The 57,671-nt window shown below is 56.2% G+C and carries 43 protein-coding genes and 1 tRNA gene (2 of these 44 only partly in view); 21 read left to right on the top strand and 23 right to left on the bottom strand.

What is annotated here, in order from left to right:
• The 3 genes from AC2FLA_RS07920 to AC2FLA_RS07910 all read right to left on the bottom strand — a co-directional run.
• On the bottom strand, window positions 1–609 hold the 5' end (the start) of the coding sequence (locus AC2FLA_RS07920) for an HlyD family type I secretion periplasmic adaptor subunit (protein WP_496721553.1). It extends 654 nt beyond the left edge of the window; 609 of the gene's 1,263 nt are visible here — the first part of the coding sequence; it begins with the start codon at window positions 607–609; its stop codon lies beyond the left edge, outside the window.
• Window positions 610–671: 62 nt separating this feature from the next.
• The gene (locus AC2FLA_RS07915; protein WP_496721552.1) at window positions 672–2,768 is read right to left on the bottom strand and encodes a peptidase domain-containing ABC transporter; all 2,097 of its coding nucleotides are present in this window, start codon (window positions 2,766–2,768) and stop codon (window positions 672–674) included.
• The gene (locus AC2FLA_RS07910) at window positions 2,765–4,468 is read right to left on the bottom strand and encodes an ABC transporter transmembrane domain-containing protein (protein WP_496721551.1); all 1,704 of its coding nucleotides are present in this window, start codon (window positions 4,466–4,468) and stop codon (window positions 2,765–2,767) included. Before AC2FLA_RS07910 ends, AC2FLA_RS07915 begins: the two co-directional genes overlap by 4 nt.
• A gap of 178 nt (window positions 4,469–4,646) precedes the next feature.
• On the opposite strand from AC2FLA_RS07910, the gene AC2FLA_RS07905 reads away from it, so the two are divergent.
• A complete protein-coding gene (locus AC2FLA_RS07905) occupies window positions 4,647–8,207 on the top strand; it encodes a PA14 domain-containing protein (RefSeq protein WP_496721550.1) in 3,561 nt (1,186 codons plus the stop codon).
• A gap of 6 nt (window positions 8,208–8,213) precedes the next feature.
• Here AC2FLA_RS07905 and AC2FLA_RS07900 read toward each other — a convergent pair whose 3' ends face one another.
• From AC2FLA_RS07900 to bioB, 6 genes are read right to left on the bottom strand one after another with little or no spacing between them, the layout of a single operon-like run.
• Window positions 8,214–8,972 (bottom strand): methyltransferase, encoded by a 759-nt coding sequence (locus tag AC2FLA_RS07900; protein ID WP_496721549.1) that lies wholly within the window; start codon window positions 8,970–8,972, stop codon window positions 8,214–8,216.
• Window positions 8,969–9,589, bottom strand: a complete 621-nt coding sequence (locus tag AC2FLA_RS07895; RefSeq protein ID WP_496721548.1) for a pimeloyl-ACP methyl esterase BioG family protein — start codon at window positions 9,587–9,589, stop codon at window positions 8,969–8,971. Before AC2FLA_RS07895 ends, AC2FLA_RS07900 begins: the two co-directional genes overlap by 4 nt.
• The gene (bioA, locus tag AC2FLA_RS07890; RefSeq protein WP_496721547.1) at window positions 9,586–10,872 is read right to left on the bottom strand and encodes an adenosylmethionine--8-amino-7-oxononanoate transaminase; all 1,287 of its coding nucleotides are present in this window, start codon (window positions 10,870–10,872) and stop codon (window positions 9,586–9,588) included. Before bioA ends, AC2FLA_RS07895 begins: the two co-directional genes overlap by 4 nt.
• A complete protein-coding gene (gene bioD / locus AC2FLA_RS07885; protein ID WP_496721546.1) occupies window positions 10,869–11,489 on the bottom strand; it encodes a dethiobiotin synthase in 621 nt (206 codons plus the stop codon). The genes bioA and bioD overlap by 4 nt, the downstream gene beginning before the upstream one ends.
• Window positions 11,486–12,619: an 8-amino-7-oxononanoate synthase gene (locus tag AC2FLA_RS07880; protein ID WP_496721545.1), complete on the bottom strand. Its 1,134-nt coding sequence runs from the start codon at window positions 12,617–12,619 to the stop codon at window positions 11,486–11,488. The genes bioD and AC2FLA_RS07880 overlap by 4 nt, the downstream gene beginning before the upstream one ends.
• Entirely contained in the window at window positions 12,616–13,596 is a 981-nt protein-coding gene (gene bioB / locus AC2FLA_RS07875) for a biotin synthase BioB (protein WP_496721544.1), read from the bottom strand. The genes AC2FLA_RS07880 and bioB overlap by 4 nt, the downstream gene beginning before the upstream one ends.
• 389 nt (window positions 13,597–13,985) lie before the next feature.
• On the opposite strand from bioB, the gene AC2FLA_RS07870 reads away from it, so the two are divergent.
• Window positions 13,986–15,965, top strand: coding sequence for a bifunctional 2',3'-cyclic-nucleotide 2'-phosphodiesterase/3'-nucleotidase (locus tag AC2FLA_RS07870; RefSeq protein WP_496721543.1), 1,980 nt, complete (start codon window positions 13,986–13,988; stop codon window positions 15,963–15,965).
• A gap of 102 nt (window positions 15,966–16,067) precedes the next feature.
• Here AC2FLA_RS07870 and AC2FLA_RS07865 read toward each other — a convergent pair whose 3' ends face one another.
• The 5 genes from AC2FLA_RS07865 to AC2FLA_RS07845 form a co-directional block, all read right to left on the bottom strand.
• Window positions 16,068–17,117 (bottom strand): AI-2E family transporter, encoded by a 1,050-nt coding sequence (locus AC2FLA_RS07865; protein ID WP_496721542.1) that lies wholly within the window; start codon window positions 17,115–17,117, stop codon window positions 16,068–16,070.
• Between the two features lie 66 nt (window positions 17,118–17,183).
• Window positions 17,184–17,987: a TIGR03084 family metal-binding protein gene (locus AC2FLA_RS07860; RefSeq protein WP_496721541.1), complete on the bottom strand. Its 804-nt coding sequence runs from the start codon at window positions 17,985–17,987 to the stop codon at window positions 17,184–17,186.
• A gap of 88 nt (window positions 17,988–18,075) precedes the next feature.
• A complete protein-coding gene (locus tag AC2FLA_RS07855) occupies window positions 18,076–20,049 on the bottom strand; it encodes an acetyl/propionyl/methylcrotonyl-CoA carboxylase subunit alpha (RefSeq protein WP_496721540.1) in 1,974 nt (657 codons plus the stop codon).
• 55 nt (window positions 20,050–20,104) lie between these two features.
• Window positions 20,105–21,724 carry an acyl-CoA carboxylase subunit beta gene (locus AC2FLA_RS07850; RefSeq protein ID WP_496721539.1) on the bottom strand — a complete coding sequence of 540 codons (1,620 nt, stop codon included), beginning with the start codon at window positions 21,722–21,724 and terminating at the stop codon, window positions 20,105–20,107.
• Complete coding sequence (locus tag AC2FLA_RS07845) at window positions 21,724–23,508, bottom strand: acyclic terpene utilization AtuA family protein (RefSeq protein WP_496721538.1); 1,785 nt, start codon at window positions 23,506–23,508, stop codon at window positions 21,724–21,726. Before AC2FLA_RS07845 ends, AC2FLA_RS07850 begins: the two co-directional genes overlap by 1 nt.
• 125 nt (window positions 23,509–23,633) lie before the next feature.
• Between AC2FLA_RS07845 and AC2FLA_RS07840 the strand changes: the two genes are divergently transcribed.
• Both AC2FLA_RS07840 and AC2FLA_RS07835 read left to right on the top strand, forming a co-directional pair.
• Window positions 23,634–24,257, top strand: coding sequence for a TetR/AcrR family transcriptional regulator (locus AC2FLA_RS07840; protein ID WP_496721537.1), 624 nt, complete (start codon window positions 23,634–23,636; stop codon window positions 24,255–24,257).
• A complete protein-coding gene (locus AC2FLA_RS07835) occupies window positions 24,254–25,411 on the top strand; it encodes an acyl-CoA dehydrogenase family protein (RefSeq protein ID WP_496721536.1) in 1,158 nt (385 codons plus the stop codon). The genes AC2FLA_RS07840 and AC2FLA_RS07835 overlap by 4 nt, the downstream gene beginning before the upstream one ends.
• A 578-nt stretch (window positions 25,412–25,989) precedes the next feature.
• Here AC2FLA_RS07835 and AC2FLA_RS07830 read toward each other — a convergent pair.
• Window positions 25,990–26,074: transfer RNA gene (locus tag AC2FLA_RS07830), tRNA-Leu, on the bottom strand.
• 787 nt (window positions 26,075–26,861) lie between these two features.
• Here AC2FLA_RS07830 and AC2FLA_RS07825 point away from each other — a divergent pair.
• From AC2FLA_RS07825 to AC2FLA_RS07770, 12 genes are all read left to right on the top strand, one after another.
• Window positions 26,862–27,257: a hypothetical protein gene (locus AC2FLA_RS07825; protein ID WP_174822482.1), complete on the top strand. Its 396-nt coding sequence runs from the start codon at window positions 26,862–26,864 to the stop codon at window positions 27,255–27,257.
• Between the two features lie 2 nt (window positions 27,258–27,259).
• A complete protein-coding gene (locus AC2FLA_RS07820) occupies window positions 27,260–29,272 on the top strand; it encodes a dynamin family protein (protein ID WP_496721535.1) in 2,013 nt (670 codons plus the stop codon).
• A gap of 8 nt (window positions 29,273–29,280) precedes the next feature.
• Window positions 29,281–30,999 carry a dynamin family protein gene (locus tag AC2FLA_RS07815; protein WP_496721534.1) on the top strand — a complete coding sequence of 573 codons (1,719 nt, stop codon included), beginning with the start codon at window positions 29,281–29,283 and terminating at the stop codon, window positions 30,997–30,999.
• 32 nt (window positions 31,000–31,031) lie between these two features.
• Complete coding sequence (locus AC2FLA_RS07810; RefSeq protein ID WP_109311066.1) at window positions 31,032–31,433, top strand: hypothetical protein; 402 nt, start codon at window positions 31,032–31,034, stop codon at window positions 31,431–31,433.
• A 23-nt stretch (window positions 31,434–31,456) separates the two neighbouring features.
• Entirely contained in the window at window positions 31,457–32,317 is an 861-nt protein-coding gene (locus tag AC2FLA_RS07805) for a hypothetical protein (RefSeq protein WP_496721533.1), read from the top strand.
• Between the two features lie 66 nt (window positions 32,318–32,383).
• Complete coding sequence (locus AC2FLA_RS07800) at window positions 32,384–34,426, top strand: dynamin family protein (RefSeq protein ID WP_496721532.1); 2,043 nt, start codon at window positions 32,384–32,386, stop codon at window positions 34,424–34,426.
• Window positions 34,423–35,709, top strand: coding sequence for a dynamin family protein (locus tag AC2FLA_RS07795; RefSeq protein WP_496721531.1), 1,287 nt, complete (start codon window positions 34,423–34,425; stop codon window positions 35,707–35,709). Before AC2FLA_RS07800 ends, AC2FLA_RS07795 begins: the two co-directional genes overlap by 4 nt.
• Before the next feature lie 338 nt (window positions 35,710–36,047).
• A complete protein-coding gene (locus AC2FLA_RS07790) occupies window positions 36,048–38,210 on the top strand; it encodes a serine/threonine protein kinase (RefSeq protein WP_496721530.1) in 2,163 nt (720 codons plus the stop codon).
• 206 nt (window positions 38,211–38,416) lie between these two features.
• Window positions 38,417–39,406 carry an FHA domain-containing protein gene (locus AC2FLA_RS07785; RefSeq protein WP_496721529.1) on the top strand — a complete coding sequence of 330 codons (990 nt, stop codon included), beginning with the start codon at window positions 38,417–38,419 and terminating at the stop codon, window positions 39,404–39,406.
• Window positions 39,407–39,409: 3 nt separating this feature from the next.
• On the top strand, window positions 39,410–40,195 hold the full coding sequence (locus AC2FLA_RS07780; protein WP_496721528.1) for a PP2C family protein-serine/threonine phosphatase: 786 nt from the start codon (window positions 39,410–39,412) through the stop codon (window positions 40,193–40,195).
• Between the two features lie 22 nt (window positions 40,196–40,217).
• On the top strand, window positions 40,218–41,480 hold the full coding sequence (locus tag AC2FLA_RS07775; RefSeq protein ID WP_496721527.1) for a peptidoglycan-binding protein LysM: 1,263 nt from the start codon (window positions 40,218–40,220) through the stop codon (window positions 41,478–41,480).
• A gap of 45 nt (window positions 41,481–41,525) precedes the next feature.
• The gene (locus tag AC2FLA_RS07770) at window positions 41,526–42,635 is read left to right on the top strand and encodes a peptidoglycan-binding protein LysM (protein WP_496721526.1); all 1,110 of its coding nucleotides are present in this window, start codon (window positions 41,526–41,528) and stop codon (window positions 42,633–42,635) included.
• Window positions 42,636–42,910: 275 nt separating this feature from the next.
• On the opposite strand, the gene AC2FLA_RS07765 is transcribed toward AC2FLA_RS07770, so the two are convergent.
• The 8 genes from AC2FLA_RS07765 to AC2FLA_RS07730 form a co-directional block, all read right to left on the bottom strand.
• Window positions 42,911–45,124, bottom strand: coding sequence for an NADP-dependent isocitrate dehydrogenase (locus AC2FLA_RS07765; RefSeq protein ID WP_496721525.1), 2,214 nt, complete (start codon window positions 45,122–45,124; stop codon window positions 42,911–42,913).
• 211 nt (window positions 45,125–45,335) lie between these two features.
• Entirely contained in the window at window positions 45,336–46,511 is a 1,176-nt protein-coding gene (locus AC2FLA_RS07760) for a tetratricopeptide repeat protein (RefSeq protein ID WP_496721524.1), read from the bottom strand.
• Window positions 46,512–46,635: 124 nt separating this feature from the next.
• Window positions 46,636–47,661 carry a trans-3-hydroxy-L-proline dehydratase gene (locus AC2FLA_RS07755; protein WP_496721523.1) on the bottom strand — a complete coding sequence of 342 codons (1,026 nt, stop codon included), beginning with the start codon at window positions 47,659–47,661 and terminating at the stop codon, window positions 46,636–46,638.
• 9 nt (window positions 47,662–47,670) lie between these two features.
• Complete coding sequence (locus AC2FLA_RS07750; protein ID WP_496721522.1) at window positions 47,671–48,909, bottom strand: NAD(P)/FAD-dependent oxidoreductase; 1,239 nt, start codon at window positions 48,907–48,909, stop codon at window positions 47,671–47,673.
• Window positions 48,906–49,838, bottom strand: a complete 933-nt coding sequence (locus AC2FLA_RS07745) for a 4-hydroxyproline epimerase (protein WP_496721521.1) — start codon at window positions 49,836–49,838, stop codon at window positions 48,906–48,908. Before AC2FLA_RS07745 ends, AC2FLA_RS07750 begins: the two co-directional genes overlap by 4 nt.
• Window positions 49,829–50,788, bottom strand: coding sequence for a dihydrodipicolinate synthase family protein (locus AC2FLA_RS07740; protein ID WP_496721520.1), 960 nt, complete (start codon window positions 50,786–50,788; stop codon window positions 49,829–49,831). The genes AC2FLA_RS07745 and AC2FLA_RS07740 overlap by 10 nt, the downstream gene beginning before the upstream one ends.
• A 135-nt stretch (window positions 50,789–50,923) precedes the next feature.
• Complete coding sequence (locus tag AC2FLA_RS07735; protein WP_496721519.1) at window positions 50,924–51,982, bottom strand: ABC transporter ATP-binding protein; 1,059 nt, start codon at window positions 51,980–51,982, stop codon at window positions 50,924–50,926.
• Complete coding sequence (locus tag AC2FLA_RS07730) at window positions 51,979–52,785, bottom strand: IclR family transcriptional regulator (RefSeq protein WP_496721518.1); 807 nt, start codon at window positions 52,783–52,785, stop codon at window positions 51,979–51,981. Before AC2FLA_RS07730 ends, AC2FLA_RS07735 begins: the two co-directional genes overlap by 4 nt.
• 150 nt (window positions 52,786–52,935) lie before the next feature.
• On the opposite strand from AC2FLA_RS07730, the gene AC2FLA_RS07725 reads away from it, so the two are divergent.
• The 5 genes from AC2FLA_RS07725 to AC2FLA_RS07705 all read left to right on the top strand — a co-directional run.
• Window positions 52,936–54,195: an ABC transporter substrate-binding protein gene (locus tag AC2FLA_RS07725; protein WP_496721517.1), complete on the top strand. Its 1,260-nt coding sequence runs from the start codon at window positions 52,936–52,938 to the stop codon at window positions 54,193–54,195.
• Window positions 54,196–54,291: 96 nt separating this feature from the next.
• The gene (locus AC2FLA_RS07720; protein ID WP_058271993.1) at window positions 54,292–55,215 is read left to right on the top strand and encodes a carbohydrate ABC transporter permease; all 924 of its coding nucleotides are present in this window, start codon (window positions 54,292–54,294) and stop codon (window positions 55,213–55,215) included.
• A gap of 1 nt (window position 55,216) precedes the next feature.
• Window positions 55,217–56,065: a carbohydrate ABC transporter permease gene (locus AC2FLA_RS07715; protein WP_058271994.1), complete on the top strand. Its 849-nt coding sequence runs from the start codon at window positions 55,217–55,219 to the stop codon at window positions 56,063–56,065.
• Between the two features lie 22 nt (window positions 56,066–56,087).
• On the top strand, window positions 56,088–57,428 hold the full coding sequence (locus tag AC2FLA_RS07710) for an alpha-glucosidase/alpha-galactosidase (protein WP_496721516.1): 1,341 nt from the start codon (window positions 56,088–56,090) through the stop codon (window positions 57,426–57,428).
• A 26-nt stretch (window positions 57,429–57,454) separates the two neighbouring features.
• Window positions 57,455–57,671, top strand: partial view of an IlvD/Edd family dehydratase gene (locus AC2FLA_RS07705; protein ID WP_496721515.1) — the start only. Its footprint extends 1,493 nt past the window's final position; the window shows 217 of its 1,710 coding nt (coding positions 1–217); its start codon is at window positions 57,455–57,457; its stop codon lies beyond the right edge, outside the window.

Genomic DNA, 57,671 nt, shown 5'->3' with positions numbered 1-57,671 from the left:
GTCCACTTCATCTTCTTCCTCAAGGAAATCGCTCAGGGATTTTAGACCCTGCGTCCGCAGCTGCGCGTATCTCTCCAGAATCTCCTCTTTCTTTCGAACGCGGTCCTGCGCGAACTGCGTGGCCCGTGTCAGGATATCCAGTGTCCCCTCTTGCTGTTTGATGGAGGCCAGCTGAATGCGTTGGCTTTCAGCATAAAGGTCCAACCTTGCGGCTGCAGAAATCAGCCCCTTGCCTTTGAGCGCATCAATTTCCGCCTTGTCAGGCACAGCTTCGCGATCCAATACCGCCAGTACAGCGGACGCTGTGGCCAAGTCTCGCTGAACCGCAGCAAGCTGGCCCGACGTAACATCTCTTTCCCGCGTCAGATCCGGGTGATGCAGTTCAACCAGCAAATCCCTCGCTTCAACCAACTGACCATCGCGGACGTGAACAGCGCGGACAATGCCGCCGGGCATCGTTTCGATTTGCGGATACGCGCCAACTGGCAGGATCGCTCCAGGGGCGCGGGTGACCTGGGGAACAGCAGTTTGCCCCGCCAGAACCACCAAGCATCCAAACATGGCCGAAACCGCAAGCGACAGGAAGGCCGCAAATCTTGGCCGCCGCATTCGACGCCTCCAATTTGCGCGTTCCATTGGACCGGACGTGTCACTTTTCTTAGAACCTGATTTCACTGTGCCCTCCCAAGCGTTTTCAATACGGCCTGAAGTTTCTTGCGCCCCGTATCACCTGTGCTGTTCACGACAACCTTGTCGCCATTCAGAAAGATGAAGCGGTCGGCGATCTGCATGAATGAGCGATCCGCCGTTGCTATGACCACAGTCCTGCGCCCGTGCTGCGCACGGATCCAGCTTCTGAAACACGCCCGTCGATGGTCGGACAGGCCGTTGGTTGGCTCGGAAAACAGAAAGACCGAAGAAGGGCGCGCCATGCTGCGTGCAAGGACCAGCGACTTTAAGATTGCCGATGGCATCTGCGCCAGGTCACCGTCGGTCAAACGAGTGTCGATGCCCTTTGGCAGAAGGCCTTGGTCATCCAGCAAATCCATATCGGTCAAAGCAGCCATAATGTTGTCATCAGTAAGAGACGGCGAGGCCAATCGAAAGTTCTGGGCAATAGTGCCGTAGAACATCGACATGTCGTAAGTGGCGTAAGTTATGGATTTACGCAATTCGTCCCTGGCAATCTGACGAATGTCGATGCCGTCATGTTCAATCGTACCTGCCAGAGGTGCGTAAAGGCCGTCGATCAGATCCAGCACCGCTGTGCGACCTGCCGCATCGCTGCCCATGACCAGAACCACTTCGCCCGGATCACAATTGAAGCTGGCTTGCGAAAGGACAGGCGCGTTCAAAGGGTCCGGCCGGTACGTGACAGAGGAAAACGTAATCGAGCCGCATATAGTTTTTTGGTGCGTTTGTTCCAGCCCCACTTCGATCTCCTCGCCAAGATCAAGGACACGATCCGCTTGATTTCGAATGCTTCGGAAGGAAAGGATCTGGGGGAAGCTGGAATACAGAGACTGAATCGGCGCCAAAATTTTGGACACCAACGCAATCGAAGCGATCAACGCACCAAAATTGATATCACCGCGCAACGCACCATGCGCGCACAAGAGGATGGCCCCCATCGTCGCAAGTGCCGTAACGGATTGAGCCAATGATTGCGCAAGCGCCTGAAACTGACGGCTGCGGCGCGCGGCCGCTTCTGCGCGCTGTGCAAGAGGCATACAGCGGTCCAACCATTGGTTTTGCATGCCAAGATTTGCAATGGCCCGCTGGTTAAGAATAGCGTCCTGAACGCCCGACTGGCTAGCGGCGGCGGCCTCTGCCGTTTTTTGATCCAACCGTTTTTGGTGTGGGATGATGATTGCGCCAAGCAAGACAAGAAAGACCGCCAAGCCGAGCGTCAGCAGCCCGACCTGCGGTGCGAGATATGCAAGGACCGCAAAGAAAATCACCAAGAATGGCAGATCCAGAAGGGTCGTCATGACCTGCCCGGTAAATGCATCGCGCAAGGATTCGAATTGGCGAAAACGCGATAGCTGTTGGTTTACATCCGTTTTCCCGAGCTGGCTCAGCGGCAGTGACATCAGTTTGCGAAACAGCGCAATCATCAACTGACGTTCTCCACGCCAGCCAACATATGCCAGCGCCCTCGTGCGCGCATGGCGGAAGCAAAGGTCTGACGCCCCCACAATCACCACACCGATCATCAGCGAAACCAGCAAACTAACAGAACCCGACGGGATGATCCGCTCATAGATGCCCATGATCAGTAAGGGAGCCATAAGCCCCAGAATGTTGGACAGCAACGAAGCGATCAGCAGCCAGGGCAACATCGGGCCTAATTCTGCGAATGCCGAGCGGACAGATGTGAACCGCCTGTCTGTCTGGTGATGCGTGAAGCGGTCGATCCGGATGACGGTGCACCATCGGCGGCCGGGCTTGAGGTGGTTCAGATCTGGATTCAGATCATCGCTGATTTGCAGCGTGCCACCCATCCTATCCAACGCAAGGTAGCAGGCACCATTGCTCGGTATGATCAATGCCGGGCATTCGTGATCCGTGATCTCGCGTTCACGACATCTGATCTGCGTGTAGGGGATATTGAGGTTTTCCAACGTCTCGAAAATGTCATCCGTGCGGAGCCGATCCAGCACGTGCGGAAACGCCTCAAGCAGCCGGTCTTCATTATTGCGCCAGCCACCCGCCAACAGCAGTCTAAATAGCAACCCGCTTGCAATCTGAGTGTTCATTACGGTCATGCGGCACCCTTTTTCCAGGCTTCTGCGGCTGTCCGTTCAAGATCTGCGTCCACCGCCCATGCCGCCAGATCCAGGGTGTTTGGCGAACTTAAGCGAACGCACCTGTCCGTTATCTGCCTCATCCGAGGGTCCGGGCTTGCCACAAGTATCGTGGGCCGCGGTGAAACGGATTGGAGGTAATCCGCCAGAGCTTGGCGTTCCGTTGTATCTAAAACCGCTGTTGGTTCATTCATCAAAAGCACCCGCGGCCGCAGCGCCAAGGCCCGTGTCAATGCAATGAGATGCCGGTTCACCGGGTCGGCCTCAAACCCGGTTCCGGTGTTAAGCTGGGTTGCATAGCCCATGGGCAAACGGTGAATGCGTTTCTCTAGCCCAAGTGCGACGGCAATCTGCTTGGCGCGATCAACGGTCTCTGCGTCACCAAAAGCGCTGATGTTTTCAAGCAGTGTTCCCGACAGGATCGCGGGCTCGGCTTCGAGCGCAACCAGCGCATCGTGCCCGCGCCACCCGATCAGCTGTGAGGCCGGTATGCCACCAATGGACAACCTGCCCTCATCCGGCTCTCGCTGCCCCGTCATTGCGTCAAACAACGCTTCCACCATCCAGCTTTCTTCGGGCTCAATCAAAACGCCCTGCCCTTGCTCCACCTGAATGTTGAGGGGCGAGAAAGCTCTCCCCTCTCCTTTCAAACGGCGCATGGACAAACCGGAAACCATGATCTGACCCAAGTGATCGTAGGAAAGCCCTACCCTTTGCCCGATTTCAAGCTGTTCCATTTCGTTCAATCGTGCTTGTGAATTGGCAGAGTTTTCCGACTGAACCCACATCGCCATGAGTTTGGTCAACGGCTGGATAATTCGACCATTCAACAGCATGCAGGCGGCCAATTCGGCGATGCCGATCAGGTTGATGATCACCAGGTAGGCCCCCAGCAGCCCCATCGCAGCAACAGTCATCTGCGAAAAGATGGCTCCAAAGCTTTGTGCAAAGCCCGAGAAATGGATCAGCTTTTTGCTCAGATCGACGGTCTGATCTTCAAGCAATTCAAATCGGCGGGCAATTTGTGGCTCCATCCGGTTTGCCTTGACCGTGGGCATGTTTGACAAAATCTCGGACAAAAACGCGTATCGGCGTGTGTCCAGGGACTTGCGGCGCTTGAACAGGGCCCACTGCGCCCGCTTCATGGCCGCCGCGAAGACGATCACGACGCCAAACGCGCCCAGTGGCACCAAAATCAGCCACCCCCCGATCAAGCCGATCAGAATCGCAAACAAGACCGTAAAGGGCAGATCAATCGAGAGTGTTTGCCCCTGCCCCGAATGGTAGTCCCGCAACTGGCCGATAGCTGCGTAGCGTTCCGCATAATTGCTGGCGGGTTCGCGCGAGAAGGCCAAAGAATTCGCGTTCAGAACTTTGGTCATAAAGCGGCGGTAATTCCAGACCGCTGCCCCCTCAGCCGTGGTTGTCAAAAGGACGGCACGGCACTGTCTCAGCATCAGCTCCATACCGGCACCGATAACCAGTGCCACCGTCAATACGCGCAGCGTGTCGGTAGACTGGAACGGGATGACCCGATCAAATATTAGCAAGATGGAAATAGGCATCAAAAGCGACAGAATATTCATAGTCAAAGAGGCAACCCAAAGCGGGATATCAAAGTGAGGTGCCGAAATGCGACCAACAAATCCACGCGGTTCCATGATGCTTTTTACCCCTTGATCGTTTCAGTAGGAGTGGTCGGTTTCCGTTTATGACCCGTAAATTCCACGGCGCGTCATTCCTAAGATTTTCCTTTAAATTTAATCTCTTAGTTGCCCGTTACCGGCGAGCGCATGTTACCAAATACGGTGAATCAGTTGTTGTTTGGGGAATTGTGCGATGGGTAAACTAGAGAACGACCTGAATTTTCACACAAGGTCCGCACAGGCCGATATGGACGAACAACACGAGATCGCCTCTCATCTTTCCCGCAGTGTTGTCGAGCCAAGCGAAGATCCGACGCGCAGTTCGTTACACACAGGCCAACAGTTCTCTGGAACATTGGAACGCAACACTCGGAACGAGGGTGCCCCGGAAGAGTTGAGCCCTCGCACCGTGCATGCGCAACAGCCCGGCAACGTCACAAACACTGATCCTGTCGCCCATACCTTTCATTCAACGAACACGTTGGCTGGATCAATTGCACAGAACACCAAGGCAGAGGCGATGAAAATTGTCGAAAGCGCGGCCGGGGTGGAAACATTCATTGTCGCAAGTCCAGCGGCCCAAACAAGCGAAGGTGGGGGAATTACTCATGTAAGCGGTCCGACCTCTCGCCCGGAGCTGCCAAGCGTACCCAATCTGGATGCAGTCCCGGCAATACCAACCGACACGCAGACCGGAAACAACGCGCCGCAAGAGGTCACTCTAGACAACATCTCTGTCGCAGAGAACGCCATTGGCGCGGTGATCGGGAACATCTCGGTCGTAGACCCGGACGCATCGGACACGCACAGCTTTGACATTTCGGACGACCGTTTTGAAATCGTGGACGGCAAGTTGCAGCTAAAACCCGGCATTGCGTTGGATCATGAAGAAGCGGCGCAGATAGAGGTCGACTTCACCGTCACGGACGCTGGCGGGTCCACCCTGACCGAGCGTTTCATCGTGGACGTTCAGGATGTGAACGAGGGTCCGACAGATCTGGTGCTGGACAACACTTCTGTTGCCGAGAACGCCAATGGCGCGGTGATCGGAAACATCTTGATCGCAGACCCGGATGCGTTGGATATGCACAGCTTTGACATCTCGGACGACCGTTTTGAAATCGTGGACGGCAAGTTACAGCTAAAGCCCGGCATTGCGCTGGATCATGAAGAAGCGGCGCAGATAGAGGTCGACGTTACCGTCACGGACGCTGGCGGGTCCACCCTGACCGAGCGTTTCACAGTGGACGTTCGGGATGTGAACGAAGGTCCGACGAGTCTGGTGCTGGGCAACAGTGCTGAAAACCTCATTCAGAATGGCAGTTTCGAAGAATTTGATTTGGATAAGGGCAAGTGGAAAGGCTTTGGCTCGGATGAAAGCGGGTCCTGGCAAGACGCGCATGGATTGGAAATTTGGGATCATCTAGGCGGTACGAAAGCGTCCGATGGCGATCAGCTGCTTGAAATGGACCATGGTCGGGGCGTCGACAGTATTTCCCAGGTGGTCCAGACAGAAGATGGTCAGCTTTATGATCTGGGCATTGACCTGCGTGAGCGCCTCGCAGGTGGAACTGATACGGTCGAGGTCTATTGGAACGGCAATCTGGTGGCGGAGCTGGATCCGCACTCCGCAGATTGGGAAACGTTCCAGCTGCAGGTTGTTGGAACCGGACAGGACACGCTGGAACTGCGCGAACCTGAGGGCCAGAATGATACCTACGGCGCTTTGGTTGACAACATCACACTGACCGCAGCAGAGCAGACCGTAGCCGAAAATGTCGACGGTGCGGTCGCGGGGCAGCTCAGTTTCGAGGATCCGGATCAGCGCGATACCCACAGGTTCGAAATCTCGGATGACCGGTTCGAAGTCATCGACAATCAACTGCGTTTGAAACCCGGTGTGGCACTAGGCTATGAAGAGGCATCCTCGGTCACTGTTGATGTCACGGTGATTGACGAAGGCGGGTTACGTCAGACCGAAAGCTTTACGGTCAATGTGGCGGATACGGACGAGATGACGTTTTCGTCAGGGTTTCACGCCAAATACTTCGACGTTGATCATCGTCTTTCCAAACTGGAAGACATCAACTGGACCGCAGAACCGACCCATGAAGAGGTTACGGCCGAAATCAACTACGCAAACGGTCACGACACGTTCTGGGATGGAGGCGCGAAAGACACGTTCGGCGTCCAGATCAATGGCAGTATCGAGGTTGAGCAAGGCGGAACATTCACTTTCTTTCTGGGCGCCGATGATGGCGCGATGTTTGTAATCAACGGCCAACCGGTCGTTGAAAATGACGGGCTGCACGGGTTTCGAACTCGAACTGGTGAAGTTGAGCTTGAACCGGGAACACATGCGATCGAAATCCGATACTTCGAAAATTACGGCCGGGCTGGACTGAAGCTTGAATGGGAGGGTCCAGGTCTTGACGGACGTGAGGTGGTTACAGCCCCGGACATGTCCGAGGCCCAAACCGTTTCAGGCATGCCACTGGCCATTGATGTGGATATGGGAACGCTCAGCGTGACCGATGAAACCTCATTCGAACTGACAAGTCTGCCCACCGGAACAATTGTCGAGATTGGCGGAACCGAATTTGCGGCAAACACGGACGGGATCGCAGAGATGGGAGGCTGGCAAGGTGGGATGATCACAGTAACACCGCCGCCAGAATTTGAGGGAACGGTCGAAGCAGCCCTGCATCATTCTACGCCAACCGGTGAAAACAGCAGTCACGACGGCGTACAATACCTGACTTTCGAAGTAACTGAGGCTGACCTGCCCTCACCAGATGCCAAAATGGTGGGCGGTTTCCGTGCCAGATATTTTGACATGGACAACAGGTTGTCAAAGCTGGACGACATCGACTGGTCCGCTGACCCGACGCATCAGGAATTTGTGCCTGAAATCAATTTCGAAAACAGTCGCAACTCATTCTGGGAAGGCGGTTCAAGGGATACGTTTGGGGCAAAACTCGAAGGTAAAATCACAATAGACGAAGGCGGTTCCTACACATTTTTTGCCGGTGCGGACGATGGCGTAGCCGTCTTCGTCAACAGAATAAGGATCGTGGAAAATGATGGTCTGCATGGGTTCCGGACGCGGCCCGGAGAAATCGACTTGGAACCCGGCACTTATGATATCGAAGTTCGGTATTTTGAGAACTACGGCCGTGCGGGGCTGAAATTGGAATGGGACGGGCCGGACACAACGGGGCGCGAGCTTTTGCAGGCTGACGCACAACCAATAGTCGAAGAAAACGGGACGGTCGAAGTCGCTATCGAGCTGGACCAAGCAAGTGATCAGGCCGCCGTATCTCTGGAAGGGCTGCCACCAAATACGCTGCTGATCAGCGGTGAGAATTCACTGATGACAGATGGCGGTTCGGCGGATCTGTCTGGCTGGGATCTCGACTTTCTTGAGATATCCCCGCCCCCCGGATTCGAAGGCGCAATCGAAGGGGAAATCTCGGTGACGGACACCGGATTTAACGGGGCGCAATTGACCTCAGAGATTCCCTTTACACTGGACGTCGGGCAGACAGATGAAGTTGCGAAAGACGTTGCCCCTGATTTGTCCGAAACGCTTGCCGCGACAATACAGGCTGAACCGCCCGCGCCGTGGCACATGGATCAGTCGCAAAGCGACGGGGACAACGATGGTGATGTCATGGCCGAAGCGGTACTGACCAACCCTGGCTCTGAGATCTCGTGTATCGAGACCGAAGCCTATGAGCGCATTGATTGGTAGCGGGACTCAGCCATGTTTACGGGCCACGATCCACGTCGGGTTATATGTCAGGGACACGCCATCATCGTCGCCAAAGTGCCGGACATATTGTTCCGTGAATTGGGCAAGACTGGTTTTGGTCCATACCTTCTGCGCGCGCCCGTTGACCCCAGTTCTTCGAAGATGATTGAGAACGCCTCGGGGCGTATCGAAGTGCAGAGCAGAAAGGTTTTCGCCGCAACTGATTATCTCTAACTGGCCTTCGATCGCCGCGGCCAAATCTTCAGATCGGCACAAGCCCGGCGCTTTGGCAGTGGAGCCGACTTTCACCAGTTCCCGGTACTGTTCCGGTCCAAAGCCTGAAACCGCTAACCACCCACCAGGAGCCAATGCATTCGCTGCGCGCTGCAGAAAGGTTGTAGGGTCATGCAACCATTGGACCATAGACGCTGACGTGATTAGCTTTGGCTGAAACGGCCATTCGACGATTTTGGCATCGCCGCACAGAAAGTCCGCACCGACGGCCGTTGCGGTCTCAGCGGCTTCGGGCGACAGGTCATTGATCGTCAACTGACCAATATCGAATGCGCTACATACCCGATGCGTGAGGTGGCCTGTGCCACATCCAAATTCCAATCCGGTCGCGAAACGATGCGGCGCGTCGCCGGCCCGCATCTCATGGACCAGCCGATCCGCGATTTTGGCCTGCTGGCTGGCCGAGCCGTGGTAGCTGCGGAAACTGCGGCTGAAACTGCGCTGGACGCGGTCCGCGATCTGGACGTTCATGCGACCCACTCTTGCCAGTTCTGACCGTCGCGAAACGGGACATGCGGGGTGGCAATACCAAGCACGGCAGATTGTTGGTGCGCCCATGCCGCCTCTTGGGCGGGGCTCGGGATAATACGGTCTCGTTGGGGGATCCAAATCCGGTCAAATGCCACCTCGGGTGCGCCACCACGGTCGATCACGGCTTGAAGCTCTGCCCGCGCAGCCTCCAGATCAATTTCAGGAACCGGCCCGTTTAATCCGGCACGGCGACAGAACTTTGCGAAACTGGCTGCGGTCAGGTTTTCCGCCGTGGCGCGGATCATATCCGGTGCGATTCCACGCTCGGGGTCAGCCGGACATAGCGTGCCACTGACAGCAATCAGCCGATCGGGACGAAACCCAGTTTGCGCCAGCCAGTGGCCCGCAGATGCGACGCCAAAAGAAAAGGCAATCAAATTGACGCGGTCATATTGCGCAATATCAGGCAGAGGATCGTCAAAGTGGCGGAAGTCGTCGACGAATAGCACATCGCCGCGACCTGTAAGTCCAGTAAAAGGCGCAGCCCCCAGCGCCCAACCGCCAAAAACCAGAATCAACTCGTCCGTTCCCGAACGCGATAACCACTGCTGTTTCATGGTATGCCTTTGACGAGCGAGATCATGGCCGATGTTACACGGCTCAAATCATTCGCAGAGATGATGTAAGGCGGCATGCAATAGATGTTGCGGGCAAACGGGCGCAACCAAACGCCGGTATCGGGTGCCAGCGCATGCGCAACCGCAGGATCAACCCATTGCTCCATTTCGATGACCCCGATCGCGCCAAACACGCGCACATCGGCAACGCCTGGCAATTCACGTGCGGGGGCAAGCTCTTGCTTCATCTGGTCGGCGATCGCGTTCACTTCGGCGCGCCAATCTCTGACCGATAGTTGGCCCAGACTGGCCACCGCGGCAGAACAGGCCAGCGGGTTGGCCATATAGGTCGGACCATGCATCAGAACGCTTGCTTCGCTTTCGCCAATTCGGCGCGCGACATCCTCAGACGTGGCGGTCGCGGCCAGAGTAATATGGCCGCCTGTCAGCGCTTTGCCCAGGCAGATGATGTCAGGAACCACTTCGGCATGATGCATCGCAAACAGTTCGCCCGTGCGGCCAAACCCGGTCGCGATTTCATCAAAAATCACAAGAATTCCGTGCGCTTTACACAGGTCTTGCGCGCCTTTTAGCCACCTGGGGTGATAGAAATACATTCCACCCGCGCCCTGGACCACTGGCTCAAGGATCAGGGCCGCGATCTGATCGGCTTTGGTTTCCAGCAGCTCTTCCAAAGCATCCAGCCCATTCAGGGTTGGATCATCCGTCCATTCCTGGTCAAATGATATCGGCGGGCGTGGCAGGAAATGTTGGATCGACAGCGCGCCACTGAACAGCCCGTGCATCCCATTCTCGGGGTCGCAGACGCTCATCGCTTTCCATGTGTCCCCGTGATACCCGCCGCGAATGGTCGCAAACTGCGTGCGCCCCGTGTGACCCAGCGCCATCTGAAACTGCACGGCCATTTTCAAAGCGACTTCAATCGCGACCGATCCGCTGTCGCTGTAGAAAATGCGATCCAGCCCGTCAGGCAACAGCTCGACCAGCTTGCGGCCTAGGTCAATTGCGGGTCGATGCGTCAGGCCACCGAACATGACATGGGGCATTTGCCGCAGCTGTTCCTGCATCGCAGCAGTAATGGCCGGATGACGATGCCCGTGCACCGCACACCACCACGACGACATTGCGTCGATCATCCGAGTGCCGTCTTCCCGGGTCAGCCATACCCCTTCGGCTTCGGTGATCAGATGCATCGGACCGGGGTTCAGAACATTCGTATAGGGATGCCAAAGGTGGCGGGCATCAAACTCCAGAGCGGTCACAGAGCCCTCCGAATTGTTGCGGTGTCGATCACATGGAAGGCATCCGATAGCGTTTTCCGCGTCAGGGTTTCAAGATACGGCAAGCGTCCCAAATAGGTAACCTGACACATCTCGGCGATGGTCTGTTCAACCTCTGGCTCAGCGTCGCCTACAAACGCTACGCCCAAAACGTTGCAACCTGCACCCCGCAAGGCCATCAGGGACAGGCTTGTGTGGTTGATCGTCCCCAATGCGGTCCGAGCCACCAGAACCACGGGTGCCCGCCACACCGAGATAACATCAAGAAAAAAGGTCTTGCGGTTCAGCGGCACCATGATCCCGCCTGCCCCCTCGACGACCAAGGGTCCGTTGACCTGCGGCAGCGCAAGCCGATCCGGCGAAATCTCGACGCCCATGTCTTCGGCTGACAAATGGGGTGAGGCTGGCATGTTCAGGCGATAGGCTTCCGGCAAAATTTCAGCACCGGAAAGTGCCGCGACGGTTTCTGTGTCCGTTGCATCTTCAAGCCCGGATTGCACCGGCTTCCAATAGGTTGCGCCAAGCGCGGCCGTCAGGCCTGCAGCAAAAACCGTTTTTCCGACGCCGGTGTCGGTGCCCGTGACGATAACAGCGCTCATGCCGCCTCCGTCTGTTGATGCGCCAGTGTTTCGAACAGAGCGCTTATGTCATCCTTGTCCACGTTGCCGGTGATCGACACGCGCAGGCGCGACGTGCCCCGTGGCACGGTCGGCGGCCGGATACCACGGACATCAAAACCTTTGGCCTGTAACGTCGCGGCCATTTCCATGGTTTTGGCGTCATCGCCCAGAATAATGGGGATAATCTGGCTGTTCAGCGCCTCTTTGGGTGTTCCGATCTGACGTGCAACGGCATGCGCGTGGCGGATGCGGGACAGGGCGTTCAGGGCCAGCGAACTATCTGTTTGAAGATGCTGCAGAACCGCGCGAACAAGGGCCGCGTCGAATGGCGATGGGGCCGTGGCAAAGATAAACGGACGTGCGCGGTTGATTAGTGTTTCGATCAACACCCGGTGGCCGCAAATCAGCCCTCCGGAAACCCCCAACCCTTTGCCGCATGTGTGCAGAGTCAGCAACTCAGCCTTGAGACCATGCGCCAGACCCTTACCGTTCGGGCCAAATACTCCGGTCGCATGAGCCTCATCCACGACCAATATGGCACCGTGTTCACAGGCCAGATCAGACAGCGCGGCCAAGGGCGCATTGTCGCCCTCCATGGAATAGATGCTTTCTACGGCGATCCAGATTTGGCCAGACCCGCCTTCTGCCAACCACGCCTCAATGGCCAGACGCGCTGCGGCCACATCATTATGGGCAAAAGCACATGTTTGGGCGCGTCCCATCCGCATGCCTTCATGCGCGCTTGCGTGAACCAAAGCATCGTAAAGGATCAGATCATCGGCGGCAGGAAGGGTCGAGAAAATCGCCTGATTGGCCTGAAATCCTCCGCCCATGAACAAAGCAGCCTCAGCATCAAAAAAGGCGGCGGCCTCGTGTTCAAGCGCCTCATGTTCGGGATGATTGCCCCGCAACAGACGGGAACCACCAGATCCCAGCGGCACGCCCTGCGCCAATGCCGTTTGCGCGGCTTCGCGCAGGAATGGCGATTGCGCCAATCCAAGGTAATCATTGGACGCAAAGTCCAGACCGCGCGGCTGCGCCAACACCCGGCGACGGTGCCGGGTGTCCAACAGTTCAAGCATCGAGTTCAACCGACTCAGTGCTTTCATTCAGCAGCATCCAAACAGGATTTTTCCGCAGATGTTTCCACCTGCAACCCAAGCTTGGCAAACAATATGGCGTCAGTGTCTTCTTCGGGGTTTTCTGCCGTCAAAAGCGTTTCACCAACAAAGATCGAGTTCGCACCGGCGAAGAAGCACATGGCTTGCAATTCCTCACTCATATCGCTGCGCCCGGCGGAAAGCCGTACATAAGATTGTGGCATCATGATCCGCGCAACGGCTATGACCCTTACAAAATCGATCGGATCGATCGGTTTAGCGTCTGCCAGAGGCGTGTCTTCTTGCGGCATCAACATGTTGATCGGCACTGAATCCGGTGCCGGGTTCATATTGGCCAGTGTGACCAGCATATCGACACGGTCTTGAACCTCTTCCCCCATCCCGAGGATACCGCCGGAACAGACCTTGATGCCCGCTTCTTGCACGCGGTTCATCGTGTCAATGCGGTCTGCAAAGGTGCGCGTGGTGATGACTTCGGGGTAGTACCGCTCGGACGTGTCGATGTTGTGGTTATAGTAATCCAGCCCCGCATCGCGCAGACGGACCACCTGATTGTCGTCCAGCATGCCCAAGGTCATACAGGTTTCCATTCCCATCTCGCGCACACCTTCGACCATGGCGACAAGCGCATCCATGTCGCGGTCCTTGGGTTCGCGCCATGCGGCACCCATGCAGAAACGGGTTGCCCCGCCGTCGCGGGCCTTGCGGGCTTCGGTCAGAACGCGCTGAACCTCAATCAGTTTCGAGGCCGACAGCTTTGATCCGTTCCGTGCTGATTGCGAGCAATAGGCGCAATCTTCGGCACAACCACCCGTTTTGATCGACAGCAGTTTCGATGTCTGGACCTTGTTGGGATCAAAGTTTTCGCGGTGCACTGTCTGCGCGCGAAACAGCAAATCCATCAACGGAAGGTCATACAGAGCTTGAGCAGCGTCGCGGGACCATAGCGGGGCGGTGTTTTTCATTTTATAGATACTTTTCGAAAACTCTCATGGCTACGCATTATTTTATAGATAAAGATTGTTATCACAACCAGATTCTACCATCTGCGTCACTCAGGCGAAAAAACGCGGATGCTTGTGATAGCCCGCTGTGCCAACGTCGCTTTGGCAAACGATGCGGAGCATTCTCCCCCAATGCGGCTGCCGCCATTTCCGCAATATGCACCGCGCGAAAATCAACCGTCTCAAATCGACACATGTTGCCATGATTGGGTAAGCAGATCACAATGGGCATCAGTACCAAACATTCCCGCATGCGCCGCGCCGCTGCAAACGCGTTGGATACCAGTGTCACACGGTTGTTTTGTAAGCCATGCAGAAGGCGCGTTAGCCAACATATTGAAAGGTTCCGAATGACCTCCTCCAACCATTTTTTGATGTCTCGCCGCCAGTTCCTTGCCACAACCACGGCCAGCGCCGCCGCAATCACCCTGCACCCGTTTTCGGCCGCCGCTGCCGACAATCAGGCGCATCTTCGGATCATGGAAACCACCGATATCCATGTGCATGTCTTCCCTTATGATTACTACGCAGACAAGCCGCGCGATACGGTAGGCCTGTCGCGCACCGCATCGATCATCAATGACATTCGGTCAGAGGCAACCAACTCGTTGCTGGTGGATAATGGCGACTTTTTGCAGGGCAACCCGATGGGCGATTACATCGCTTATGAGCGTGGTATGAAAGAAGGCGACAGCCATCCGATCATCGCCGCATTCAACACCGTAGGCTATGACGCCGCTACTTTGGGCAACCACGAGTTCAATTACGGTTTGGATTTTCTGGAAAAGTCACTCGCCGGTGCGGATTTCCCGGTCGTTTTGGCCAATATTGCCAAGGAACAAGGCGCGGGGCCACGCGACGATAAGACCTTGGTCAAGCCTTACGCCATTCTCGACCGCGAAATTGAAATGGGCGACGGCAACAAGCATCCAATCAAGATTGGCGTCATTGGCTTTACCCCACCTCAGATCATGAATTGGGACCGCAAGCACCTGGAAGGCAACGTTCAGGCCCGCGACATCGTCGATACCGCGAAAGCCTATGTGCCAGAAATGCAAGAGCAAGGCTGCGACCTGATCATCGCCCTATCGCATTCGGGCATCGGTGAGGCCGATTACACTGATGGGATGGAGAACGCCTCGGTCGTGCTGGCCGGCGTCGATGGTATCGACGCGCTGGTCACGGGCCACAATCATCTGGTCTTCCCCTCGCCCACTTTCGCGGATCGCCCGGGTATCGACGTCGAAAAAGGCACGCTTATGGGCAAACCGGCAGTCATGGGCGGATTCTGGGGCTCGCATCTGGGTCTGCTGGACCTGTTACTGGAACGCGACGGGAATGAATGGCGCGTTGTAACAACGACATCCGAGGCGCGCCCGATCTCAAAGCGCAACGAAGATCGCTCAATCACCGCGCTGGTTGGCGACGACCAGACAGTTCTGGATTCGGTTGCCAAGGATCACGACGAAACACTGGCATATGTTCGCCGCGCCGTAGGGAAGACGTCCGCGCCTTTGCACAGCTATTTCGCACTCGTCGCGGATGATCCGTCGGTGCAAATCGTGTCGATCGCGCAAAAATGGTATGTTGAAGAGATGATGAAGGGCACCGAGCACGAGGGCCTGCCCATCCTATCAGCCGCCGCTCCGTTCAAGGCCGGTGGCCGTGGTGGGCCAGAGTATTATACCGACGTTCCAGTGGGCGATGTGGCCATCAAAAACGTAGCTGACCTGTATCTCTACCCGAACACAGTGCGGGCGGTTCGCGTGAACGGCGCGGAGGTCCGGGGTTGGCTGGAGCGTTCGGCAGGCATGTTCAATCAAGTTGAACCGGGCTCGGCCGACGCAATCCTGCTGAACCCAGAGTTCCCATCCTACAACTTTGATGTGATGGACGGCGTGACCTATCAGATCGACCTGTCGCAGCCCTCGCGATTTGGACCAAAAGGCGAAGAAGTGAACCCAGACGCGGCACGGATTGTGAACCTGTCCTTCAACGGCACGCCGGTTACGGATGACATGGAATTCATAATCGCCACCAACAATTATCGCGCGTCTGGCGGTGGTGCCTTCCCGGGTGCATTGGGCGACACGATTGTCTTCGAAGCCCCAGATACAAACCGCGACGTCATCGTTCGCTATATTGTTGAGCAGGGTACAATCGATCCAAAAGCGGACGCCAACTGGTCCTTCGCCCCGCTGGCAGATACCACGGTGCTTTTCGAAACCGGCCCCAAGGCGCGCGATTATATGAACGACGTCAATGGAGTGGTGATCGAAGACGCAGGCGAAGGCCCCGATGGTTTCGCCGCATTCCGCATCAAGCTTTAAACGCCAGGGCTTTCAAGCGGACCGTCACCCCGGCCAATGGGTGGCGGTCGCGCACCGAAGATGGCGAATTATTTAAACACCTAAAACCGGGCTTTGGAGCAATCAGTCAAGTTCGCCGCTTTCTGACATCAAAATCGCCAGCGGTCGCGTAGAATGGATTTGCGACAAGATGATCATCACCACGGCAGTCAACGGTATCGCCAATATGGTGCCTGCCAGACCCCACATCGCGGTCCAGATCGTCAGCGAAAACAGCACCATAAACCCGCTCAGGTTCACCGAGTTTCCGACTAAGCGGGGTTCAAGGAAGTTTCCGACAAACAGCTGAGCGGCCATAAGCGCGATCAGCGCGACACCGGCGTGCCAGATGCCGCCGAATTGCACGAGGCTCAGCATGACGGGAAACAGAACACCAACAATGGAACCCAGGTATGGGATATAGTTCAAAAGGCCGATCAATATGGCCCAGAACATTGCGAACTCGATGCCAAGCAACAACATGATCACATATGAGATCACAGCCAAAATGACGTTGATCAGGGTCTTTGCGCTTAGGTAGCTGCCGATTTTCTGGTTTATCTGGGCGACAACTTGCAGCGACCGGTCAGCTGTTTCGGCATCACCCAAAGCCTTTCTAACTTTTTCCGGCATATCGTCCAGATCGGACAAGATGAACACAATATAAAGGATTGTCATCAACATGACCGTCCCGAAACCCTGCACTGTGGAAAGCGTCCCCTGCACAAAACCCAAAACATCGAACTTGCCAGCAATCGTCTGCTCGATCGTGGACCAGTCTGGCAGTTTTTTGACACCCAAAATTGCCATTGCTGAGTCAACCAGCGCTTTTAGGTTGGTTTGGTACCGCGGAATATTCTGGGCGACCGCTTGCGCGTTTGCCTCAAGAAAGACCCCTATCAGAACCAACGTTAGAAAAATGGCAAGCAGCGCAAGCAAACGGCGCCCGCGGCGTGGAATGTGGCGCAACCCCGGAACACGACCGATTGTCGAGGCGGTCGAGTCCAGAATGTATATTCCGATTATGCCTAAAAGCACCGGAAGAAGGATGCTTTTGCCCAGCACCAGCAGCCAGCCGATGACAACAGCGACGATCAGGCCAGATGCAAGTTTTGTCACATTAAACTGCAGCATATCTTCGCTTTCGGTCGTACGGGTGGTTCCTTTTGTGCCGGGTTCAAGTCTTATATTCAACTTCTTTCACGCGATCTGCGGGCCCCGAGCCCGGTGACGGCTGCCCGGTGCAGGAGGCGTTTCGCGACCACCGGCAAAACACTGCGCGATTGACATCCATTCGGCAGCAACCGGCCCCTCCACCTTCAGCGATGTATCCTCGATGTTGCGGGTTTGGGCTGAGACTTGTGCAAACTCTACCGCAGAGCCTGTTATCCGATTGTCCCCCGGTTCACCGAACTCCCATAAGGCTCCGGATGGCGCGGTCAGTTCAAGCCGCGGCATCGCCTCGGGCACAGGTTTTCCGTTTACCTGATAGGCCCAGCCAAACGTGTTTACACCCAGAATGACGATGTTCTTGACCCGGTCTTGTTCGACGCGCTCGATACCGAGAACGTCAAAAACCTCTTGCCCGTGTGCCCAAGTCTCCATCTGGCGGGCCGTGATCGACGAGCGTACAGACATTTCCGGACCGGCCCATTTCACCCGGTGCTTTGGATCGAGATCGGCCCAACGCGTGCCAATATCTGTGTAAAGTGTCCGCCAGGAATCGCGCAGCTCGTTCCCACGCAGCAGGATCGCTTCGTTCTCCGCTGCGCGCAGCCCTTCGGCCTTGGCTTTGACAAACAACGCGCCAATGCGCGCAGTGAACGCGTCGGGGTCCTGAAGCGACAGATCTGCCATCTGGTTCCAATAGTGCAGATGCACCAGAACATCGTTCAGCGTCCAACCCTTGAACTGGGTTTGTACTTCCCATTGATCGCCGGAAATATCGGCCAGAATGGCAAAAAATGCTTCGCTTTCTTGCTGAAAATCCGTTGCCTGTTGCACTGTTTTTTCCCTCGATTTTGTGTTTGCCTGCTTGATGTTCCCGGATGCAGTGTCTGAGCGGCGGTGGTCGACGCACACCCAATTCTATCTATGTTTCGTCAATCTCGATCATCACATCCCCCGCGCTCAGCTGCTGCCCGACCTCAACATGGACAGAGGTCACGACGCCTGCAACGGCAGCAGTGATCTGGTGCTGCATCTTCATGGCTTCGAGAACGGCCAGACAGTCGCCTTTGGAAACGACTTGACCGGGTCTTGCCGCCACCTCGACCAAGGCACCCGGCATGGGGGCGGTGACGCGACCGCTAGCGATAGTTCCCGCATCCAGTGCACCGGGGCGCAGGCGTTGAAACGTCAGACGTTCGGGGCCGATGGCGATCTGGGCCGTGTCCCGGGTTATGTGTGCGGTGGCGTCGACGGTGTTGTCATTTATACGTGCCCGGATCTTCCCGCTGCTGCGCTTGATAAACGAGACATCATACGCGTTGCCCTCAACCCATACCGTCCATCCATCGGGGCAGACGCGTGCGCGCGTTTGTATCTCTTCGTCACCATAGGCAAGCGTCACTGCGAACGGCGGCAACGCCGCGCTGGACCAACCCAACTGTTCGGCGGATACATAGCCCGCCGCCGCCCTTGCGCGGGCCTGATCCGCATCCAACAACAGCGCAACCGCCAAGGCGACGTCCTGCGCAGTTACCCGGTAAGCAGGAAAGCCCCAGGGGTAGGTCTGATCCAGAAATGTTGTCGTTGCATCGCCGGCAATAAAATCTCTGTGCTGCAGCACATCTGCAAGAAACCGCGAATTTGTCACCGTTCCCAGCAAAATAGATTCGCTCACAGCCTTGATCAGCATCGCACGTGCCGTTTCGCGGGTTGGACCATGCGCAATGATCTTTGCAAGCATGGCGTCATAGAAAGGCGATACCTCCTGCCCTTGTTGAATGCCGGAGTCCACACGCACTCCTGGTCCAGTCGCAGCCTGCCAGAAATCAATTGGACCGGTTGCCGGCAGATATCCGTTAGCGGGGTCTTCGGCATAAAGCCGCGCCTCAATGGCGTGGCCGGTCATGGTGACGTCTTCCTGAGAGATTGAAAGGGCGTCACCCTGCGCGACAGCGATCTGTAGCGCCACTAGGTCGATGCCAGTGACCATTTCGGTCACAGGATGCTCAACCTGCAGTCGGGTGTTCATTTCAAGGAAATAGAACACGCCGGACGGTTCCAAAAGAAACTCCACGGTTCCGGCGCCGCGATAGCTCACCGCACGGGCCGCCTCAATCGCCACAGCCCCCATTTTTGCGCGCAACTCTGTCGTCATGACCGGGCTTGGGGCTTCTTCGATGACTTTTTGGTGGCGACGCTGAATCGAGCATTCCCTTTCGCCCAGATGAATTACGTTCCCGTACCCATCGGCAAAAATCTGAAATTCGATATGGCGCGCATCACCGATCGCTTTCTCAAGGATCAGTTCGCCGGATCCAAAAGCGTTCTCGGCCTCGGATCTGGCTAGCGCGATCGCCGCAGAAAGAGTGTCGGCGGATTGGACCACGCGCATTCCGCGTCCACCGCCACCAGCTGCTGCTTTGACCATGATGGGAAAACCGATTTTGCTCGCTTCAGCGACCAGTACGGAACCCGATTGATCATCGCCTTCATACCCTGGAACGCAGGGAACGCCCGCGCCAATCATAAGGCGTTTGGCGACGGCCTTGTCGCCCATCAGCCGGATCGCTTCGGGATCGGGTCCGATAAAAGTCAAACCCGCGGCCTCGACTGCCTCTGCAAAACCCGCATTTTCGGACAAAAACCCATAGCCCGGGTGGATCGCCCTTGCCCCAGTTTCCTGAGCCGCAGCAATGATTTTTTCTACGTTCAGATAGCTGGCACCAATCGGCCCTTCACCGATCCAGACCGCCTCATCAGCAAGTTCGACATGGGGTGCCCGAGCGTCAGCGCTTGAATAAACGGCCACTGTGCGCAGGCCAAGCGACCGGGCGGTTCGCATGATACGCGCGGCGATTTCCCCACGATTGGCAACGAGAAGCGTGTCGATTGTCATGCTTCAGCCTCTGTTATCTGTCTTGGATGTGGATATGGCGAGTAATGCAGCATGGTCAGAACCTGTGCACCCCGTACGAACTGGGTTTGACCGTTCGCGAACGGCCCTCAAGGCAGGTTTCAAGGCAAAAACCCAGCACACGCCGCGTGTCGCGGGGATCAATGACGCCATGATCGATACACCGGCCCGAGGTGTAAAACGCATTCTCTTGTCGTGTGAAATGCGCAGTGATCGCTGCCTTCTGCGCCGCCAGTTTGGCTTCGTCGGGGTCGATCCCTTTGCGTTTAAACCCTGCGCGCGCGACCAGTTCCATCGTCCCGGCGGCTTGCTCGCCGCCCATCACGCCCGTTGCCGCATTGGGCCAGGCAAACAGGAAGTCCGGGTCATAGGCGTAGCCGCACATCCCGTAATTGCCGGCCCCGAAACTTGCCCCGACATAGAGCGTGATCTTGGGCACATCGACCGACGTAACGGCCTGAATCATCTTGGCCCCATGTTTGATCATGCCACTTTGTTCATATTGGGTGCCGACCATGAACCCTGTAATGTTGTTCAGAAATATCAGGGGAATGTCAGACTGACCGCATAGCTGGATAAACTGTGCGGCTTTGTTCGCGCCTGCAGGATCCAGCGGCCCATTATTTCCAAGAATACCCACAGCGATACCATTGATTGCGGCCTGCAAACAGACAGTCGCCGAGCCATAGTCGGGCTTGAAATCCTCAAAATCCGGGCCGTCTACTATGCGGGCCACAACCTCGCGGACGTCATAGGGAACGCGATAGTCGGTTGGAACAATGCCTGCGATCTCATCCGCATCATATTTCGGTGGCTGCACTTCTTTGCTGCGACGCACAGGCAAGGATTTGTTCCAATCCAGCCGGGCCATCACGTTCCGCGCCATTTCGATACCGTGCGCATCATCCTCGGCCAGATAGTCGACCAGCCCGGATGTGGTGGCATGCATCTCGGACCCGCCCAGATCGCGGTCATTGGCCTTTTCGCCTGTCGCCGCGTGAACCAAGGCGGCACCGGCCAAGGCGGCCATGCCGTTGTTCTTCACGCCGACCACATAGTCCGCAAGACCCGGCATATAAGCCCCACCGGCGGTTGAAGGGCCGTGCAGTACCGCGATGTTGGGCAGCCCTGCGGCCGAATGGCGGGCCAGATTTCGGAACAGTTTGCCGCCATTGGCCCAGAACTCGACCTTGTATTCCATCAGGTTTGCACCGGCGCTTTCGACAAGATGCACAAAAGGCAGGTTCTGTTTTAAAGCCATGTCTTGCGCACTCAGGAAGGCCGCAGCTGACATCTCGACCATCGCGCCGGCCTTGATCCCTGAATCGTCGACGATGATCATGCAGCGCACGCCCGAGATGAAACCGATGCCGATGACCAATGACGCGCCCGGAACCGATTGCTCGGGATCGTCTGTATCGACGCAGTAGCCCGCCAACCCGTGCAGTTGCAAAAAAGGCATTCCGGGATCCAACAGTTGGGCCAAACGGTCACGGGATGTGATCTGCCCCCGAGCCTCCATCCGTTCGCGCCGTTTCTCTGACAGGGCGACAGGACGCGCTTCAAGCGCGCGCATCTCGTCGACAAGAGCCAGCATATCGGCTCGGTTCTTGGCAAAGCCGTCAGAATCGCGGACGACTTTACTGACAAAACCCATCAGTTTTCTCCTCGCTCGGTGTATGAGGATAACTCTGCAGGAATCCTGATCGGTGTGGCCAGCAATATCTGGGCATAACTCTTGCCTTGCGCGTCGTTGCGCAACGAGGCGACGCCACCGCCACCCAGCGCATTGTGCAGCAGAATGTTCATGGAATGTGTTCCTGGAAGATAGAACCGTTCGACCCTGCCAGATAAGTAGTTAGAAAAAACACCTGCCAGCGTCGCTTCGGTCAGCGCAGCCCAAATATAGGGCAAAAAAGTAGCATGACGTGCAATGACCCCAATGTTTGCGGTGTCGCCTTTGTCCCCAGATCTTGCCCAGGCCAAATCTTCCAATGGGCATGTGATCCACTCGGTCACCTTTTCATCGGCTATTTCTGGGGCTTTTGCCGGGACAGGTTCCGGGTCTTGTGGGGACGTTTTCGGCGGAATGTACGCGATATTGTCCCCATCCATCGCTACGCGATAGGTCAGCGTGTCGTTTGGCACCAAGAAGGAAAACAGGGCAACGACTGGCGAGGGTTTTGGAAGCCCTCCTCCAGTAAAGATGTGCAACCCCGGCGGTGCGGCCAGTGCGCACCCGGTCATCTCACGCAGGAATACTCCAACCGCGCGAGGGTCGTCGTGTTTCACGGCTGCCTTGAACGAGATCTCTTCGTATTCGCCGTCGCCGGGCCGACCTCCGTAGGTTTCAAACGATACCTCGCGATAGTCGGGAGCGCCGGTCCGGTGCAGGACAGCGCGCGCGCGTTTCAGCCCCGCTTGGGCAAAAGCATCCGCCTTTGGTCGTGCCTCGCGTCCGTTGATTAGAAACGTCATGCCCGCACGATAGCCATCCGCCCAGGTGGCGGACACTTTGAGCTGCCCGGTCGGCGCGCGGCCTTTTGCGCCCGAGACGGTTACATGGTCTGGCCCGGCTTGCTTGATCCTGACATCGGAAAAGTCGCAAATCACGTCAGGCAGTATATAAGCCTGCGGGTCGCCGATTTCATACAGCATCTGCTCGCAGACGGAAGCCGGGGTCACATATCCAGCTGTGCCCTCCGGCTTCGTCAAGACCAACCCGCCATTGGCGCTTACCTCGACAATCGGATAGCCGATCTTGGCGATGTCGCCTGCCATTTCCCAATCCGTGAAATTCCCACCAGTGGCTTGCGGTCCACATTCCAGCAGATGCCCCGCAAGCGACCCGGCAGCCAGTAAGTTGTGGTCCTCGTGTCGCCATCCAAAATGATACATGCACGCCGCCAACGTAAGTGCGCTGTCGACGCAGCGGCCTGTGATGACGATGTCAGCCCCGGCGTGCAGCGCCGCCAATACCGGCCCTGCCCCAATATAAGCATTCACAGAGGCGATCTTTTCGGTCGGTGGCATCGGCGCACCGGAAAACATCTCAGTCCGATCGACAAACTCAGCAACACGTGGCAGCAGGTCGTCGCCTTCGACCACTGCGACTTTCAAGTTTAATCCCAATTCAGCAGATTTTCGACGCAATGCAACAGCACAGGCCACTGGGTTGACCCCACCTGCATTTGACAACACCTTGACCCCCTGCTCGGCGATCTGGGTTGAATTGTTGGCCATAACGTCAGAGACGAAATCAACCGCATATCCCATTTGGGGGTCTTTAAGGCGGGCGCGGGCCATGATCGACATGGTGATTTCGGCCAGGTAGTCGTAGACCAGAAAGTCAATCTGAGGGGCACGCAGCAATTGCTGTGTCGCATGAGTGGCATCCCCCCAAAAACCACTTGCTCCTCCGATCTGCAGAGAATGTGTCACGCCACGTCTCTCCCGCTTGGGTACGATCTGCAGTTTACAGACCGACTGTTCTGTTTTTATGATCTACTGACCGCCTTGGTCAACGAAGATTTGCCACTGCGACGCGACGGAAGATGACGGATACGATGCCAAAGAAACCCTCAGTCCAGGATCAAAGGTCCCGGGATATGCAGGCCAAAATCTGCAATGCGACGGTCACCTGTCTGGATCAGCTTGGGTATGCCGAGACTACTTTTGCCAAGGTACAGGCCAAGGCGGGCATCTCACGCGGGGCAATTACGCATCACTTCCCCACGAAACAGGCCCTGGTCGCAGCTACCGCGATGCGACTGTTGGGCAATGCGCAAAACCCGCTCTGGCCACATGATCGTGCGCCTCAGCCCGTCTATGATCTGATTATGTCTGCCTGGGCCAATATCGTAAATTCCGCAGGCGGACGCGCCATAGTCGAGATTCTGGTTGCATGCCGAACCGATCCGGAACTGTTCGGCATGCTTGAACAGAGCCTGAGAGATTGGGACAAATCGAACCTGAGCCTGATCTCAGCCCGGTATGTCAGCGCAACAGGCAACCGTGACGACACTGAATTGTTGTGGAGTATCGTCCGGAACTTCCTGCGTGGTTTATTGTTGCATGAGAAATTCGTTTCGTCGCCAGAATACCTTACGCAGATGATGGATCGCTTTGCCCGCATGATGGAAAGCCAGCTTCAGGTATTGCCCAAAAATGACGTCGAGGAGGTCGAATGACCCTGCCATCCCCTTTCATTACCCCGGAACGCGAAGCTTTCCGCGGGAATTTCCAGCGATTTGTCGATGCCGAAATCAAACCTCATATTGAGCAATGGGAGGCGGATCGCAGCGTCCCATGGGAACTGCATGCAGCAATCGCTGAGTTCGGAGTATTTGGCTTTGGGATCGATGAGGAATACGGCGGTCTGGGTTTCGACAACGCCTTCATGCGCCATGACTACAGCGAAATCCTTTTCGGCTGTGGGGCATCCGGTATCGGAGCCGCCGTAGGGGGACGCTCGATTTCAATCAGCCCAATTGCGAAGTTCGCTTCCGAGGAGTTCAAACAGAAAGTGCTGCCCGAGATCATCTCGGGGCGCATGATGTCAGCACTTGGGATCACCGAACCGGCCGCAGGGTCGGACGTTGCCAATATTCAAACAAAGGCCGATCGCAAAGGCGGCAAATGGATTCTGAACGGGGAAAAGACCTATATCACCGGGGGGATGGATGCCGAATGGTTTGTGGTTGGTGCCCGTACCGGTGGCCCAGGATTGACCGGCATTTCGTTGTTTTTGGTCCCTCATGACGCGACCGGGTTCAGCCGCACACCGTTGGGTGGCAAGATGGGCTGGCACAGCGCACAGCAAGCGACGCTGCATTTCGATGATTGCGAGCTGGATTCTACTGCGCTGTTGGGGCCTGAGAACAGGGGCTTCATCGCAATCATGAACAATTTCAATTTTGAACGGCTTGGCCTGACATCTGCTTCGCTGGGTATGATGAAACTATGCTACGACAGTGCGCTGGACTGGGCACGGGAACGCGAGACATTCGGCAAGCGACTGGTCGAACATCAGGTCATTGGCCACAAATTTGCAGAAATGTCCGCCCGGATTGATATGAATGAGGCATATATCGAACGGATCTGCTGGACGATTGAGCAGGGCCTGATGCCTGTCGCTGAAATTGCCAAAGCCAAGGTTCAGGCCACGACGTCACTGCAATTTGTTGCTTCCGAGGCGATGCAGATCTTTGGCGGTGCCGCATACATGCTGGGTAACCCTGTGGAACGTGTCTGGCGCGAAATCAAAATAATGGCGATTGGCGGCGGATCCGAAGAGATAATGCGCGATCTGGCCGTGCGCCAGATGGGATTGAGCGGGCAATAGTGGCGACGTTGTGGGTCCGCATGCGCGTGCTATGAACGCGAAGAGGTCGCCAACAGGCCAGCCTTAGACAAATTCTTTGCCCGGCAATTGCCCGTAAATGATCAATTCACAATTGCGCAATCATTTATGACAATCTAAGTTGCGCCAAACTCATCACACGAGGGAATTATGGATATTTGGTTCTATGTGGGGCTTGGCTTGTTGATATGGGCTATCAGAGACTTGGCATTTGGTTCGACTTACTTGTGGGAACGGGTAACCCGCGCCGAAAATCCGGGGACCTACTGGGCTTGTGTGTTGGTTTGGCTTGTCGTTGCGTTGGCCATTTTAGCCACGTCCCCAACGACCTACTACTTGTTATCTTAACAACACGTTCCAAAAAGAAGGCCACGCAACCCGCCGTTCTAAGACATGAAGACCGGTGTTTTCATTATGGATGCAGTCACCTAATCGTTCGCTTGGCGAGGGCACCCGACTGTTCAGGTGTCAAAATCTAGTCGGCTGTCCAGTATAAAACTTTGGCGTTTGCCTGAAAGACCGCAAAGGCGACCCGGAATGGAAAATTCTCTGAAACGATATGGTGCGGGTGGAGGGACTTGAACCCCCACGCCTTGCGGCGCCAGAACCTAAATCTGGTGCGTCTACCAATTTCGCCACACCCGCAACCCAAGCACTCTGTGCCGGAATGTCGGGGTGAATAGCAAAGCTTGCAGCGGAGTGCGAGAGGGAAAATTGAGTTGTGCGCAAGATTATTGATGACATCGGCGCAATATGCTTCTGAACTGACCGCCGTGCACATATGGTGTCTGCCGGACGCTGCTGCTAAGCGGGATGCGGGGTGTTCTCACGTCGTGCTGCTCGTCGCGGGAAAGCAGTCTGATTTTGGGCGTTCTCCGAGCAGATAAAATAGATTCTTAGGTCAAATTTGATTAATTTCATTGTTTTGCATCTGGCAACATTCAGGTCCTTTTGGTGAGCAGTAGAAAACTATCTAACGTTGAGTAAAGCGCTTCTCATCTAAGACCCGGCAATGATGAGAACCCGAAGACGGCTGCAACAAACATATTTCTTGCAGACGTCCTCTGGGTAGGTTTGGTGTCGGGTTGGTTTCGAAAGATGGATAATTTTTAGTTTATTAATAATATACTAGATGCATCACCAACAATTTTTCGCGCGCGCATTGTTGCTAAGATTCCGCTCTTGAAGACTGAGAACGGCAAATGACGCTGTTTACATTGATGACGAAAATACGCCCGCAGGTTGTGGTTGAAAATTGCCGCCAAACACAATTGCGACACAATTCAAACGCCAAAAAATCTTATTCGCGTCAAAATAAGACCGCCTTGAAAGCCGCTTATAGGCAGAAGGAGTTAATGAGTCTTTTTTGCCTTCGGGCGCTGTACGAGTTTTTTCGCTCAACTCCAGTACAAGGGTCTGAAACGTGACCAATATGATGAACTCCGCTGCTGCCGAGCAAGAAGCCGTTGGTCTTGCCCGTGAAAGTTTTCTTGGCGAACTCAAATCCCTGAACCGCGATCATCCGAACACAGGGTTTGGCGTATCGTTGCGCACGCGCTCGGGGCGGCGATACTTGCTTGCAAACTCGCGTATGCCGCTGCCCGAAACCAAATCCGAGGGTTTTCCGACCGGGCGTCGTCTTGCCCGCCTTGAAAACAGCGAGCGCTTCAGCTCGATCGAAGTTTTGGCGGATTGCCACACCTTCGAGTCGATTTCGCCGGGGGCCGAAGCTGCGATCCTGGGCAATGCGCTGAATCTGATCGCCCGAATCGACACCATGACCAGCACGCCAACAGACACGTTGGCCGCGACAGGAACCGGAGGCTGAACATGGCGCGCAACGACCATCTTTTGTCAGTTGGCAATGAGGCACTGACGCCTATGACGTCAGCGATGAACTCACTGACCGCACAGATTGATCAATTGACAGAGGTGGCGGATGCGCGCTCGTCCGCCCGCCTTGCCACGCTGAAGACGCGGATGGAGAATTTCTCGGCCAGCGTTACGATGGTCGGACAGGTCAAGGCCGGCAAGTCTTCGATCGTGAACATCTTGGCTGGGCGCCCCGCCCTGCTGCCATCGGATGTGAACCCGTGGACATCGGTGGTGACCACGTTGAACATCAACACCCGTACCGAAGGCGACAAACGCGCCAAGTTTACCTTCTTTGAACAAGAAGAATGGGACAACCTGATGGTCGGCGGCGGCCGTCTGGGTGAGCTGGCAAATCGCGCCGGCGCCGATGACGAGATGGATGACATTCGCCGCCAGATCGGCGAGATGAAGGCTAAATCCGAATCTAGATTGGGCCAGCATTTCGACCTGATTCTGGGGCAGAGCCATCAATATGATTACTTCGACGAAGAGCTGATCCAGCGCTATGTCTGTCTGGGCGACGAAGATGACCCGGACATCAACCCCAAGACCGGGCGGTTCGCCGATGTGACGAAGTCGGCGGAACTGTATATGGACATTCCGCAATACCCGATTGCGCTCAAACTGTGCGACACGCCGGGTGTCAACGATACCTTTATGGTCCGCGAACAGATCACCCTGCGCAGCTTGCGCGGATCTGAGGTCTGCGTTGTTGTTCTGGCTGCCAGCCAGGCGCTTACAACCATGGACATGGCGCTGATGCGGATTATCGCGCAGTTCGAAAACCGGCAGATCATCCTGTTTGTGAACCGAATTGACGAATTGGCCGATCCGGTCAATCAGGTCCCCGAAATCCGTGACCGTATTCAGGACACGCTCAAGCAGAACAATATCGATGCCAATACCAGCGTTGTCTTTGGCAGCGCCTTGTGGGCCGAGGCCGCGTTGACGGGCAACCCCGAGATTCTGTCCGATGAATCCCGCGAAGCGTTGAACACGTTCTATCTGGCTGCCGGTTTTGGTGATCAGGCACCCTCACTCGACAAAATCTGGGCGCTATCCGGCCTGCCCGATTTGCTGTTGGCGATGAACGAACGCATCGCCGAAGGCGCAGGCACCCGTTTGCTGGATCGCGTTCGCCACCGTGCCCGCAACATAGCCAGCCAAATCCGCGCCACGGCCGTTGCCAAGACCCTTTCGGGCGGCGAAGGTCTTGTGCGTGATCTGGATGGTGTATCGCCAGAGGAAGCTATTGCCACACTTTCGGATCAATACGAAGAGAAAGTAGCTGAACTGACCGCATCTTTGCGTGCGAAGGTGTTGGAGAGACTGAATTCGGCAGAAACCAACTTTGTCAAACGCGCGACGGATTCGCTGATCGCCCACCTTGAGCGGAACGGCGAACAAGGCACGTGGCAGTATGACCCGGCGGGTCTGCGGACCTTGCAAAAGGCAGCGTATTTCAGCTTTGCGCGGTCGATGCGCAAAGAAGCAGGTGCGCTGTACAACACGGCGGCCGCAGATATTGAGACGCTGTATCAGAAGATACTGGGCAACCACCTGGGTGAGTTCAGTATCGAAGCACCCATTGTTCCGCGTGTCCCACCCCCACTCGGAATTGGACGAACAATCGCATTGGACTTGCAAAGCACCTGGTGGCGTCGCTGGTGGCAGCGCCGCAAAGGGTTCGAAGCTTATGCAGCAGACTATACGCGCCTGATCGCGTCCGAGGCGAATTCGATCACCAAGGATATCGAGGAAAATCAGGTTGCAGCCGTGTTGGAAAACGTGCGGGCGATCCTGTCGGATTTCATGCGCGAGCAGAAAGAGACGTTGCTTAGCATTTCGGCTTCGGCCGAGGGTGATCCAAGCCGCAACGCAGCTCTGATGGCAGGACTGGCACCACAGAAATCGCGTGACGATATTCTGGGCGACATCCTGAAAGATCTTAGTAACGAGGCAGCATAAGTAGCGATATGGCAAAAGACTCACAAACCCGTTTCGTCTCGCCCAAGGCATGGGAACGCATTGAGCAGTGGTCCCGCCGCAAGCCGATCTTTGCGCTTATGGGAGAGTTCAGCGCCGGCAAATCCACGCTGATCAACTTTCTGCTTCGGTCGCACACGCTGCCGACTCAGGTGACTGCCACGCAGTTGCCGCCCGTCTGGTTCAGCTGGGGCCAGAAATCTGCGTATGTGCAGCGCCATGACGGCACACGCGAAAACATCGAATTGGATGCGTTGGAGTCTGTCGGCGTCAATGACGCCCAGTTCGTGCGTATTTTCCTTGAGTCCGACATTCTCGAGGCGGTCGATTTGATCGATACGCCCGGCATCTCGGACCCCAAGATTTCAACTGATGTCTGGCGTCGCGCCGTGGGTCAGGCCAATGGGGTGCTGTGGTGCACACACGCTACCCAGGCCTGGCGCGAGACCGAACGGGCGACATGGGTCGCGCTGCCGGAGCGGTTGCAACACAACTCGCTGTTGTTGGTCACCCGCGCGGATACACTGGGCGCGAAGGACCGCCAGAAGGTGTTGCGCCGGGTCAACCGCGAGGCAGGTCATCTGTTCAATCGGTCGATTTTGTTCTCGGCCCGCGATGCGATTACCGCACGTGACAAGAGCGGTGATGCCGAACTGTGGGGACGCAGTGGCGGCGGCAAGATGGTGGACAGCTTTCTTGAGATCACCGAACAGATCATGGACAACCGGGCAGACATGCTGGCGCGTTACCAGATCGACAACAGCCTTGCTCATATGCCCAGTGTGCAACCTGTCCGACCACGCAAACCCGCCGAGAGCCCAGAGCAGCCTGCGCCGCTAAAGCTGGTCGATCCCGTTCAGGACGAAAATCTGCAGGACGAAGTCGTAACGAGCTTTCCGGTCCGTCCTGCCCGGGTCGAGGCACGCTCAGGCGACACTGAACGCGCACCCCGCATTGACGCGGATGAGGCCGAACGGTTGCGGGCTGAAATGACCGCTATCCCGGAAGAGACCACACCTGAAACCGATCAGGACGAATTGCGCTCTTTTTTCCGGGAAACGCCCAGTCAGCCTCTGAATTTGGCCGATGTTGCCGAGATCCCTTCCGAAGAAAACGCGTTTCTTGAACTGGATGACGAGGATTTCGACGAAGAAGAGACCTTGGAACTGGAAGCCGAGGGTGAAGGCGAGGCAAATCAGCCTGACACCGCCTCCGATGGTCAGGATCACTTGTTGGCGTCGATCGAGGATAAGCTGGCTGACGCAGCTGAAGATGCTGTATCCGAAAACCCAGAAGCAGACGCACAACGCGCTGACACATCTGTGTCGTCAATCGTTGCATTGCTCGCCGAGCAATCGGATGGTGCAGCCGATGAGTTCGAACTGGAACCCGAAACCAACGGCCTGATCGAAACACAGGTCGTGCCTATGTCAAACGGAACGTCCGAGACAGGGCCCGAGGCTGAATCCTTAGAGAAATTGCTGAATGCGGACGCCGGATCAACACTCAGCGCATCGGCGATGTGGCGCGAGATCACCGCTGGTGAGGATCTTCCCGACGACTCGGAAGGCCTGAAAAAGGTTTTCATGGCCTTCCTGGAAGAGTTCGACAAGATCGCCGCTGAACACGGCGCCCGCGACGAAAAAAAAGACGTTTCAACGCTTCCGAAAGCCGGGAACAAGGGCGGGGCTGAATGGCATGTTTTATAATGTGAAACCAAGGTAGAAGGACGGGAAGCCCGATGTCTATCGAAGCCGCACTGAAATCTGCGATGGAAACGATACCCGACTGCGTCGCAGCCGGGTATGTCGACATGGAAACAGGGATGTTATTGGGGACCAGTGTCCGCGATCAAGAAGACGCCGAAGTGCTGGACAGTCTCGCGCTTGCAGTGGCGAACCTGTTTCAGGGCGGCGGCGTGGGTGCTTTTGAAGCCTTGCTGCGGAAATCGGGTAATGCTGATACCGAAAATCCGGGATTTGGGGAAATCGCGGTGTTTTCAAAGGATCGGTTGAACATTTTCTTGCGGACGCAGGCCTATCCGGATCATGTGGTCTGCTACATCTGTCGCAACAGCGCGAATGTAGGATTGGCACTGACAAAATCGCATCTCAGTCTGGGGCCCGTCGCGGCCGCAGTTTAGACGGGACCAGAGGGGGTCACGGCATGATGGATACAAACATACTCGATTTGCTCGAGGACATTGGGCGATCATCGGTTGCCCGGCTGGAGCCAGCCGTCGCGCTTGCTGGTGACACTGCGCTTGAGCGTCGCGAAAAGGTGTTGCAGTCCATCCGTGGCACTGTTTTGCCGCGTCGGTTGGAGTTTACGGCTGCCAATGGGGATTGTCTCGCGATTGAGGTCAACAGCTCTCGGGTTACTGATGTCTTTCGTGTCCGATCCGGCGTTGCGCCTGATTTTGAGACTGAAGAGCGCGATACGCTGGCTGGCCAATTGGCACAGTTGGTAACCGATATTGCCGCGGCGCCTGCACCGCTCAACCTGATATCTCTGCGGCCGGACGCCACGCTGGAAGCGGACGATGTCGGAATCACTTTTAGCGAAATCGCTAGTGCTTGCACGATGATCGAAATGCCTGCTGAACCCGTCATAGCGGTCGTTCCGGACACTGCCGAGCCCGTAAATGACGTGGCACGAACAGATGATGCCAGCGATTTGGCCAACCAGTTCTATCTCGGCAGCCAGCGGTTGGCTGTTGGGCGCATCCAGGTCAAAGCTGAAGGCGGGGAAATGGTTCAGTCTGACGGCGATTGTAGTGAAGATCAGCCATTACATGCAGATGAAACTTTGCTGGCGCAGTTCGCACGTGACCTGTCGGGCTGGGATGATGACGCTGCCGCCGCGCTGGATCATCCGCAACTGATCGTCATGCGTCCGTCCGGCGGTAAAGGTTCTGGTTTGGCCGTCCTGAATGACGGCAAGGAATTCTCCATGGTCGTTCACGAGGCGCGCAAGCTAGGCGCCATTGTGAATCTGTGGACATCTCTGACGGAACGTTCCGAATGATAGCGCCCGTAATATTCAATTTTTCGACTAATTCAATCTGTGATTGCAAGTACCCAGGGTAACAGTATGAGTGAAAATAACCGTCGTGAGTTAATTCGAATCGCCGAAGACATGAACGGGGTCAGTAACGACGAGACCCGCCAGTTTATTTCGCGCATTGTAGGCGATCTTTCAAATCTGAAACCGTCAATTGCATTTGTCGGGCAAATCAAGGCTGGCAAGTCCCGCCTTATCAACGGGTTTACGGGGCAGGCCGAATACCTGCCCTCGGATGTTAATCCGTGGACGACCGTGATCACCGACATGCATTTCGGTCACCCCTCGGGTCGGACCCAAGGGGCCGAATTTCATTTCTTCGATAACCGTCAGTGGCAGGCGCTGATCGCCGAGGGCGAAGAGCTGCGCAACATGTTCCCCGACGACGAGGACAGCTATAAGCGCGAGATGATCGAAGAGCAGGTCGACGCGATGAAAACCCGCGCCCAACTGCGATTAGGCGACAGCTATGAGCAGTTGCTGGGTCAGCATCACGATCTGGAGCATCTGAACTCGGACGATCTGGCCCGTTATGTTTGTGCGGGTGACGATCCGACCGACAGCGAAGAATACGACCCCGGTTCAGATCGGGGACTGTACAGTGACATAACGCGCAAGGCCGAGGTCTACTTTGACATTGGCCATTTTCCGTTCCCGCTGACGGTCACGGATACGCCCGGCGTCAACGACCCGCTGTTGATCCGCGAAGAAATCTCGCGCCAATACCTCAAGGAATCCGATTTCTTTGTTGTTGTATTGTCCGCGCATCAGGCCCTGTCCCGGGCGGATCTTAAACTGTTCCGCCTGATGCAGGCACTGGAACTGGGGCAGATCGTCGTCTTCATCAACCGCGTGGACGAACTGGGCGGCGGCGCTGAGGACGCTGGAAAAGTCCGGACGGACGTGTTGGATGGCCTGGAAAAAGCCCTGGGCAACTCGGACATTGATGTTCTGATGGGCAGCGCCCAATGGGCCCATTATGCCTTGACCGGTGACGATACCGGCGTGAACCACGATCACGTTCTGGCTTGGCTGCGCGCCCATCCCGAGCAGATGAGACAATATCTGGACGGTGTAGAAGAGATCAAACAGGGTCCCGGCCCAATCAGCCGTGAGGGCGTTTTGCGCTTTGCCGCAATGATCGCCTCTGGTCTGCCCGATCTGCGCCGCCATGTTACGCACGCCTTGACCCAAGGGCCCCGTGACGAACAGCTCAAGATGGCCTGGCAGCACCTTAACAGTTTTGCGCAAGGTGAACTGGAACGGTCCAAGGCCCATCTGCGCGTAATTGACGACGAAAACTCCGCCGACATGACCGACGGCGACGAAAACGACAAAACATTGGCCGAGCTGCGCGCGCTGGTTTCGCAAAAAACCACACAGATTATTGACGATATGGATGATGTGTTGGCCAATCTTCGCGGCGTCATGGATGACACTGTATCCGAAGCCGTTTCCGCCGTTGTCCGCGGACCGAATGGCGATTCCCCCTTGTTGGCCAAGGGCGGAGACACCGAATTGAACTTTTCGCCGCTGCGGGATCGCATGCGCGAACTGGTTCAAGGTGCAACACAAGTGGTGCGGCAGAGAATGCTGAGCGAACTTTATGCCGTCGACATGAACAGCAATGCGGCGCTTCGCGCCCTGCCCGGCTGGCAAGACCCGACCGACAGTCGGATGAACACCAGCGCGGTTCGGTGGTTCCGCCCGGATACCACCGCACTGACGCGGGGCATTACCGTAGAATTGCGCGTAAGCTGGCTGTCCCGTCTGATTTCGCGTAAAAGTGTGGTCGCTCGGGCCGAGCGGATGATCGTTCAGGAATTCGAAATGATCGGGGACGATCTGGTAGACACGGCCCGGTCCGATCTGCTTGAGCGTCTTAACACCGTTCTTGACCATTATCTGGCATTGTTGGCCGGACATCTTGAACAACGGGTCGGAACCGGCCAAACCAATGTGCGTGCAGAAGCACAGGCAGCATTCGATCAGGCGCAACGTGTTGCCGATGATCTGGATGCGGTATTCGGCGGCAATAGCGCCGACAAGAAATTAGCAGAGGCTGCGGAATGATTGAATTTCCCGGAACCGAACAGGAAGTACGCAAGCTTGAACGCTTCCTGACCGCCACCGAAAACCTGCCGTCAGAGGCAGGTCTGGACAAGATGCGCGAGCGCGCCTTGTTTCATGCCGAACGGCTTTCGAATGCGGTCAATATCGGTTTTGCCGGGGAATTTGGGGCCGGGAAATCCAGCCTCGCAAACATGCTGGCCGGGGCGGACATTCTGCCGACGGGTCCGCAGCATCTGAAACTGCCATTAGTTATCGTGGCATACGCGGATGCACCGGAAACCACGGTTGGCTGGTGGGACAAAGAGCCCAAAGTTTATTCCGGCATTGCGCTGGAAAAAGCCGCGGCTGATAGTCCTGATTTTATTTCAGTCGGGTTGAATACCCCTGCCCTGCAAGAGATCTCATTGTTCGATCTGCCGGGAACCGGCGCACTGGATGACACCTACAAGTCCACTCTGGAACTGCTGTCCTATGTCGATTGTGCCATCTGGTGCACGAATGGAACCAATGCCTGGCGTGAGACTGAGCGCCACCTGTGGGCACAAGTTCCGCAAGAGTTGCGCTCGAACAGCTTGCTGGCCGTAACCCACGCGGATCTCCCCCCGGTTCGGGATGCTCTGGACCGTGTTCTGCACCGGTTGGAAAAAGAAAAAGGTAAATTCTTTCGGTCTGTCGTACCAATCGGCACACCGGTCGCCGTCAAGGCCATGGCGCAAGAACCCGAGCCTGATTTTGATCTGTGGGAGACCTGTGGCGGTCAAAATCTGGCCGAACAGGTCCTGCAAGTCGCATCCGAGCGCCGTTTGAAGGATTTGGAAGCTGCCCGAAATGACATCGAGCAAGAGTTTCTTCCGTTTCTGGCCAGCCTGAACATCGCAGAAGCTGAACCAGCGCAGGTCGAAGCGCCCTCGATCCATGCGACGCTGGAATCCGCCCTGCCTCCGCTTGAAAACCCGATCCTTGAAGACTGGCTGGCGGCAATTGCCAGCATCTATGACGACTTGCGCGAGACATCGGATATCGAACCGGCCGCATTCCTGAACAGCTGTCAGGAAATCGTCGAAGATTTTGCAGAGCGTCTGGAGCAAGGGGGCGAAATTGCCACCGAAGCTGACTGGATTCCCGGTGAGTTTGAAAAGGCCACTGATCTTCTTTTGCTGCTGCAATTCGAAAGCGGTGACGCGCCACTGAACGACGCGATAAGCATCCTCGCCCAGCTCAGCGACAACCTCGCCTGGGCCGGCAGCCGCGTCGATTCCGTTCAGGCAAAAACCGGAACCTGACGCCTACCCGTTTTAATTGAGCCGCAATGCAGCGATTCGAAGCCCTCAGAATCGCGCGTTTATTGTTTCGGATTTAGTGACCAATCCGCAAAAAACAGGCACTCAGTCCGCAAGTTTTGCCGCCATAGAATCAACATTTAGATTTCTACATGGAAAATGGCACCACATATGGATTTTCTTTGCGATGGGTTCTTAGTGAAGCCATCAGGCGGCCCCAATAAAGTCAAATTTGAAACGTCTAACGTACATGAGTGTCCTGCGGTTGTGTTTGGTTGTGAGTTCGCGGGCTGAAAGCCCAGTTAAGTAAGCCGCAAAACGATTAGAACGGGCGGAAAGAAATGAGCCACAACCAGGCCGTCGGCGCGACGCACGACGAACCGAAAATTGAAGGTCTTCAACCAGGCGCCAAGCTTTTGCGCGGGCAGTACGAGATCCTGCGCTTTATCAGCAATGGCGGATTTGGGATCACCTATCTTGCGCGGGACAGTCTGGAACGCGAAGTTGTGATCAAAGAGTGCTATCCCGGTGCCCTTTGCCGTCGTAACGGCGATATGGTTGAACCGGTCGAGCCGGACTACAAGGACGATCTGCGCGCAATCATCGACTTGTTTATCCTCGAAGCACGCAATCACGCCCGCTTGGTACACCCCAATATCGTCGACGTTCATCAGGTGTTCGAAGACAACGAGACCGCTTATATCGCGATGGATTTTATCCGTGGCTGCGATCTGCTGGACTATGTTGAAGACTCCAAAAACAAGGCTGGTCCGGACTTTATCGTTCAGGTCACTGAAAAAATGCTGTCGGCGGTGTCTTTCATACACCAAAGCGGCATGCTGCACCGCGATATTTCGCCCGACAACATCCTGATCGACGAAAATGGTGATCCGGTGCTGATCGACTTTGGCGCCGCGCGCGAACAGGCTGCGCACCAGTCCGCCGCGCTGATGACCCTGCGGGTTATCAAGGATGGTTATTCGCCGCATGAGTTTTATGTACGCGGCGCGGAACAAGGGCCAAGCAGTGACCTCTATGTTCTTGCAGCGACCCTGTATCACGCCATCAGCGGCGAACGTCCGATCGACGGTCAGACCCGCCTGAACGCATTCAACAACGGTCAGACGGACCCCTACACACCGCTGGCGGGGCGTTTCGAAGGTTACCCCGACGGGTTCCTGGAAGCCATTGACAAGGCGATGGAAGTTCACGCAACGGATCGCCTGCAGACCGCGTTAGATTGGCTACGCATGTTCCGTGGCCCCGGCGTGATGTTCGACAGCTTTGACTATCGGCCGGTGTCGGTGATCGTGGCGATGGACCAGAAAGACGAAGAAGAAGAAAAGGCCAGGATCAAGGCTGAAAGCGAAAACGCCGAAGCCGTTGTCACCGCATTGCTTGCCGGAAACACGGACATTGCACTGGGCAATGAAGACAAGAACGACGACGGGCTCGCTACGTTCACATCGAAGGATGAAGCTCCGGTCGCGGTGGATACCGTGGTCAAAAGCGGATCCAGTGGTGCAGGAAAAATTATAGCGGGTGTGGCCGTGGTCGCCGCTTTGGCGGCGGGCGGGTTCTTCCTGATGTCCGGAGAGGAAACTCCAGCCGAAGATTCCGCATCGACCCAGGAACCCGTGGCGACAGAAGCGGTGGAAGAAACCGCCGCAGTCGAAACACCCAAGCAGGAACCGGTCGAGCAAGTAACCGCAGCCGAAGTGGAGCCGGCACCAGAACCAACAGAGCCCACGCAGGCCGAGGTCGCATTCACTCCAGAGCCTGTCGAGCAGGCGCAAGAAGATCCGGTTGCCACGGAGCAGGAAGAAGCTGCGGCGACGGAAACGGCTGAAGCCGCGACCGTCGAGCCGACGCCACTTGTTCCGGCTGAACCGGTGAACCTGGCAGAACAGCAGATCGCATTCTCTCACTGGGACGTAGACATCCCGTTTCAGACATCACGTCGCCGGGCTTCGACCGGTAACGTGATTGCGGTCACTGGTGTTGACCAGGATTTAGACGCGTCAATTGTGGGTGAGTGGGTCAAGCGCGGCGCCACGATCTTTACTCTGAATGGCAAACCGGTGCAGGCGGATACGACTTTTGCCGCTCAGGTGTTGAACGATCTGCAGGTGGACCCGGACGGCTACATCCGCGTTTCTGCCCGCTATCGCACATTGGGTGAAACCCGCCCTCAGAACGGATTGTTGGCACTGCCCGCTATGCGCGTGTTGGGTCTGGAAAACGGATACGTATTTACAATTCAGAACACAGGCGGTGCGGGTTGGAAAACAGTTCTAAGCTCGGTTCCGCCCGAGGCGGCAGGCAGCTTGCAGGAAGGGGATGTCCTGGTCGCAGAGACAAATTCGGGCACTGGCATTGATGGCTCGGACAGCCTTGATGTTTTGTTGGCCAAACTCGTTTCCGAAAACCAGCCGCAAGCCCGTTTCAGCGTTTTGCGCAGTGGGGTCGAAACGAATGCTGACATGCCCTTAGCGCAGGAGTGACCTGACCGGTTCGTGTGTGATCTGCCAGTAAGTGTTTGCTGAGGGTTGTGCCAAAATTCGGCACCCCTGACGGGAACCGGCCCGTCGCGGAAGTAGAAAGTGACGTGTTATCAGAACTATCCACGCCGTTGTGCAACCGCGCACAGAGGTAAGAAGCAGCCCCATGGGACCGTTGTCCTGTGCCAAGAAATAAAGGTGTCGACACCATGTTCAAATACAAAAGCCCTCTTAGCCGGCTTCTCGAAGGTGCCGGCAAACCGAAAGAGAACGAAGCCGAAGAAGCGGTAGCGCCAGAGGCGGAAAAGGCCGAACCAATCGCCGATTTCAATGCCCTGCGCGAAGCGCTGGCAGGCGGCAATATGTCCTCGGACAGCTACGAAGAAACCGGTGAGTTGGTGCCCGAAGAGAAAATGCCGGAATTCTCTGAGGAAGACGTAGCAGATGCAACTGAGGCTGAAGATGATGTCGTCGTCGCTGAAGTTATCGCAGAAGTTCAGGACGTGGCAGACGAAGTACCCGCGCTCGAAGAAGAAACCGTGTTGACGCTGCACTCGGCAGTTGAGGAAGAAGTCGAAGAGATTGTCGAGCACGAGGTACTTGAAGTCGAGGAACCCGAGCCGGAACAGATCATCGAGGTAATCGCTGACGAACCCGCCGCAGAACCGGTGCCAGAAGCACCGGTCGCCGAAGAACCACTGGCTGAAGTTGCACCGGTTCCGCAGCCCGCGGCTGCCGAAGATCGTCGTGGTCGCGTCAAGACAACCTTCCTGGGTTTCGAACGCGCCGACACGCATGTGCAGGACCTGATCGAGACAGCAGAACCTGCAGCCAAGACAGACAATGCCGAACAGTCTTTCCCGGTTGGTTGGCTGGTCATCACTGGTGGTCCGGGCCGGGGTGCGAGCGTAACACTGACCGAGGGCTTGATGCAGATTGGCCGCAACGACGATCAGGCCATTCAGCTCGACTTTGGAGACACTGGTATTTCCCGCAGCAACCATGCGGTGATTGCTTATGACCCCGAGGACCGCAAATGTTATCTGGGACACGGCGGCAAGGCCAACCTGGTGCGCTTGAACGGCAAGCCGGTTCTCAGCACCGTCCCACTGTCCAGCGGGGATCTGATCCGCATCAGTGAAACATCAGTCCGCTTTGCCGCCTTCTGTGACGATGGCTTTGACTGGCGGGATTCCTAATAGATGCTGGCGACACCGGCATATGATATTGCGTTGATCCTGGACAAGGGCCAGCGTGACACGCAGGAGGACGCGGTTGCTTCGCGCACGTTCGATGCGGCGAATGCAAGCTATGTCGTCGTCGCTGACGGCATGGGCGGGCATGCGGCAGGTGAAGTCGCCTCGGACCTTGTGATCCAGGCCTGGCGTGACGCGTTAGATGCCGAGCTTGAAGGTTCAACGACACCCGAGTCCGCTTTGATCGACGCGTTGCCCCTTGCGGCAATGCAGGCCAATGCATCCATCGCCGGCTATTCCGAGGAACAAGGTACCGGATTCAACATGGGCTCAACCATGTTGGGCACTTTGTTGTTGGGCCAACGGCTGTTTTGGATTTCGATCGGCGACAGCCCGCTTTACTTGTTCCGGGACGGAGAGCTTTCGCAGATCAACGAAGATCACTCGATGGCACCCATGATTGATGCGCAGTTGGCCGAAGGCACTTTGACCGAGGCCGAAGCGTTGGCACATCCTGACCGCAACCAACTGACTTCGGTCATCATGGGTGCGGCAATTCCAAAAGTCGATTGCCCGGAAACCCCGTTGGACCTGACACCTTCGGACGTTTTGGTTCTGGGAAGCGACGGCCTCCAATATCTCAGCAACGCTGAAATTCAGTCCATTCTTCAATCCAATGCCAGCGGGCTTGCACAAGACATCGCCGGGGCGCTGCAGGCCGCGCTGAACGCTAAGGGCGACCCGGATCAGGACAACATCTCAATCGGTGTTGTCAAACTTACAAAAAACTAAACAAGGCAAAGCAACAGGACCCATGAGAAACCATCTGATCATATCAAGCCTGGCACTTGCTGCCGCAGCGGGCACTGCCTCGGCGCAACAGGCGTGCTCAACCTACGAAATCCAGCGCGGCGACAGCCTGCGTGAGCTTACGATCGAAGTGTATTCGACCGAAGACTTTCGTATCATTTTCGATGCAAACCGGGACGTGATCGGCAATAACCCGAACATCATCCGGGTGGGTGACGTTCTGACCATGCCTTGTCTGGAAGAGATCGGTCGCGTACCGGCCGCTCCGCAGACCGAAGCCGAGGCCATGGCCGCGGAAATGGCAGCCGAATTGGTCAAGGCCGCCGAGAATCGCGCGGCGAAAGCCATCGCCGAGGCGGAAGCCCGCGTTGCCGATGCCGAAGCAGAAGCCAAAAAGGCAAGCGAAGATGCAGTGATCGCCGCAAAAGCGGCCGCCAAGGACGAGATCGAAGCCGCCCGGGCAGAAGCCGCAGCGCTGATCCGTAATGCAGATGCCGGCGAACGCCCGGAAATCCGGGACCGTCAGTTGTTGCTTATCACTGGCGGTGATTATGCACCGTTCACCGACGAGGCGCTGCCCAATCGCGGGCTCTACACCTACCTTGTCGAAACAGCGATGCTGCGCGCCGCGCCCGAACAGTCCTATAAGATCCAGTTCGTCAACGACTGGTCCTCGCATCTGGACCTTTTGATGCCTACACTCGCTTTCGATGGCACCTTCCCCTGGTCGCGTCCAAACTGCGAAGAGGCCGGGGCGCTTTCTGAAAAAGATCGCGCGCGGTGCGATACATACAACTTCTCTAACCCGTTCTACGAAGTCGTGGACACGTTCTTTGCCCGCGACGGCTCGGGCTATGAGCAAACCCTGACCTATGCCGACTTCGCCGGGACAACCATCTGTCGCCCGGAAGGCTGGTCTTTGTCGCACATGGATACGGTCGGGTTGTACGAACCGGCAATCTCGCTTTTGCGCCCGGTTTCACCCGATGACTGCTTTCACGCACTTATGAACGGGACAGCCGATATCGTCGCGATCGAAGCTCATCTGGCTGTCGAGGCAATCGGACGGCTGGGCTATGAACACCGTATCATCGAGAACCCCAATCTGGCGGCTATCAAGTCGCTTAACGTCATGACCCACAAAGACAATCCGGATGGGGAAGCGATCCTTGAGACGCTCAATCAGGGTCTGGCGATCATGCAGCAATCCGGAGAGTGGCGAGACATCGTGGCAGCCGCTCTGCGTCATCAAATGGAAAATGGTTAAGGCGCCATTTAGCCTAACTATAAGAAAAGTCTAGAGGAAGTGGACATGTTTGAATTCAACCTTAAGAAAGTTGTAATGTCGGCCACCGCCGTCACCGCTCTGAGCGCCGGCGCCGCCGCTGCGCAGGAAGCTTGTACTAACTATACCGTTGTTGACGGCGACACGATGGCGACTATCGCGATCGCAGCTTACGGCACATCGAACTATCAGCCGATCTTCAACGCGAACCGAAACGTCATCACCAATCCGAACGCGCTTGCGCCGGGCCTGGTTCTGGCCCTGCCCTGCGAGGACGGTAGCCTGCCGAACGGTCAGACCGCTCAGGAAATCATCGCGGCAGAAGAAGCCCGCGCTGCGAGCGTCCAGCGTTCAAGCGTCTATCAGCCGCCGATCAAACTGGTTACCGGCAACGGCTGGGCACCTTTCGCGGATGAAACGCTGAACGGTGGCGGCGCGATCACCCGTCTGGGCACAACCGCACTGCAGCGTGGCGGCAACGCACGCGACTATTCGGTCAGCTTCGTGGATGACTGGAATTCGCATCTGGAAACACTGCTGCCGCTGGGGGCGTTCGACGTCTCTATGGCTTGGAACATGCCGGACTGCACAAACCGCACCTATGAATGGTCCTGGGAAACCGAAGTGCGCTGCACTCAGTTTGACTCGTCAGTTCCTGTCTATGACATCGTGGTCGGTTTCTACACTCTGCCTGAAAGCAACTTCGCAAGCGCCACGTCGTTTGATGAGTTGAAGGATGCCACCATCTGCCGTATGGACGGCTGGTTCATCCACGATCTTGAGCAGGAAGGCCTGCACAACGGCGAGACCATTACGCTGATGCAGCCGATCACCGCGCGCGAATGCCTTGACGCTGTTTTGACTGGCACCGCTGACGTTGCAACTTTCGAAGTTCAGCTGTTCTCAGACACAATGGTTGAAATGGGTCTGAACCAAAACGATTTGACCGAAAATCCTTTCGTGACAACGCTGTCTTCCCTGCGCTTTATCAGCCACCGCAGCAATCCGTTCGGAAAGCAGTATCTGGCGATGCTGAACAAAGGTCTGAACGAGATGCGTGAATCCGGTGAATGGTACGCCGTTGTCTCGGACACGTTGCGTGAGCACAACGAAAAGCTGATGGCAGCTTCCAACTGATAATTCGGAAATCCGAACGCCGTGGGCCGGTCATGCGACCGGCCCTTTTTCCTTTTTTCATTAGAACCTAAGAATTTTGGACCTAAAAACTCCTTGAGTACGGGAATCCCCTAATTTCCAAAACTCATGGATTAGTTAACGTGAAATCAACTACACCGGTGAGGCTTCGGCCTGACCACTCACTCAAAAAAGGGCCGACTTTGGGGGTCGGCCCTTTTTTCTATTGATCTCACCAATCCGAAAACACCCACGCCGCAAAGCGTGGGTACTGTTTATCAGCCGATGATCGCGTTCAGTGTCGCGCTGGGGCGCATTACCGCTGCGGTCTTGGCAGGATCGGTGTGGTAGTATCCACCGAGATCCGCGGCAGCACCCTGAGCGGTCGCCAGCTCAGACAGGATCTGACCTTCGTTATCCGCCAGCTCTTTTGCGATCGGCGCGAATTCTGCTGCCAATTCAGTATCATCCGATTGCGCGGCCAGAGCCTCAGCCCAATAGCGTGCGAACCAATAGTGGCTGTCGCGGTTGTCCGGCTGTCCAACTTTACGGCTGGGCGATTTATTGTTGTCCAAGATGCCTTGCGTGGCCGCTTCGGCCGCGGCACCCAGAACACCCGCTTTGGCGTTGCCCTTGTTGTCCGCCAGGAAATTCAGCGATTCACCTAAAGCACAGAACTCACCCATCGAGTCCCAGCGCAGGTGGTTTTCCTCGACCAATTGCTGCACGTGTTTCGGAGCGGACCCACCCGCACCAGTTTCGAACAGACCACCGCCATTCATCAGCTTTACAATCGACAGCATCTTGGCCGACGTGCCCAGTTCCAGAATCGGGAACAGGTCAGTCAGGTAGTCGCGCAACACGTTGCCCGTGATAGCGATGCTGTCCTTACCTGCCGTGATGGTTTCCAACGACTGGCGGGTCGCCTCGCGCGGAGCCATGATCAGGAAGTTGTCGGCCACACCAGCCGCTTCAAGCGCCGGTTTGACGTATTTGATCAGTTCCGCATCGTGGGCGCGGTTGGCGTCCAACCAAAAGATGGACTCGGACCCGGTCAAACGCTGACGGTCCATGGCCAACTGGATCCAGTTTTCGATCGGAGCTTTCTTCACAGTGCAGGCGCGCCAGATGTCGCCCTTTTCAACGTCATGCGAATGCAGCGTCTCGCCATTGGCCAGAACGATGCGGATGGCACCGTCGGCCGGCGCTTGGAACGTTGTTGGGTGCGAACCGTATTCTTCCGCTTTTTGCGCCATCAGGCCGACGTTGGCGACAGCACCGACAGTTGCAGGGTTCAGCGCGCCATTGGCTTTGAAAAAGTTGATGCTCTCATCATAAACCGATGCATAGCAGCGGTCGGGGATAACACAATTAGTGTCGCCCTTGGCACCGGCCTCGTCCCAGCCTTTGCCGCCTGCCCGGATTATGGCGGGCATCGACGCATCGATGATCACGTCTGACGGCACGTGCAAGTTGGTGATGCCTTTGTCACTGTCGACCATATACATGGACGGGCGATCACCTTTGATCGCGTCGATGGCGGCCATGATGTCGGCATTGCCCTGAACACGTTCCAGCAAATCGCCCAGACCAGAATTAGGGTTTACACCCAAAGCGTCCAGTTCAGCGCCGAACTTTTCGAATACCGGGGCCAGCCAGGCTTTGACTGCAAAGCCAAAGATGATCGGGTCCGAGACCTTCATCATCGTGGCTTTCATGTGCAGTGAGAACATGGTGCCGTCTTTCTTGGTGTCCTCAATCGCATCTGTCAGGAAGGATGAGAGCGCCTTGACGGACATGAAAGTGGCGTCAGCAACTGTGCCCTCGGCCAGCGGCCAGGCGTCTTTCAGGATAGTGACGCTGCCGTCTTTGCCGACGAATTCGATCTTGGCATCACCGGCCTGAGTGGCGGTAATGGTGGCGGACTTCTCGTTAGCGTAGAAATCATTGCCAGACATCGACGACACTTTGGTTTTGCTGTCCGACGCCCACTCCCCCATCGAATGCGGGTTCTTCTGAGCATAATTCTTCACCGCACGCGCCGCGCGACGATCCGAGTTACCTTCGCGCAGTACCGGGTTCACAGCCGAGCCTTTGATAGCGTCGTAACGCGCACGGATCGCCTTTTCTTCATCGGTCGATGACTCTTCGGGGTAGCTCGGGATATCGTAGCCTTGTGACTGCAGCTCTTCGACAGCCGCCACAAGTTGCGGAACCGATGCCGAGATGTTTGGCAGCTTGATCACGTTGGCGTCCGGCGTTTTCACCAGCTCGCCCAATGCGGCCAAATCGTCGGTGATGCGCTGTGCATCAGTCAGTTTTTCTGGAAAGGTCGAGAGAATACGACCGGCCAGCGAAATATCCTTGGTGCCAACACTGACACCCGCGGCGTTAGCAAACTTGCGAATGATGGGCAGGAACGAGGCGCTGGCCAGTTCGGGCGCTTCGTCTACAATGGTATACAATATGTCGAAGTTCGAGTTATCTGCCATATTCTTTTACCTTTTTTAAGCCTTTCGGGGCGTGCGATCCTAGAGTGTGCCACAAACGGGTAGCGAAGGATGGGCGCGTTTATCCAACCGCCCAACGGTGACTCTGTGTTGACAAGGTCTCCCATAAATCACGATTGGCTTGGGATCAATCGTCTAAACGGGGCGCAAATTGCCACGGGTATGAGAATGTGGATGGAGGTTATCGCCAAAACTACTGAGCACCAGTTGTGAGGGTTTTTACTGGCGCTACTTTTTCCGGTAGCCCGAACGCCATGAAGCCGCTTTGTTTTTCGAGTTGACCGAGGTAATCTGCGATTGCGGCGTTCAAATGCTCAACAGAACCGGCGTCCGCCTCGCGCGGAACCGAGGTTCCGAATTTTCGCATGACTAGTATCGAAATGTAGCGACCATTTTCTCCGGTTTCCTCAAGGAAACCTTGGAGTACGGACATGGCAAGGTCCGGCCTGCCAAAGGCAGCAAGCAGCATGTAGCGGTGCAACCACTCTTCATCTTGACCCAAAGCATACCAATTCGAGGTTTTGCGATACCATCGCTTGTAGAAAGCCATTTCGGCCCAGTCTCGCTGAACAGCGTAATCTGCATATTCGTTTACAAATTCAATGCCTTTGTCTTCGTCGCCGATTTTCAGATGTATCAAGGCTGGTATAAACAACTCGTAATTTTCGCCAGGCTCCAGCCGAGCGAGCGTCGCAGATGCCGTAAGAGCGCTTTCATGATCTCCTGTGACATTCAGATCGTAGTTCAAACGAGCACTATGCACCCATGTTTGATCGGGCCAACGCTGTTCAGCTTGTGCCAGAAACTGTTCGACCGCGTCGTGTCCATTTATGTCGTAGTGAGCATTGATCAGTACTGTTCCCCCGCGCCCATAACTCGGGTCGAGTTCCAGAACCCTCTCCAACCCATGAATGGCGGCTAGAGTGTTTCCTTGGCCCCTGTCGAACTGAGCCTTGTGAAACAATGCGTCAGTGCTGCTTGGGGCAAGCAACAGAGCTTTTTCATACGCTGTTTCAGCAGATTGGACGTCGCCTGCCGCGTCATATGCAACAGCACGCCACAATGTCGACTGTGGGTCGTCCTGAGCGAGAGCCAAAGCGCTGGTGTAGTCCGAAATTGCCTCTTCGTACTGTTCGCCGCTGTAGTACGCCCAACCACGAGATCTCAGCAGTGTGTTCCGGTTTTCTGGGGTAACACCCGCACCGTTCATCAAAGTTGTGCAGGCCGCGACCACATGTGACATGCCGCCTTTGTTGCCAAGGCATGACTGGGCCAGCTGCGTGTAACTTGGCCCGGATTTTGATGGTGAATTGAAGGACAGCAACAACGTGGCAATCACAATAGCCAAGGCGGCAAGACGAATGTGCATTACACCTCCAATCTGTTCAAAGCACTCACCTTAAGGTGGCAATCCAGAACCTATACTCAAGGAAAGGCGTCGCCAAATTTCTGTAATGAAACGGAAAAGACACAAGAGCAATTGCAGAGATTGATCAAACGCCCCAAGTGTCACTCAACCGATACCCACCCGGCCAAGGGTCGTCTGGGTCAAGCATGTGCTGATGGGTTCCGGTGATCCAGCCGCGCCCGCTGATTGCTGGGATGATAGCGGGTTGGGCGCTAACCTGCGTTTCCCGAACAATCCGCCCGGTAAAGTGCGAGCCGATGATCGAAACAGCTTCGAAGGTTTGCCCGACCGTCATCTGCCCTTTGGCCGCCATTAGCGCCATACGTGCAGATACCGCTGTGCCAGTGGGCGAGCGGTCAACCTTTCCGGGCTGAATGGCAACGGCAGATTTACCGCGCCAACCAGTCGGGGTTTTTTCAAGCGGGCCGCAAAAGGCGCAAAAGGAAATGTGGGTCCAATCCGGATTCTCGGGATGCGAAAACCCCAATTGCGCGTTGGCGGCATTCGTAATTGTAACGCCGGTCCGGGCGATTTCACGGGCTTCGTTTTGGGTTATGCCAAACCCCAGCTTAGCGGCGTCTACAACCACGAAACTGTCGCCTCCAAAAGCCGTATCAACAGTCAGCGTGCCCAAACCCGGAACCTCTAACGGGACAGAGAGCTTACCCGCAAAACTGGGGAGGTTCTGCACGTGGATCCGTTCTGCCTTGCCGTCCCGGCATTCAGCGCGCACGCGAACCAGGCCTCCGGGCGCTTCAAGCGTCAGAGTGGTCACGGGTTCTTGCATCGGGATGATCCCGCCATCCAGCAATACCGTGGCAATACAGATCGAGTTTGAACCAGACATGGGTGGAGTGTCCTCGGGCTCCATAATGATAAAGGCGGCGTCAGCATCCGGATGTTTGGGCGGAACCAGAAGATTGACATGACGAAACACACCGCCTCTCGGTTCGTTCAGTACGAAATTTCGTAACGTTTGATTGTTGGCAATATGCGTCCGTTGTTCCCAGATCGTGTCACCGGGCGGCGGCGAGACGCCGCCAACGATGACGTCGCCGACCTCGCCTTCGGCATGGGCCGACACGACATGAATGGTCTTAGTGCTGCGCATATCCCCTCCTTAAAATCGGGTGGCGGCGTAAGGCGATATTGATATTGGTGGGTCTTGCCCATCGACCAGCGCCCCGACGACTTCCGCAGTTCCCGCAGATTGGGTCAGGCCCAAATGCCCGTGCCCGAAGGCGTAAACGACATCCGCCGATTTACGAGACGGGCCGATCACCGGAATGCTGTCCGGCAACGATGGACGATACCCCATCCATTGCGCGCCACCTTCGGTTTTTAGTCCAGGCAGGAACGCCGCCGCCTTTTCCAACAAAATATCGGCGCGCTTGTAGTTTGGCGGTAAGGTTAACCCGCCCAGTTCGACCGCCCCTCCGACGCGCACGCCGCCATTTATTTTGCTGGCAACAAAGCCGTGGCGCGAGAATGTTAGGTGCATACGCAAGTCAAATGCGCCTTCCGGCAAAGTCGTATTGTATCCACGTTCGGTTTCCAGTGGGATGCGATCGCCCAATGTTTGCACTATGTGGTGAGACCAGGCACCTGCGGCAACCACCACCTTGCTCGCTTCAATTGTTCCGTCCGCGCATCCGACCCGCACACCATTTTCCTGCGGTGACAGGGTTCGGATATCTTTCCGTTCAATCCGACCGCCGCGACCCTGAAAGACCTCAGCAAGGTGTTCGACCCATCGTTTTGGATCAACAGTGTTCAGCCAGTTCGGCGTAAATCCGGCATGGGTGAACCGAGGGCTGAGGCCTGGCTGCATCTCGGCAATTGCGGCCGGGCTTTCAAGCAGTTCAAATTCGATCCCGTGTTCGCGCCGCAATTTCCATGTCGGCAAACTGGCGCGATATTCGGCCTCGCTTTCATACAACTGCATCTGTCCATCGCGTTGCAGCAAGCGCTCGCCATCGACGGTTGATATCAGCTGATCAAGCGCAGTTTTGGAAAACGCCATCAAACTGGCTTGCGCACCAAGCAAGTTTTCATAGCGGTCCGCTCGGCTGGCGCGCCAAAACCGGTACATCCACGGCGCAATTTTCAAGGCGTGGGCCGGCGGAATGGACAGTGGGCCCAACGGATCCAACAACCAATTCGGTGCTTTGCGCATGATGCCGGGCGTGGCTAGTGGTTCGACCTCAGAAAAGGCAAACGCTCCGGCGTTACCGGCTGATGTTTCGGCCGCGATGCCCTTGCGGTCCAGGACAAGTACGGAATGGCCCCGTCGTTGCAGTTCGAGCGCGGCCGTAATCCCAATTACTCCGGCGCCGATGACAACGACTTGTAAGGTCATGTTTCGATCCCGGCTCTGAAAGGATCGTTTTCGTTGAACAACAACGTCGCTTCGGCCATGACGAATGCTTGCCCGGTGATCGAGGGGATAACACCGCCTTTTGGCCCGGGCTGGTAAGACAGCCGATAGGAACTGCCAATCACGCTTTGCTGGATGATCTCCTGACTCGGCGCCAAGCGCCCGTCGGCCGCCAGACAGGCCAGCCGAGCCGAACTGCCGGTTCCGCATGGTGAGCGGTCATAATTGTCATCCGGGCACAGAACGAAATTGCGACTGTGAACCGCCGGGTCCGGTGAAGATTCCTGTAAGATGACATGGTCAATTGGTTCGCCATTTTCGCCACCAACCCCTTGCGCGATCGAGGCTTCACGGATGGCGACCGTTACTTCCTCCAGTACGCGAATATTGGCAGGCTCGACCGGGATCGGGCTGGGGTCAACGATGAAGAACCAGTTGCCGCCATATGCAACGTCGCCTGTGACCTGGCCATAGTCCGCGACATCCAGGGTAATGGCCTGATGAACCCTGCGGCTTTCAATGTTAGTCACGGTAACGGTGTTTGCATCGTGCAGCTGGACTGTCACCACACCGGCGGGTGTTTCGATCCGGTGTTGGCCCACGTCGATTCGTCCCAGATGAGCCAATGTGACCGACAAACCGATGGTTCCGTGCCCACACATGCCCAAAACGGCGTCGACATCGAAATAGATCACACCAGTCACGCATGTCGGATCAACCGGCTCGACCAGCAACGCAGCGACCATGGCTGGCTGACCGCGCGGCTCTAACATGACAGAGCGATAGAACGCCTCATGCTCTGTCGCCAGCCGCTGTGCTCGTTCCGACAACGGCCCAGAGCCCAAATCGGGCGCGCCATCCAGAATGACACGCGTCGGCTCGCCGCCTGTGTGACTGTCGATCACGTGCATTCAGCGATCACCCCACCCTGTTTCGACCAATCGGCATACCAAGTCTGGAAAAGATCATATTGCTGTTCGCAATAGTTGCGTTGTGCATCCGTCAACTCATCCGTCTCGTTAAAGTGCAATTGGTATTCCTGTTCCCCGTTCAGGACCAACAAGTGCTTGTAATACAGCACCAGATCCGGGCCTTCGTCAAAGCTGGAAAGCACCTGAATCGCCTCGGTCAGTTCCAGCGCGCGCTGGCGGGCCTCAGCATTGCCTTGCGCCGCTTTTTTGGACAAAGCAGCCAGCAACAGCGCTTCGCGCGGCAAGGCTGTGCCAATCCCGGTGATCGACCCGGTTGCGCCGCAGTTTACGAAACCGTGGAAGACTTCGGTATCAACACCCACCATCAGGGTTACCTGATCATCCTGACTGGTAATGTTCTCGGCCGCATATCGCAGGTCGTCTTTGCCCCCAAATTCCTTGAAGCCAATCAGATTTGAATGTTCTGTGCGCAGAGCAAAGAACAGGTCGGCCCGCGTAGCAAAGCCATAATACGGACTGTTGTAGATGATCGCCGGAACATCGGGGGCGGCTGACAAGATCGCTTTGAAGTGGTTCTTCTGTGCGGCAGGTGAACTGCCGCGAGACAGAACGCGCGGAATGACCATCAGGCCGACTGCACCTATCTTTTGCGCATGTGCCGCAAGGGCCACGGCGGATTTGGTGTTGATGGCTCCGGTCCCGACCACAACGGGCAAACCCGCATCGACCAAACGCTCGACACCTTCCATCCGCTGTGCATCGGTCAACAAGGGCCAATCCCCCATCGAACCGCAATAGACCACCGCGGACATACCCGCGTCGATCATCTGCTTTCCTTTGTGCACCAACGCATCAAAGTCAGGCGTCCGGTCGGGTTTGCATGGTGTCATCAGAGCGGGCATCGTGCCGGTGAACACATTGGTCGACATTGGTAAATTCCTCGATGGCTGGGCGGTTACACACGCTTTTGGAATCGCCATAACGGATATTGGATACAAAATCCAGAAAAATTGAAAACGCGCCGGATCGATGATCGGGCGCGCTCAAATTACAAAATGGATTTTTCAGCGAAGGCGGTGACCTGTTTCGGGATCGAACAGCATCGCGCGCTCCGGTCGCACTGACAGCCCGATGCGTTCACCTTGTTTGCTGCGCTGATCTTCTCGTTCCTCGACAATCAGTTTATCGCCATTGGGCGTCAGAAGATACGTATAGCTCACGCCGCCAAGCGCTTCGGTCAGATCAACCGTGCAAGTGTCGCCTGCCCGGTCCACAGTGATGTGTTCCGGACGCATGCCAAGGGTCACTTTGTTCATCCCAGCAGGTACGTTTACAGGCACATCCAACGGTTCACTAAGAGCCAGGTGCGAGACCTTCCCATCGACAATATCGCAGTCAAGGAAGTTCATTGCAGGCGATCCGATGAACCCCGCTACAAACCGATTGTCTGGATCCCGATACAAGTCCATTGGCGCGCCGACCTGCTCGATCCGGCCATCGCGCAGCACCACGATCTTGTCGGCCATTGTCATCGCTTCGACCTGATCGTGGGTCACATAGATCATAGTCGCGCCAATTTCATTGTGCAGTCGCGCGATCTCGACCCGCATTTCTACGCGCAGCTCCGCATCAAGGTTGGACAGAGGTTCGTCGAACAAAAACACCTCGGGGCCCCGCACGATGGCACGCCCGATGGCGACACGCTGGCGTTGCCCGCCGGACAAGGCCTTGGGTTTGCGCTTAAGGTATTGATCCAACTTGAGGATGTTCGAGGCGTCTTGCACTTTCTTGTTGATCTCGGACTTGGGCACACCATTCATGCGCAATCCAAAGCCCATGTTCTCGGCCACGGTCATGTGCGGATAAAGGGCATAGGTCTGGAACACCATGGCTACGCCGCGCTTGGCCGGATCCATATGGGTCACGTCGCGTGCGCCGATATGGACTTGCCCTTCGGTCGTTTCCTCTAGGCCCGCTATCATCCGCAGCAAAGTGGATTTACCACAGCCCGAAGGGCCGACGAAGACACAGAACTCTCCATCTTCGATTTCCAGATCAATGCCGTGAATAACCTGCGTCTCGCCATACCGCTTGATCGCCTGGTTCAGAGTCACACCTGTCATGTTGCTTGCATCCTGTCTGTGTCGGCACTGGGACGGGTCTCAGGGAACCGCCAGGCCTGTGCTTCGGCTCCGATTTGTTCGGCCACACGGCGAACACGGGGAACCCAGGTTTCCAATTGGTCGAAATTCATCCGTTCGGTCGATCCGGTCACGGAAATCGCCCCCAACATCCGCCCGCCCGAGGTGAGGATAGGACAGGCAATGCAGATGATGCCGGGCTCATGCTCTTCGTCATCGACGGCATAGCCACGGTTGCGGATCAGGTCGAGATCGGCACGCAACGCCGCCTCCGAGGTCAGTGTCTTGTCGGTAAAGCGGTGGTAGCTTTGCTGGGACACTGCGCGGTTCAGCGCGGCCTCATCCAAAAACGCCATCATGGCCTTACCGACGCCGGTGCAATAGGCCGGGCCGACCTTGCCAGCCTGCGAATACATCTCAATCGGCTGGGCCGCATTGCGTTTATCCACATACAGCACCTGATTTGAATCGAGCTGCGCCAGATGCACCGTTTCCCCGGTTTCCCGGCTCAATGCATCCAGAAACGGTCGCGCAATTGGCGCGAGCGAGCTTTGTGTCCACGCTGCATGGGCTAGCCGAACCAGCCGCAACCCGGGCGTATATGTCTGTCGATCCGGATCATACGACAGCATTCCCTGATTGGTCAGCGTTTGCAGGAACCGATACAGGGTCGCCTTGGGGAAGTCGCTGCTTTCCAACAGCTCTGCGAATCGGACCGGGCGCGCGAACGCAGCCACCTGATCCAGCACATCACATGCTTTTCCTATTGTTCCGTCACCAGCCACGGATGCCTGTTCTCCTCCAATTAACCCATCGCAATCGGCACGAGGGTCTTGACAAGACTAACCGAGTTGATGTGTAGTTTTCAATATATAAAACACAGTTTCACTATTTGGAACTGCAAAGATATAAAATGGAAGCTAAGGGAGGAAACCATGCATTCCATGTACAAGCGCACTGCCGCCGCTTTGGCAGCCAGTGTCGCACTTGCCGCACCTGTCGCCGCCGAACTGACCGGCGAGCTGCGAATCTTTCTCGATACCTCCAACCCGGCGCCACGCGCGACGATGGAGGCAATGATCGACCGTTTTGCGGAACAGCATCCGGGACTGGAGATCGAAACAACAGTAATCGACCGCGAGGCGTACAAGACCCAGATCCGCAACTTCCTGACTGCGGATACGCCGGACGTGGCGACGTGGTATGCGGCAAACCGCATGAAGCCCTACGTCGAGGCAGGCCTGTTCGAAGATGTATCGGACTTGTGGGCCGAACCTGAGATCGCCGAAAATCTGGCGTCGACCAAGGGTGCGATGACCATCGACGGCAAGCAGTGGGGTGTACCCTACACCTACTATCAGTGGGGTGTTTACTATCGCAAAGACATCTTTGACGAGCTGGGCCTGACCGAGCCAACGACTTGGGAAGAAGAGCTGGCGAACTGCCAGAAGATCGTCGGTTCCGGTCGTGCCTGCTATACGATCGGCACCAAGTTCCTGTGGACCGCTGGCGGCTGGTTCGACTACCTGAACATGCGCACCAACGGGTTTGACTTCCACAACCAACTTGCCAATGGCGAAATCAGCTGGGAAGACGACCGGGTCAAGCAGACCTTCGCCAACTGGAAACAGCTGATCGACATGGGCGCTTTCGTCGACAACCATCAGACGTACAGCTGGCAAGAGGCCCTGCCCTTCATGGTGAACGGCGAAGCCGCCGCCTATTTGATGGGTAACTTTGCTGTTGCTCCGCTGCGCGAAGCGGGACTGACCGACGACCAATTGGACTTCTATCAGTTCGTTTCGATCAACCCGGATGTAGAATTGGCGGAAGATGCGCCAACTGATACCTTCCATATCCCGGCCAACGCATCGAATAAAGAAGCCGCGCGTGAATTCCTGCGCTTTGCCGTTTCCGCGGATGAGCAAACTCAGATCAACAACGGCGCAAACCTGGGCCAGCTGCCTGTGAACGCTCAGTCGTCCGTCGATGCCGACAAGTTCCTGCAGCAAGGCTTTGAGATGCTGTCCGCCAACAGCCCCGGTGGTGTCGCCCAGTTCTGGGATCGTGACGCACCTGCTGAAATGGCGAAGGTGTCGATGGAAGGGTTCCAGGAGTTCATGGTCAAGCCGGACAACGCTGACCGTATCCTGTCCAAACTGGAACGCGCACGTCAGCGTATCTACGAAAACTAAACCGGTCGGGCCGGGCATTTGCCCGGCCTGCACCACTTCGTGCGTAAGGCGGGTGCATACCCGGCTTACTCCTTTAATCCAAAACCGAGTGAGCGCATGTCAGCCGTCGATGTCCCTGAACAAGAAAGCTGGTTCCACAGAAATCAACAGCGCATAGCGCCCTGGCTCTTTCTGGCCCCGGGTCTGCTGTTCTTCATGGTCTATGTGATCATTCCAGTGTTCCAATCGTTCAACTTGTCCTTGTACGAATGGGATGGGCTTGGCGCTGCGGAATATGTGGGTTTTCGCAACTACGAAGACCTGTATTGGGAATTGGCCGATCGCGACGCGTTTTACATATCGCTGAAGAACAACCTGATCTGGTTGATCATGTACCTGCTGGCAATCCCGGCTGGTCTGTTCATTGCTCTGTTCCTGAATCAAACCGTCTGGGGCATTCGGCTCTATAAGTCACTGTTTTTCTTCCCCTTTGTCATCTCTCAGGTCGTCGTCGGACTCGTTTTCACGTGGTTCTATGATCCGACTTTCGGCCTGTTGAACGAATTCCTGGGATTCTTCGGCTTCGGCCCGCTGAATGTTCTGGGGGATGAGCGTTTCGTCACCTACGGCATCATCTTTGCCGGTCTCTGGCCGCAAACAGCTTATTGCATGATCCTGTATCTCACTGGCCTGAACGCTGTGGATCCTGAACAGATCGAGGCCGGACGTCTGGACGGTGCAAAAGGCGGGCGGATGCTGTGGCACATCATCCTGCCTCAACTACGCCCAGCCACCTTCATTGCTTTCGTTGTCACCATCATCGGCGCGCTTCGGTCTTTCGACCTGATCTCGATCATGACCCAGGGTGGCCCGTTCGGTTCGTCCCGTGTGCTTGCCTATTACATGTTCGAAGTCGCGCTGTCAGAATACGGCTTCCGCATGGGATATGGCGCCGCCATCGCGGTGATCCTGTTCCTGATCATGCTGTGCTTCATCGCCTATTTCCTGTGGTCGATGTACCGCGAAGAAAGGGGGCATTAAGATGTTTCCCAAACCCATCGAAAAACAACCCCGCGGGGCTCAGATCACCTACCAGGCGATGCTGCCCCTGGCACTGCTGCTGTGGCTCGGCCCCCTGTTGGCGGTAGCGCTGTTCTCGGTCAAGCCGGCAGCCGACTTTACCAACGCAAACTACTGGGGGATGCCGTCCAGCTTTGAGGGTGCCTACAACTATGGGCAGGTATTCTTCAACTCGGACATGCCACGCTATTTGCTGAACTCGTTCATGATCACCATTCCAACAGTGATCGGTGCCGTTGCGCTTAGTTGCATGACCGGGTTTGCACTGGGGATCTATAAATTCCGCTCAAACATCTGGATCTTTTTCATGTTTGTTGCGGGCAACTTCGTCCCGTTCCAGATTCTAATGGTTCCGGTGCGCGACCTGACGTTGGAGTTGGGTCTCTACAACACCAAAACCGGCCTCGTCTTGTTCCACATTGCTTTCCAAACAGGCTTTTGCACGTTGTTCATGCGCAACTTTATCCGCGCCCTGCCCTTCGAACTGATCGAGGCGGCTCGCGTTGAAGGCATCAGTGAATGGCGCATTTTCTGGTACGTGGTCCTACCGCTGATGAAACCGGCGATCGCGGCCCTCAGTGTGTTGATTTTCACCTTCATCTGGAACGACTACTTCTGGGCTGTTGTCCTGACACAGGGTGCGGAAAGCCAACCCGTGACAGCAGGTATAACCAGTTTTAACGCCCAATTTCGAGCGGCCTATCAACTAATGAGTGCCGGTTCCATCGTCGCGGCTCTGCCGCCGGTGGCCATGTTCTTCCTCATGCAGAAACACTTCATCGCGGGTTTGACCCTCGGTGCCGTAAAATAACGTCAAACCAAAGGTTTGCCACATGACCAAGATCACCTTTATCGGGGCAGGCTCCACGATCTTCATGCAGAATATCGTGGGCGACGCCCTGCTGACACCTGCACTGGCCGACAGCCATTTTGCGCTGATGGACATCGATCCCGTGCGCCTTGCCGAAAGCGAGGCCGTCGCCAGGGCGATGATCCGCTCTGTCGGAACAGGGGCATCTGTCTCAAAGCATACCGACCGGCGCGCCGCGCTTGAAGGCGCCGATTTCGTCATCACCGCCTTCCAGGTCGGCGGCTACAAACCCTGCACGGTGACGGATTTCGAGATCCCCAAACAATACGGCCTGCGCCAGACCATCGCTGACACCCTGGGCGTCGGCGGCATCATGCGAGGCCTGCGCACGGTTCCTGTGTTGTGGGACGTCGCACAAGACATGATGCAGCTCTGCCCAAACGCAACGCTGCTGCAATACGTGAACCCGATGGCGATCAACACATGGGCGCTGGCAGAACGTTTCCCGGCGCTGAAACATGTCGGCCTGTGTCACTCTGTCCAAAACACCGTTGAAGAACTTGCTCACGATCTGGACCTGCCCAAGGACGAGTTCCGCTACAAGGTGGCAGGCGTGAACCACGTGGCCTTTTTCCTGCGGCTAGAGCATGGCGGGCGCGACCTCTACCCGGCATTGCGGCAAGGGTATGCCGGCGGGCAAATTCCCAAACCACCGCTTTTGATGCCACGTTGCCCCAACAAGGTGCGGTATGAAGTGATGGAACATCTGGGCTATTTCTGCACGGAAAGTTCAGAACACTTGGCGGAATACGTTCCATGGTTCATCAAAGATGGCCGCCAGGACCTGATTGAGCAGTTCAGCATCCCTCTGGATGAATACCCAACCCGTTGCGAGGAACAGATCGCCAGTTGGAAAGAACAGGCAAAGACCCTGACTGACGGGCGTGATATTGAAGTGATCCGAAGCCATGAGTTCGCCGCTGACCTGATGAATGCGATCGTGACTGATACGCCCTACGTGGCGTATGGGAACCTGCCCAATACTGGACAGATCCCTCAACTCCCCCTTGGCGCGGCTGTCGAAACACCTTGCCTTGTCGACACTAACGGTGTCCAACCTTCGGTCGTAACAGATATTCCGCCCCAGCTGATCGCGCTGATGCGCAGCCAGATCAACGTGCAGGAACTGACTGTGCGGGCATTGGTTGAGCAGAACCCAGAATACATTTACCACGCCGCTATGATGGACCCGCATACGGCCGCTGAACTGGACCTGCGTCAGATCCGCAGCTTGGTTAGTGACCTGTTGGTGGCACATGCCGATTGGTTGCCAGATTGGTGCAAACCCGCCAAGGCGGCCTGATCCCAATTTTAGAAGGCTGAAAAACAATGACAAAAAAACGCCGCTCTCAGCATTGGTATGGCAAGCTGGACAAGGATGGCTTTATCCACAGATCTTGGATGAAGAACCAAGGCTTTCCTGATCACGCGTTCGATGGTCGCCCGATCATCGGTATCTGCAACACCTGGTCGGAACTCACGCCCTGCAACTCGGGCCTGCGTGATCTGGCAGAAGGCGTCAAACGTGGCGTGTGGGAGGCCGGAG

Source organism: Ruegeria sp. CDSA033 (assembly GCF_059612305.1).
This window is presented reverse-complemented; position numbering and strand designations above follow the sequence as displayed.

Coding starts and splice junctions, on each gene's coding strand:
- AC2FLA_RS07915 (WP_496721552.1), bottom strand. CDS start 2,768: ATGACCGTAATGAACACTCAGATTGCAAGCGGGTTGCTATTTAGACTG.
- AC2FLA_RS07910 (WP_496721551.1), bottom strand. CDS start 4,468: ATGGAACCGCGTGGATTTGTTGGTCGCATTTCGGCACCTCACTTTGAT.
- AC2FLA_RS07905 (WP_496721550.1), top strand. CDS start 4,647: ATGGGTAAACTAGAGAACGACCTGAATTTTCACACAAGGTCCGCACAG.
- AC2FLA_RS07900 (WP_496721549.1), bottom strand. CDS start 8,972: ATGAACGTCCAGATCGCGGACCGCGTCCAGCGCAGTTTCAGCCGCAGT.
- AC2FLA_RS07895 (WP_496721548.1), bottom strand. CDS start 9,589: ATGAAACAGCAGTGGTTATCGCGTTCGGGAACGGACGAGTTGATTCTG.
- bioD (WP_496721546.1), bottom strand. CDS start 11,489: ATGAGCGCTGTTATCGTCACGGGCACCGACACCGGCGTCGGAAAAACG.
- AC2FLA_RS07880 (WP_496721545.1), bottom strand. CDS start 12,619: ATGAAAGCACTGAGTCGGTTGAACTCGATGCTTGAACTGTTGGACACC.
- bioB (WP_496721544.1), bottom strand. CDS start 13,596: ATGAAAAACACCGCCCCGCTATGGTCCCGCGACGCTGCTCAAGCTCTG.
- AC2FLA_RS07870 (WP_496721543.1), top strand. CDS start 13,986: ATGACCTCCTCCAACCATTTTTTGATGTCTCGCCGCCAGTTCCTTGCC.
- AC2FLA_RS07865 (WP_496721542.1), bottom strand. CDS start 17,117: ATGCTGCAGTTTAATGTGACAAAACTTGCATCTGGCCTGATCGTCGCT.
- AC2FLA_RS07855 (WP_496721540.1), bottom strand. CDS start 20,049: ATGACAATCGACACGCTTCTCGTTGCCAATCGTGGGGAAATCGCCGCG.
- AC2FLA_RS07850 (WP_496721539.1), bottom strand. CDS start 21,724: ATGGGTTTTGTCAGTAAAGTCGTCCGCGATTCTGACGGCTTTGCCAAG.
- AC2FLA_RS07840 (WP_496721537.1), top strand. CDS start 23,634: ATGCCAAAGAAACCCTCAGTCCAGGATCAAAGGTCCCGGGATATGCAG.
- AC2FLA_RS07835 (WP_496721536.1), top strand. CDS start 24,254: ATGACCCTGCCATCCCCTTTCATTACCCCGGAACGCGAAGCTTTCCGC.
- AC2FLA_RS07825 (WP_174822482.1), top strand. CDS start 26,862: ATGATGAACTCCGCTGCTGCCGAGCAAGAAGCCGTTGGTCTTGCCCGT.
- AC2FLA_RS07820 (WP_496721535.1), top strand. CDS start 27,260: ATGGCGCGCAACGACCATCTTTTGTCAGTTGGCAATGAGGCACTGACG.
- AC2FLA_RS07815 (WP_496721534.1), top strand. CDS start 29,281: ATGGCAAAAGACTCACAAACCCGTTTCGTCTCGCCCAAGGCATGGGAA.
- AC2FLA_RS07810 (WP_109311066.1), top strand. CDS start 31,032: ATGTCTATCGAAGCCGCACTGAAATCTGCGATGGAAACGATACCCGAC.
- AC2FLA_RS07805 (WP_496721533.1), top strand. CDS start 31,457: ATGATGGATACAAACATACTCGATTTGCTCGAGGACATTGGGCGATCA.
- AC2FLA_RS07800 (WP_496721532.1), top strand. CDS start 32,384: ATGAGTGAAAATAACCGTCGTGAGTTAATTCGAATCGCCGAAGACATG.
- AC2FLA_RS07795 (WP_496721531.1), top strand. CDS start 34,423: ATGATTGAATTTCCCGGAACCGAACAGGAAGTACGCAAGCTTGAACGC.
- AC2FLA_RS07790 (WP_496721530.1), top strand. CDS start 36,048: ATGAGCCACAACCAGGCCGTCGGCGCGACGCACGACGAACCGAAAATT.
- AC2FLA_RS07785 (WP_496721529.1), top strand. CDS start 38,417: ATGTTCAAATACAAAAGCCCTCTTAGCCGGCTTCTCGAAGGTGCCGGC.
- AC2FLA_RS07780 (WP_496721528.1), top strand. CDS start 39,410: ATGCTGGCGACACCGGCATATGATATTGCGTTGATCCTGGACAAGGGC.
- AC2FLA_RS07775 (WP_496721527.1), top strand. CDS start 40,218: ATGAGAAACCATCTGATCATATCAAGCCTGGCACTTGCTGCCGCAGCG.
- AC2FLA_RS07770 (WP_496721526.1), top strand. CDS start 41,526: ATGTTTGAATTCAACCTTAAGAAAGTTGTAATGTCGGCCACCGCCGTC.
- AC2FLA_RS07765 (WP_496721525.1), bottom strand. CDS start 45,124: ATGGCAGATAACTCGAACTTCGACATATTGTATACCATTGTAGACGAA.
- AC2FLA_RS07760 (WP_496721524.1), bottom strand. CDS start 46,511: ATGCACATTCGTCTTGCCGCCTTGGCTATTGTGATTGCCACGTTGTTG.
- AC2FLA_RS07755 (WP_496721523.1), bottom strand. CDS start 47,661: ATGCGCAGCACTAAGACCATTCATGTCGTGTCGGCCCATGCCGAAGGC.
- AC2FLA_RS07750 (WP_496721522.1), bottom strand. CDS start 48,909: ATGACCTTACAAGTCGTTGTCATCGGCGCCGGAGTAATTGGGATTACG.
- AC2FLA_RS07745 (WP_496721521.1), bottom strand. CDS start 49,838: ATGCACGTGATCGACAGTCACACAGGCGGCGAGCCGACGCGTGTCATT.
- AC2FLA_RS07740 (WP_496721520.1), bottom strand. CDS start 50,788: ATGTCGACCAATGTGTTCACCGGCACGATGCCCGCTCTGATGACACCA.
- AC2FLA_RS07735 (WP_496721519.1), bottom strand. CDS start 51,982: ATGACAGGTGTGACTCTGAACCAGGCGATCAAGCGGTATGGCGAGACG.
- AC2FLA_RS07725 (WP_496721517.1), top strand. CDS start 52,936: ATGCATTCCATGTACAAGCGCACTGCCGCCGCTTTGGCAGCCAGTGTC.
- AC2FLA_RS07720 (WP_058271993.1), top strand. CDS start 54,292: ATGTCAGCCGTCGATGTCCCTGAACAAGAAAGCTGGTTCCACAGAAAT.
- AC2FLA_RS07715 (WP_058271994.1), top strand. CDS start 55,217: ATGTTTCCCAAACCCATCGAAAAACAACCCCGCGGGGCTCAGATCACC.
- AC2FLA_RS07710 (WP_496721516.1), top strand. CDS start 56,088: ATGACCAAGATCACCTTTATCGGGGCAGGCTCCACGATCTTCATGCAG.